We start from the raw sequence: 57,671 nt of genomic DNA on the forward strand, positions 1-57,671 counted from the left end.
GTTTGGTGAGGGTGGTCACGATCACCCGTTCGGCAGGCCCCTGCTGAGAGCGCTCCAATCGCAAATAAATTTCTCCCAGCAAATCGTCCACTTGCCCAGCCGTGGGGCGCACATGCACCTCGGGATCCACCACCCCAGTGGGCCGAATCACCTGTTCGACAACCCGACCGCTGCCCTGCACATAAAACTTCAAGGTCTTGCCATCTTCCACCAGGGTTTCAAATTGGGCCTCGCTCTGCTCCAGTTCCCAGTTGCCGGGGGTAGCCGAAACAAAGATGCACTGATGAACTTTGGCCCAAAATTCTTCGGCTTTGAGGGGGCGATTGTCGAGGGCGCTGGGCAGGCGAAAACCATGATCTACCAGCACCTGCTTGCGGGCACGGTCGCCATTGTACATGCCGCGAATTTGGGGCACAGTGACGTGGGACTCATCCACCACCAACAGCCAATCGTCGGCCTTGAAATAATCCACCAAGCAGGCGGGGGGCTCTCCTGCTTTGCGCCCTGTTAAATGTCTGGAGTAGTTTTCGATCCCGTTGCAATAGCCCACCTCTCGCAGCATTTCTAGGTCGTAGCGGGTGCGCTGCTCTAGGCGTTGGGCTTCCAGGAGCTTGCCTTCTTTGCGAAAGAAGGCCAGTTGCTCTTCCAGTTCTTGCTCGATATTGAGGATCGCCCGCTCCAATTGTGCTTCCGGCGTTACAAAGTGCCGAGCAGGATAAACTCTGAGGGCGCTGAGGCTGTTCAAAATCTCACCTGTAACCGGATCAATTAAGCGAATGGCCTCGATCTCATCGCCAAAAAATTCGATGCGAATGACCCGATCCTCATAGGCCGGCACAATTTCCAGCACATCCCCTTTGAGGCGAAATCGCCCCCGCACCAGCTCCAGGTCATTGCGCTCGTACTGGATGCTGGCCAGATCCCGCAGGACATCCCGTTGGTTAATCTCCTGGCCGACTTTGAAGGGGATGGAAGCCTTCAGGTACTCCTCTGGCATGCCCAGACCATAGATGCAGCTCACCGAGGCCACCACAATCACATCTCGCCGTTCAAACAAAGAGCGGGTAGCCGAGTGCCGCAACATATCGATTTCATCGTTGATGGAAGAAGATTTGGCAATGTATGTATCGGTGCTGGGAACATAGGCTTCCGGTTGATAGTAGTCGTAATAGCTGATGAAGTATTCAACGGCATTGTGAGGAAAAAGCTCCCGCAGCTCATTGCACAGTTGTGCTGCCAAAGTCTTATTGTGGGCCATCACTAAGGTGGGCCTGCCCACCTGCTGAATGGTATGGGCGATGGTAAACGTTTTGCCGGTTCCGGTTGCTCCCAGCAAGGTTTGAAAACGATGGCCTTCTGAAATCGACTTCACCAAGCCGGCAATTGCCTTAGGTTGATCTCCGGTGGGTTGATAGGGAGAAACCAGTTGAAACTCTGACATGGGTTTGGTTTTCCGATGGGCTTAGATGGCCGCCGGGCTGGTCAGGGCAGGGTTATCTGCGCGTTGGTTTGGAATGGTGGTGCGGATCACAAAGGCTTGTGGGGTGCCTCTAAGCTTGACCGCCTGCTCAGCAGTGGGCTCCAGCTTGCGCACCAGGATGAGCCTCTGTTCCATGGTAAGGTTTTATCATGCATGACTGAGGGCAGCTCTTCTTCCTGGGCCTGTTCATGCCAGTGATGTGAAGCATTAGGGCCTGGGTACACGCGCTACGTCTCCCTCGGTGAAGAGATGAGATATGGGACGACGGCAACTCTTGCGCGGGATCCTAATCGGGTTGGGTCTTCTGGCCGCCCTGATGGTGTGGGTTGTCGTGTGGCTGCTCACCCGCAGTCCGGTGGCTTTGTTGCTGGCCCACCCGGAGCTGCCACCCATTGTGGGCTTTGCCCCCAGCTCTGCGCAAGCGCTGCTGGTGTTGGCCGTTCCCCTGGACGAGGTGCAAGCGTTTTGGCAAGCGGCAACCCCTGCCCCTCAGCGACGCGCTACCCGTCAGCAGTGGCAAAAGTTTTTCTCCCCTGAAGGCCCGGGCTGGCTGGGATCCATGCTGGCCGGGGGATCCCTTGATTTCGAGCGGGAGGTGCGGCCCTGGCTGGGGAAGAGCACCCTCTTGGCCAGCTTGCCAGAGTGGGGCACTTTGGTTGCCCTGGAAACGCGGGATGCGGCGCTCTCTCAGTTTGAGCTGAACCTGTTGTGGGAACGGCAGAGCTTGGCCGGGAGGCCGGTGCAGGTGGACACTTACAAGGGCATTCAGGTGGTGTCCAGCCCGATTCCGGGCCTGCAGGGGTTCTCGGCAGCCGTTTTCGGCGAGCAATACGTGTTGCTGGCGGAGCAGCCTGCTGCCATTCGCGCCGCCATCGATGCTTGGCAATTGCCGCAGTTGTCTCTGGTGGCTCAGCCTCTGTTTCAGCAGGTCATCCAGCCCTTGCGGGAGGCGCATGTGGGTTGGGCCTTCTGGCAAAATCCAGAGGCGGTTTCTCCAGACGGGCTGACGTTGCAGGCGGTAGGGCTGGGGTTGGGGGTAAACTTCCGCGGCTTGGTGGCCGAAAGTGCTGCCCTCTGGCATGCGCCTGCCGGGTTCTCCTTGCCGACAGCAGAAGCCTTTCGCCCGCAGATCCTTCAACATCTGCCGGATAAAACCTTGGCGCTGGTTTCCGGAGAGAATCTGGCCTCAGTTTGGCAGAGCCTGGGGCAGATCCAGCCCCTAAATCCCCTGGGATTGCGGGTGGATCCCGGCCAGTGGCTGCAGCGCTTGCAATCTCAGGTGGCGCTGGACTGGCAGCACCTGTTGCCGGAAGGGGGGGAGTTTGCCTTTGCCCTATTGCCCGGCGACGGGGATCCGGCCTGGCTGTGGGTCGGTAAGCTGCCGGATGAGTCGGTCGCGACAGCGGGACGGAGTCCTTATTTCGACTTGGATGAGCGGGCACGCGCCCAAGGCTGGCAGGTAATCTCTCTGGCAACGAAGCGTGGCACCGCCACCGCCTGGGCCAAACCAACCATTCCCGCAGGGGGGCAGTCAGAACCCCAGCCGGTGGCGACAGCGGGACGGAGTCCTTACCGCTCTATCCATCGACCGGAGATCCCTGTGTTGGCAGGCGAGCCGCTGGAAGTCAGTGGGAAAGGAGGATCCGCGTCATTGCAGGCGGCAGAGGCTCTCCCCCAAACGCTGCCAGGGATCCCGCTGCCGGCACAGGTGTATCATGCCGATCGCAAAGGCTATTCCTACCTGGCCTCTTCTTTGGGGGCTCTGGAGACGGCCCTCGCGGATCCCCCCTTGAGTGCAAATCGCGCCTGGCGCAAGTTGGTGGCTTCCCTGCCCCACCGCAATTTGGGCTATGGCTATGGATCCCTGGGGTTGCTCTTGGAAAGCGAGCTGCCCGACCCGGTCGCGTCAGCGGCGCGGAGCGCTAAGGGATCCCGCTGGTCATCCACGCGCTTTGCCTTCGCCACCACAGCCCTAGCGGTTTCTGAAGCTCCCTACCCCGATCGGGGCTGCCAGATTACCCAAATGGGCAAGCTGTTTTGGCAGTGGTATTGAGGGAGGGTCAGACTATCCAGGGATCCCGGCAGTTGGCGTGGATGTATTTGGCCAGGTAGACCTGGTTGCCTGTTTCATTCCACTCCACAAAGTCGAAGATTTGGGTGAGCAGCAGCATTCCTCGGCCCGACTCTTCGGTTTCCAAGATGTTATGTTGGCATCGGTGGAGCTTCTCTTGGGGACAAAAGCCGGGCCCTTGATCTCGCACCAGCCATTGGTAAAAGGGTTCGGAGCTGGCGTACTCGATGATCACCTTCTTGTTGGGGTCGAGGCCGTTGCCGTGGCGGACGGCATTGATGATTGCTTCCTGTAGGCCCAAACGTATTTCCGCTCTCCAGGCAGGAGGGACTTTTGAGATCAAGAGATCGAGGACAGGCTGAGTGTAGAGGGTGGAGGGAAAGCTGATAACGCTCCAGGAGCAGTGGGCGGGTTTGAGGGAAAGGGCAATCACGGAGGCAGTCTTCCCTGGGGCACGGCACTCTGACCCCATTCTAGCAATCCCATCGGGGTCAACCCCAGCAGAGGTGCGGCAGGAGCTCGGCAAGGGGACTTTTGCCGTACCATCTTGAGTGGTAAGTCTCTTCGCGGTTTTATGGCGATCAAGGTTGGAAATAAGGTCAAAGTTCGCTCTGTCCAGGATCGCGGACAAGAAAACCTCAGCGCTCTGGTGGGCAAAGAGGCTGTGGTGCTGGCACGGCGTGTGGTCGATGGCAGCGGTGTCGGCTACATTCTGGAGTTTCCCGATCGCTCTCGACATTGGTTTTTCGAGAGTGAACTGGAGGTGCTCTAAGCCCCTGTCTGTGTTCTGTTGTCTAGAGGGTCGGTTGGTGGCTTCTCCTCCTCATTTGACTCGCCGTTTGCTGGCCCGCCAGATGGCCGCGCAGGTGGATGGCCTGACCGTGGAAATGGCTGCTGCTGCTCTGGAGGCTATGCTGGACAGCATTAGCCAATGCCTGGCCCAGGGGGGATCCGTGCGGCTGGCTCGCTTTGGCACGTTCTCGCTGCGCCATCGTCCCGCCCGGCAAACCTATCATCCGCGCACCAAGGCCCCTGTTCACATCCCGGCTGCCGATGTGCCTCATTTTGTTCCCAGCCCTGAGCTGGGGCGTCCAGCTGGGGTTCGGGTGTCCAAGTCTGAGTCCGCGGGATCCGTGTAGGGTAGCTGCAGAATGACCGTCCTGCTGTGGTTTCGCACCGACTTGCGCCTGCTGGATCACCAGCCGCTGACGCGGGCCTGCCAACAGGGATCCCCTTTGATCCCCTTGTATTGCTTGGATCCCCGCCAGTTTGGCCAGACTTCCTTTGTACTCCGCCCCAGAACCAGCCCTTTCCGCGGTCAGTTTTTGCTGGAGAGTTTGGCAGATCTGCGGCAGCAGTTGCGGTCGCGCGGCTCGGATTTGGTGATCCGCCAGGGACAGCCGGAACAGGTGATCCCCACCTTGGCACAGGAGTGGGGAGTCAAGGCGGTCTACGCCCATGAAGAGGTGGGCACCGAGGAGAAGGAGGTGGCGGCTGCTGTTGAGCGGGCTTTGCGGTCTCTGGGGATCCGGCTGCAGGTTGATTGGGGCCATACCCTCTATCACCCTGAGGATCTCCCCTTTTGTCTCTCGCAACTGCCGGAGCTGTTCACCCGCTTTCGAAAGCAAGTCGAGGGGAGCACCCCCATCCGGGATCCCTTGCCCATTCCCTCGATCCCCCCCCTGCCATCGGGTTTGGATCCCGGCCCTCTGCCCACCCTGGCCTCGCTGGGGCTATCTTCACCTGCTAGGGATCCACGGGCCCGCTTCACCTACCTTGGCGGCAGCACTGCTGCCCATGCCCGCCTGCAAACCTACTTTTGGGATCTGGATCGGCTGCGCATCTACAAAGAAACCCGCAACGGCATGTTGGATCCCGACGATAGCTCCCGGCTTTCTGCTTGGTTGGCGCTGGGCTGTATCTCGGCCCGCACCGTCTATGCCGAGGTCAAGCGTTATGAGCAGGAGCGGGTGCGCAATGAGTCCACCTACTGGCTGGTGTTTGAGCTGCTGTGGCGGGATTATTTTCGGTTTATCTTGGCCAAGCACGGCGCCAAACTGTTCCGTCCTTCTGGGATCCAAGGGATCCCCATCCCTTGGCAGCAGGATTGGCCGCGCTTTCAGGCTTGGTGTCGGGGTGAGACGGGCTACCCCTTGGTGGATGCCAACATGCGGGAGCTGGCGGCTACCGGATTTATGTCCAACCGGGGACGGCAGAATGTGGCCAGCTTTTTGACCAAGAACCTGGGCATCGACTGGCGCATGGGCGCTGAGTGGTTTGAGTCGCTGCTCATCGACTACGACGTGGCCAGCAACTACGGCAATTGGAACTACACCGCCGGCGTAGGGAACGATGCCCGTGGCTTCCGCTACTTCCACATCCCCAAGCAATCTCGCGAGTACGATCCCAAAGGAGACTATCTGCGCCACTGGTTGCCGGAATTGGCCGGGATCCCGGGGGACAAAATCCACGAGCCCTATCGCCTCACTGCTGCCGAGCAGAAGCAATTTGGAGTCCGATTGGGGGTGGACTACCCTCGCCCACTGGTGGATTTGGAGAAGTCTCTCGCGGCCAACCGACGGGTTTACGAAGCTGCCCTGGCCTGCCGATAGGCATTGCCTTGTCTGGGGCTTCTTCCCGAGAGGGGGCTGAGGGGATTTTCTGAGGCGCAGTTCCGGCCCAAGAGTGCTATTCTAGTTAAGCACTATCCTGGCTCAGTAGCTCAGCGGTAGAGCAGGGGACTCATAAGCCCTTGGTCGCGTGTTCAAATCACGCCTGAGCCATCCATGCCAAACTTTTTTCAGAGGCTTCCCGGCCTGGCGGATACCCTAACTGGCTTGCAGCAGAGGGTTGGCGTAAAGTTATGGGTGGAACCTACTTCGGTTTGGGATCCCTGTTTACACATCGGTTCTACAGATGGCCGTTCCGGATTATCAGAGCTTGATGTTGCCACTTCTCCAGTTTGCAGCACGTAAAGAAACCGAAATATCAACCAGCGAAGCTGTTGAAGTTCTGGCAAAGGAACTGGGCCTCACAGAGGACGATCTCAGGGAGATGCTGCCGAGCGGTGTACAGCCAACCTTTGTCAATCGCGTCGGCTGGGCTGCAACTTATATGAAAAAGGCAGGGCTGCTGGAAACAACGCGCAGAGGATTCTACCAAATTACTGACCGCGGAAGAGATCTTCTTGAAAAACAGCCCAAAACCATCAATGTAGAGTTACTCAGGCAATATCCTGAATTCCGAGAATTTGAGAGGCCCAAAGACACAAGAAGCAGCAACAAGGCAAGCAAACAAAAAGCTTTATCAGAGACTTCGGCAGCGACACCATTAGAGCAGTTAGAAGCTGCATATGAAAGTCTCCGTGACAAACTGGCCGATGAACTGCTTGCCAAGCTAAAGAAAGTATCGCCTGCCTTCTTCGAAAAGGTTGTTGTGGAACTGCTGGTCAAAATGGGCTATGGAGGTTCACGAGCAGATGCGGGCAAAGCAATTGGCAAGAGTGGCGATGGTGGAATTGATGGGATCATAAAAGAGGACAAACTCGGTCTTGATGTTGTGTATATTCAGCTAGAAATCGCAGGAGCCCCGCACTGTACCCGTAGGGTCAGTGCCGGGAGGAATGCGCTTTGATGAAGTACAATGAACTTATGAGCCAAGTCCTGACCGTCTCCTGTAAGCTCAAGGCGTCCCAGTCGCAAGCCGCCAAATTGGACGCGACGATGGAGGCTTTTGGCCAAGCCTTGAACTGGGTCAACCAGAACACGCCGGAGAAGATCGTCAACGCGGTCAAACTGCAATCCCTTTGCTACTACGAGATTCGAGCCCGGTTCGGCTTGTCCAGTAACTTGGCTCAACAGGTGTGCAGACGGGTGGCAGGCGCTCGCAAAGTGGCGAGACAGCGCAACCGTCCGGTTAAAGAGTTCAAGCGTAGGTTCGTTACCTACGACGCACGTATCTTTTCATTCCGCGAGAAAGACTGGACGGTGTCGCTGACCACGGTGGAAGGGAGAGAACGCTTTGAGCTAGCCATTGGTAACTACCAGAGGGGAATGCTGGCTGGCTCTAACCCCAAATCGGCCACCCTGGTCAAGCGCAAAGATGGCTCCTACTACATCCAGATTTGCGTAGAGAAAAAACCACCCAAGCAACAAGATACCGACAAGGTGATCGGGGTGGACTTTGGGAGGACAGATATTGCCCATACGTCAGAGGGGGACAACTGGAATGGACAGCAGTTGAGCAGAGTCCGAGAGCGCTACTCCCGGTTGAGGGCGGTACTCCAACGCAAAGCCAGTAAGGGCACACGCAGTTCGCGGCGCAGATGCAGAGAACTGTTGCAACGGCTGTCTGGTAAGGAGAGACGCTTTCAGGTGTGGGTCAATCATCGCATCTCCAAAGCTATTGTCTCTAGGGCAAAAGCTACCAACAGCGCTATTGCTCTGGAAGACCTGACAGGGATCCGGGAAAGGATCAATCAACAGCCACGCAGCAAAACCGAAAGGCGCAGGGCCAACAGTTGGGCGTTCTACCAGCTACGCCAGTTTCTGGAATACAAGGCGAGGGTTGCAGGGGTTTCTCTGATTCTTGTGCCGCCCGCCTACACGTCGCAGACCTGTCACAAGTGTTTACACATCCATCCCGATCCTGCGCAATCCTACCGCAGTGGTAAGTCGTTCAAGTGTGGGCACTGTGGATGGGAAGGGGATGCGGATTTGAATGGTGCGAATGTGATTGCGCTCTTGGGGGCTGCCGTAAACCAGCCTAGAGGTTCGGGCTTGTTTTGTTCTCTGGTAGAGCAGAACAGGCTCAGGGCTACTGAAAGCCCGCTCCGTACCGCTTAGCGGTCGGAGCCGGGTAGTTTACCTCTCTCCCTCTGTTTTTTTCCGCGAGCGAGTTGAGGTCGCTTTCTTCGCGCCAGCGGATGCCGCAGATCTCTTGGATGATTTCTTCAGAGTAGGGGGCAACGCTGTAGGAGTTACGAAAAATACTTCCGATAGGGCATCCAGTTTTTTGCCTCGCGTAATTTTGCACCCAAGCTTGGTTATGGGGGTTAAGTCCTGCCACCAACTTCTATCCGCCTCTGCAATCCGGGCAGCTGCAATGGTTACATCGACTCCCTTGAGGGGACTGCTGGGTCGCTCGGCTAGGTATCTTAGCGCAGCCAAGATAGTCTCTCTCGATGTATTGGTCAAATTTACCTTCGGAACAATTTCTTTGGCGAGAATCTGGGCCTGCTTAACCTGCTCTGGATCAGGATCGACAACGATACACCATAGCCTTTCCAGTCCCGCTTCTTGAGCAACTGCATAGACAAAATGGTTACCAATGGCCTTGTACTGATAGTCGCCAGCCTCGACCACCAGCAGAGGAACCCAGTTGTGTCCTCCTGTCGCCCTTAGCTGATCTGCGGCTGCGGCAACAAGGAAGGAGGGAGCAGAAAACCCATCGGCGGGCGTAATGCTCTCAAGGGGTAAGTTAACCAACCTACCTAGATCTGAAAACTCACTCATCGATAAAGTACTCACGGGCAAGACTCTGGTAGTATTCTAAAACTCTCCTGTCCCTAAAGACGGCAGGCCTTCGATCAAAGCTTGCAGAGGATATCACTGCATAGTCAGGTATCCTAAAAATGCTTTTGTTTTCATTACCTCTCTTAAAATGCGGCCAGAAATATGGACGTAGATCTACACTTTTCTCCTGGTCGATAAGCTTACCTATCTCTTCGTTAGCTAGTTTAATAGTGTATTCACTTCCCGAAGAGACACCGTTGAAAAAGGTAGGCAAAGCAATAGGGCCACCATCCTGTCGTGACCTAGCAGTTTCTGGAACAAAGCTGGTGATTACTCTAGCAGCATTATTCAGGGAAGACAGATCGTCGGGGCGGGTAGGTATCAAAATAACATCGGCAGCAAAAACACCACTTTGGCTGAAGTAAAGCCATTGAGTTGGGCAGTCGATTAGGATGTAATCATACTCATTGCGAAGAGGAGCAATGAGATCGCGAAGGCGCCGAGTTCCCTTTGGGATATATGCTACTGCCCGGCTATCAGTCAACGTCTCTAGTTCAGGGTCTCTTGGGATAATGTCGAAGATGGAAAATCCCTTGAGTTTATATGTTTGGACAATGGCATGGACGTCTATTTTGGGATCCTTTAAACATTGCGTCAGTGTAATTTTTCCAGGAGTGGCTCCCAAACTTCTTGTCAGATCACCCTGAGAATCAAAGTCAACAACTAAGACCTTTTTTTTCTTGGTTGCTAGTGTTGCCGCAAGGTTAATGATCGTCGTTGTTTTGCCTACGCCTCCTTTGTTATTGTACACACATATAGTCAAAGCACGCTCATAGTTTTCTAGCTTGTTTCGCAAATCACGTACTATGGTCTCAATGTTATCTGGATTAATGGATAAGTTTGCTGTAGCAGGGTGGACGACTTTTCCATGCTTCCTCCAGATCTGGATGTAACTCGCGTTTGTGATTATTCCCCACTTTGCAGACTTAGAGCGCTCTCTAGATAGGTATCCTTTTACTTGATCTACTGCTTCTTCGTAAGTGGAAGAGCCTTCACTGAGGTCATATGTTCTAGATTTGACTTCTAAAAAAAGATATGGATTTTTCTGGGAGTTATAAAAAATATCCGTAGCTTCCGTATTCTTCCGTGCTGCAAAGTCTACCTTTCCACAGCCTGTCTCAAATTGAGGTCTAATCTCTAGATCGTCAAAGCCCAGCTCGTAGAGGAGAGGGTTGGCAAAATACTGGACAATAACTTGCTCAGTTTTTTCGCTAGGAGATATTTTCTCAAGTTTCTCCCGAAGAGAGTTAGCACTGGCCATAGGACGACAAAGGTAAACAAAAAACTGACACTTAGAACTTCTCGAAGTGTGAAACTGGGGTAATCCCTTGGTAGATTGAAAGCTTGCCCTCAGCATAGCAGTTGCTTGGCTCGTTCTGACAGTGCCTGAGCTGTCAGGCCGTTGTAGTCCATCAATTCGGCGGGTGGCGGTGGTTTCGCCGCGTTTCCAGGCAAAAATGTCGCGCGGGCCAGTGTAGCGCAATGTCAGAGGCTCCAACATCAGGCTGGCCCCGCCTGTTACGCCGATGAGGGCCTCGCCGGCAAACCAAGCGGCAAATTCTTGGTCGGACATGAATTCCCCATCTGGCTGAGCACAGGTGGACCAAGCCACGTCGCCGGGGCGATACAGACGGCGGGGGTTAATCACCGAGACGATTTTGCAGCCGATCCCTTGGGCTTGGAGCTGCTCAGCCGCCTCGAACACGGGCAGGAGAATCATATCCCCCACCACGGCAAAGACCACGGTGCGGGATCCAGGAAGTTCCTGAAGGACGATGCAGCCCTGCTCTACTGCTTGGCGAGCTTGTTCGAGGGTGGTGCGGATGGGCAGGGGGGTTTTGCTGGCGATGATAGGGATCCCTTTGTTGTGGGTGGATAAGGCCCATTCGTAGGCAGCTTGGGCACAGTTGGCATCGGGCGGGAAGAGGGGGAAGATGTTGCCGTTGCGCATCATGGCTGCCAGGTAGGCCTCAATTTCCGGGCGTTGGTGGGTCCAGCCGTTGCGCCCCTGTTCCAAAGCGCCGGCAGTGAAGAGGGCAATGGCCGAGGGGGTGGGCCGGCGCAGCTCCGCCATGGCTTGGGTTACCGTCTGCCAGATGGGTAGGCCGTTGACGGCAAAGGACTCGTAGGAGCACCACAGGGAGCGTCCGCCGAAGAGGGCTAGGCCCGCCGTTAGCCCCGCGCAGGCATCTTCGCTCAGGGGTTCGTAGACCTGGCCTTGGGGCTGTTGGTTGTATAAGGGATCCACCGTGGGGTGAATCACCTTGAGACCTTGGTTCACATTGGCGATGCCGGAAGCTTCGTTGCCGTCGGCATTGGCCACCAAAAAGTCGGGATCCTTCTGCCCCACCTGCACCACCAGGGATCCGATGGCCGTGGTGGAAACCTGCTTGTCCCCTAGGGGAAACTCCGTTAGGTTTAGGGATCCCAAAGGCGGCAAAGGCCGAACGAACTCTGTAACCGCCACCTTGGCGGCTGGCCCCCCGGCTGCCCGTTGGCAGTTTTGTCGCACCAGGGCCCAAGCTGCCGGATGTAAGGCCCGCGCCCGCAGAGCCGCCACAATGTCCGGGTGATCCAGAGTGTGGTGGCCGTAGAGGTTGTGGGACTTGGATCCCTTGGCATGTACCCCGGCTCCCTTCAGTTGCTTGAGGATGAAAACCGTTAATTGTCCGCTCAGGGCTGATTGGATGGCTCGCTCCATTTCGATCAGCACCCTCTGGGCAAAGGCAATGCGGGCTTCCAGGGAAAACTGGGTGCTATCGACATAGGGGCCAGGCTGTTGGGCATCGTCAAAGTCCTTGGCATCCACCAACACCACTTCCTCAAAGCCGTTGCCCCGCCAATACTCGGCCATCTGGGCGTTGCTGGCGGTGGAGATCATGCTGTGGTGCTCTTGGCTGTAGCCGTTCCAGACCAGCACCGGCAGGAAGTTGGTGCGCTGCGGGAAAGCCGTGTGGAAGTGAATCATGGAGCTCATCACATAGGGCTCTCCCAGGCCGCCATCCCCAATCGTGACCGGGAAGAGGCGATCCGGGTAGAGTAATGCCCCCGCCATGGCAAAGTGCTGCCCCTGCCCCAGCGGCCCAGCCGGCGCCAGCAGTCCGGGAATGTAGCCAGAGAGGTGACCCAACAGCCCTTCCCGCTCTCGAAAACGGGCCCGCAGGTCGGCGACGGTGTGGATGCCCATCTCGGCCAGGGATCCATCCAAGAACATGGCCGCGTAAAAGCCCGGCGCGTGGTGCCCAACTTCGGTGGGGATGTTCTTCTGGCCCAGGTACACCAGAGCGGCATAGGCTTCTGCTTGGCTGGCAAATCCCCCTGGGTGGCCTGAGGCTTTGCTGGCGGTCATTTGCAGGGTGAGGTAGCGCAAGGCATCGGCATAGAGCAAGGTTTGGTAGGCGGCCATGCGACTGCCGGGATCCCTCAGTTTCCCGGTGCCGGCATCCACTGCAGGGGCCTGGCCCAGGCGGTCAAATTCCGGCCAGGGATCCCCGAAGTACTGGATCCCTTCGCAAAAGGCGGGGACTTGGGCAGTTGCCTCCTGAGCCAGTGTCATCGGTTCAGCCTCACGCTTGTTGGGTTATTCACACTCACTGTAAACCCGATAACGCTTTTTGGACGTTCTGAGCAGAACTCGTCCAGCCGACGATGCCCCCTTGCGCCCGGATCATCTCCAGGGTGGCTTGCTTGAACTCTGGGAAGTAGCTGGCGGTGCAATCTTCCACCAGCAGGCACTCATAGCCGCGGTCATTGGCCTCGCGCATTGTGGTTTGCACGCAGACTTCTGTGGTTACTCCGCTGAACAGCAGGTGGGTGATGCCGCGCTTTTGCAAGATTTCTTGCAGCTCGGTGGCGTAGAAAGCCCCCTTGCCGGGTTTGGGAATGACGATCTCTCCCGCAATCGGGGCAAGCTCAGGGATGATGGCGTTGCCCGGCTCTCCCCGAATCAAAATCCGCCCCATAGGGCCTTCGTCCCCAATGGTCAGGGATCCCTTGCCGCGTTTGCGCTTGCTGGGCGGGCAATCGGAGAGATCTGGCTGGTGACCCTCCAGGGTGTGGATGATGGTTAGGCCCTTCTGACGACAGAAGTCCAGCAGTTCCTCCAGGGTGGGCACAATGGATCCCAGTTGGGTGACATCGTTGCCCAACATTTCCCCAAAGCCGCCTGGTTCCAGGAAATCTCGCTGCATATCGATGATCACCAGGGCCAACTGAGACAGGCTGGGAACTTCATACTCGTAGGGCAGGGCTGGGATCCGAAACATAGAGACCCCCAGTTGGGATCAATGCTGGGGCGGGGATCCTGCCTCGGCCAGGCCAATTTCCCTCAACCGCTGGGCCAAGTATTCTCCGGCAGTCAGGGAAGGAAACCGAGGGATCCCGCCGGTGCGGGCCACACAAGTCGGCAAGGGCGTGAGATCCACCTCTGGCCGCGGATGCACAAAGAAGGGAATGGAAAAGCGGCATTCTTGAGGGTTGTCGGGGTTGGTCACCCGATGGGTGGTGCTGCGCAACAGGCCATTGGTGAGGTTTTGCAGCATATCCCCAGCATCGACAATGATCTGACCAGGGAGGGCCGAAATGGGCAGCCAAGATCCATCTCGTTGCAGAAGCTCTAGACCTGGTGCGGTGGCTTCACACAAGAGCGTGATCAAGTTGATGTCTTCATGGGCTGCAGCTCGTAAACTCTGGGGAGGGGCTTCAGCGGGAAGGGGCGGATAGTGAATCACCCGCAAGAGATTGGCTCCTCCTTCCACCGCTTTGGGCAGGTATTCGGCAGGCTCCCCCAGATACAGAGAGACCGCCTGCAACAGGCCCTGGGCACAGGTTTCCAGTTGGGCGAAGAGCTCTACCATCACCCTGCGAAATTGGGGCACCTCCCGAGGCCAGATGTTGGCAGGAAGGTGGGGATCCCCTTCGCGCCCGATGTGCCAAAACTCTTTCATGTCAGGATAGGGATGATCTTTGGCGTGTTCTTTGCCAAAGGGGGTGTACCCTCGTTGCCCCAGCAGGGCCGGATCCTCATAGGCTCTCTTGGTCGGCTCTGGCAAAAGAAAAACCGCTTCTGCCACCTCATAGGCTTCCCGGATCAATTCCGGCGATAGGCCATGGTTGACCAAGGCAAAAAAGCCAATCTGTTGCAGCGCTTCCCCCACCTGGCGGACAAACTGCTCCCGCTCACCTGACGTTCCGTTTTGAAAGGCGGCGAAATCGACAACTGGCAGGGTCTGGCGTTGGGGAGTGGTTGCCATGGCAGAAGTCGTCTCTGGTGGAAAGTCAACACTTTCTCAGGCAGCGGGCTTGGTACCCTATGCTATCCTTCCTAAGAAGCCAAGGGGAGAGTTCTGAATCGAAGACGGTCTGTTCGGGGTTCATCTACAATATCTATCTACAATATCTAGAGTCTAAAGCTGCTCAGCTACTTGCCTTCCCACAAGATGCAGGTAGAATCCTGCCGGACAGCCTCTGTCCCTTTTGTCTGGAGATTGCACCTTGTAGTGGCCTGTGCCCTTTTTGGAAGGCTGTGATAAAGTCGATAGAAGCAAAGCTATGGATTGATTTTGCCTTGAGAGCAGTCTGAGCCCTGGGTAGGCGGAATGGAGCGAGTTGTTCTGTTGTTGCACTGGGTTAACTGGATAAAGCAGGGCAGGCTACTTCTCTCTTTTTTAGCTGATTAAAGTTTTTGTAAAGTTACGGATCCCTGTTGCTTGTCAACCATAACCGCGCCTAGAATTGCCGAGGACTAATGTTTTCGGAGATAGTTTGCAGACACTGTTGATGTTGCTTTCCTTTTGCCTACTCTCAATCTGTTGACCTTTCGAGACCGACTGCTCTATGACAGACACTCATCCCTGTGCCCCCTGTATTGTGAATACGGGAACTCTGGTCAATAAGCGGGATATTTACCGACTCCTATCCGATTTGGCCCGTGTTCGCTACTTCGATATCGTCGATGGCTCAGTGCGGAAGCAAGGGGAAGGCTGCGTGGTGGATGTTTTTCAGGATCCCACTGCTGCCACACTGGTGGTAAACCGTAGCCTCTACTTAAATGTGAACAGCTTTGACTATGCCTGTCTGCGGGATCCCGCTTCCGAAGAAGAGATTGCCAACCTGGGCAAGGAGCAGCCGGGCGTGGTTATCGACTTGGTTCAGGACGGACGTATTCTGCGCTTGGTTCCCCTGGCGGAGCCGCGTTCGGATCCCGAGGAGCTCTTGGGGGATAGCCAGGCGTTGCGGGCAGCGGTGGACGTTTTGGCTGCAGGCTGGGGCATAGAAGAAGAAGGATCTTCTGACTCTTTGGATTGTTAGATTGAGGGCTTCCGACCTGAAGATATAGACCTCCAAACCCACCTCTTCCCGGCCTTGAAGTTGGCCGGTGCGGTGTGACGCAAATCATGCTCAGGAGGAGGGTCGCAACCGGTATGATCCAACTGGGCCGTGAGGCTCTTTGCGCTTGGGGGTGGTGTGAAGGTTTTTTCGGGGCAGCGACAGCTTCTGGGGAAAGTATGGGGTCTGCGTCTGCTTGGATCCCTGGTGGCTGTGCTTCTGGTACTGGCGCTCAAGGCCTGCGGGGGAAGTGGTGGCTCCTCTTCTGTGAGTGTCATTCCCACTCCCATTCCAACCGTCATTCCCACTTCTACTCCGACTGTCGTTCCTACCTCTTTGCCCTTGCCGACGGCTGCGCCTGTTTCCCAGTTCACCATTGACGTTCGCTTTCCCGACAACAGTCTCACCCCCACCCAGCAGTCGATCGTCCGCAATGCCGCTCTGCGCTGGCAACAGATCATCGTTGGTGACCAGCCGGATCTGCCCCCCACCACCATTCGGGCCGACGAATGTGATCGAGGGTTTCCCAGCACGCCACTCAATTTCCCCATCGACGATCTGTTGGTGGAGGTGCGGGCCAGAAATCTCGGCGACGAGCGAATTTTGGGGAAAGCTGCTCCCTGTTTTGTACGGGCCTCTAATGGTCTGCCTTTCTACTCCGTCATTTTGTTCAACAGCCAAAACCTATCGGCTTTGGAAGAACGAGGGGATCTGCCCATTACCGCCCTGCACGAGTTGGGCCATGCCTTGGGCTTTTTGCCCAGCGTCTGGGATCCCAAGGGGCTAACGGTGGGCTTGGTGGGACGGGATCAGCCTACGCCCCCTGGCTACGATCCCCGCTTTATCGGCCCCAGGGCGGTCAGCGCCTTCGCCACGCTGGGAGGAAACGCGCCCTCTGTGCCCTTGGAGAACCAGTTTGGGGAGGGATCCCGAGATTCCCATTGGCGGGAGAATGTCTTGGGCCGCGAGCTGATGACCAGCCGCATCGACCGGGGGGTAGCCAACCCCTTAAGCATTCTCACCGTCGAAGCAATGGCAGATATCGGCTATGACGTGAACCCGGCAGCGGCGGATGGCTTTGCTTTGGGGCGCGGCAGGGGGGTCTCTCAACCTTTGGAGCTGCAAGAGCTGGAGTTAACCCTACCCCTACAGCGATTTGACGCCGAGGGCAGGCGGGTGGGGGATCCCTGAGAAAAAGAGCATATTTACTCATGGCCAAGATGCTGCTTCTTAACAATAATGAAAGTCGAGTTGTATAACTTCACAACATCGACATAACATCGACAAGTTCTCACCTCATCTCTTTGCAATTAGCTATGGGTATCCTCAAAAAGCTTTTCGGCGGCCTGTTCTCCTTCTTCGGCATTCTCTTCGGCGGCTTGGTGGATTTTGTTACCGGGCCTTTTCGTCCTGCACCGGCTTCCCCCAGCTCTGCTCCGGTGGCTACAGCTGTTCCTGCCAACAAGCCCAAGGTGGTGGTGGAGAAGCCTTTTGTGCCCAATGAGATCTCGGCTCCGCGTCCTAACCGTCGCCCTGGCCCGGCTTTGGATGTGTTCCGGGCTATGGTTCAGGAGATCCCTTCGGCGCGAGCTTAGTCTGCCCATCTTCGGGAGCAGCCCGTAAGATGGAGGTGAAACGCTGGAGACTGCTCTCTATGTCCGATCTCTCTTTCTCAGAACAAGAACGGCTGAAACAGCTTGAGCGTGAACTGGAGCAGGCGGCTGCAGCCTCTCGGGAGTCGGGAACATCCGTTGCGTCTCGGGGGAAAAGTGCCGTTCGAGCTTGGATTGAGACTTGGGGGCGTCCACTGGTGACGGTCTTCGCCATTCTGGGCTGTATTCTTCTGGTTGGGCTGTTCTTCCGGGTTTTCGGCACTGTTCTCAGGTGGGCGGTGGTGGCGGGGTTGGGCTACCTGCTCTACGCCTGGGTGGTGGCACCGCGGCTGGGCCTTCCCACCGGAGCTAAGTCGAAGCCAGAGGACGGTGGTAGCGGTGCGGAGCACCATCTCGACAGCTTTTGATGGGCAGGGATCCCTGGCGAGCATATGCTTACCTGGCGGCGGCCATCTTGGGCTGGGCTACGGCTGCCAGCGCTTTTAAGTTTGGGTTGCAGCACCTGTCGCCGACGGTCTTGCTGATTTTTTCGGCCTTTAGCTCTTGCCTGATCCTGGGGATCGTTTTGGTGGTTACAGGGCGGGCAGGGTTCCTCGGCAAGCAGAGGGGATCCCAAATCCGCCTGTCGGCTCTTCAGGGGCTGCTCAACCCCCTTGGCTACTATGGAGTGTTGTTCCAGGCTTATGACCGTCTGTCGGCTCAGGCGGCGATGGCTCTGAATTACACTTGGCCGCTGGTGCTGGCTCTTCTGGCGGTGCCGCTGCTGGGAGAGCGCTTCCGTTGGCGGCTGGTGTTGGCCTTGGGGGTGAGTCTGCTGGGGGTGGTGCTGGTGGCTACGGGGGGATCCTGGGGCACCTTGCAGGCGGGGGATCCCTGGGGGGTCCTGCTGGCGGTGGGCAGCTCTGGAATCTGGGCGCTCTACTGGCTGCTCAATGTGCGGGATGGGCGAGATGCGGTGCTGAAGCTGTTTATGGGGTTTCTCTTCGGCAGCCTCTATGGCCTGCTACTGCTGCCGTTTCAGGAGGTCTCTTGGACAGTTGCGGGGCTGGGTTGGGCGGCTTACATTGGTCTGGCGGAGATGGGCCTGACTTTTGTATTTTGGCTGCGGGCTCTGGAGTTGGCGGGCCACCGGGGATCCCTGGCCAACTGGGTGTATGTGACGCCCTTTTTGTCGTTGGGGTTGATTGCGGTGCTGTTGGGCGAGAGGATTGCGCTGGGATCCGTGCTGGGCCTGGGTCTGATTTTGGCCAGCAATCTGTGGGGATCCCGTAGGGAAAAGTCCCCCGCAGATCCTGTTCTGTCTTGAGGTGGTCGCGATGAATCCCGTTCCTCTGTATGTGGCGGCAACAGCTCACGGGTTTGGGCACGTTACCCGTCTGGCGGCGGTCGTGAATGCTTTGCTGCGGCGGGATCCCCATGTTCTGCCCATCTTTGTTACGCCGGCTCCCCGCTGGCTCCTGGAGCGTTACGTGGAGGGGAAGTTTCTCCATCGGCCGCGGGCGTTGGATGTGGGGGTGGTGCAGCCGGATGGGCTGCAAGCGGATCTGCCGGCTACGTTGGCTGCCCTCAAGGCGTTTAAAGCCAGCGCTGCGGAGCTTGTTCGAGAAGAAGCGGATTTCATTCGAGCCCAGGGGGTGCCTTTGGTGTTGGCGGATGTGCCGCCCATTGCTGCGGCGATTGCCCAGGCTGCTGGGATCCCTTGCTGGATGGCCAGTAATTTTGGCTGGGATTTCATCTACCAAGAATACGGCCCTGAGTTTCAACCGTTTGTGGCCTGGGTTCGGGAGCTCTATGGGCAATGTGACCTTCTGTTTCGCCTGCCCTTTAGCGAGAGCATGGTCGCGTCAGCGGTGCGGAGCACTAGCGCCTTCCCGCATCAGCAGGAGGTGGGGCTGACGGGATCGGATCCCCGCTACCCACCAGAAGAGGTCGCCGCCCAGTTGGGGTTACACCCGGATCAACCCAGGGCTTTGTTTACCTTTGGCGGGCTAGGGGTACGGGGGTTTCCTTACGAGCGGCTCCAAGATTTTCCCGACTGGCAGTTTCTCACCTTTGATCCGGAAGCTCCCCCCTTGCCCAACTTGCGGGTTTTGGATGGGCAGGTGTGGCGACCGGTGGATGTGATGCCCCTCTGCCGCTGGGTGGTGTCCAAGCCGGGCTATGGCACTTTGGCGGAGGCCCTGCGCAGCCGCACACCTATGGCCTGTGTTACCCGCTCTGGGTTTGCCGAGTCGCCGTTGCTGGTTGAGGGTCTGCAGCGCTACGGCTGGCATCGCATCCTCTCCCCAGAGGAGTTCTTTCAGGGATCCTGGGACTTTTTGCGGGATCCCGCCCACCCACCCCAGAGGCCGGATGGATTGGATCTGCAGGGGAATGAAACCCTGGCTGCTGCCTTAGAGGCATTCCTGCGGGGAAGGGATGCCGGGTAGCATAAAGGGCAGCTTCCTGCAGCGGATCCCTTCACGGTAGCGGTGTGGAGCCCTATGGCCAGCAGCTCGTTCGGGTCAGCGGTGCGGAGCACTGCGGAATCTTTGCGGCAACTGTACGAAGAACTGCCCTACCCCAATGTGGCGATTGAGGCCTCGGGCCGCAACGCCATTGACGGGTTGTACCGCCTAAGTTTGACCACCGCCCAATACGCCCGCACCCGCGCCATTGTGCCCAGCGAAGGCGCTCTCATTTTGAATGCTGGCTGCGGCTCGGGCTGGGAAACGTTGATCTTGGCGGAGGCCAATCCGGGGGCGCGGCTGGTGGTGTGCGACCTGTCGGCAGAGTCGGTACGGGTGACGGAGCGACGCTTGCGCTACCACGGTTTCGGAGAGGTGGAGTTGTATGTTCTCGACCTGTTGGATATCGAACAGTTGGGGTTGGAATTTGACTTCATCAGCCTTAACGATGTGCTCTATCTGCTGGACGATCCGGTGGCGGGGCTAAAGGCGCTTAAGCGGGTTCTCAAACCTGACGGGATCCTGCGGGCCAACCTGCACCACGCCTACCAGCGGGAGGTGATCTTTCGCCTACAAGAGGCGTTTCGGCTGCTGGGGCTGTTTGATCTACCCACTCCTGAGGCCTGTCAGCGGGTACGGGAATTCATGGCCAGTTTGGCCTCGGACGAAATGCGGGCAGCCCTGCGCTGGAACCCTGAGATCTACAAAGACGACACCAACATCCGGGCCAACTACCTCTTGCCAGGAGACAAGGGCTTCCTGATCCCCGACCTGATGCGCATGCTCGAGGAAGCTGAGCTGGGCCTGGTTTGTCTGGTGGACTATGCCGACTGGGATCCGGCGCTTTTGTTCAAAGAGAGGGCCATGCCCCCCTGGCTGCAAGCCGAGCTGGACAAACTCTCGCCTGCGGATCAAAATCACTTTTATGAGCTGATCTACCCCAACCATCGCCTGATCGATTTTTGGGCAGAACACCCCGGCTCTTCCTTGGTCTTGCCCTGGAGCGACGCCGATTGGCTGGGGGGCAGAGTGCAGCTCAACCCCATCCTGGCCGACAACGTCGAATTTCGCCAAAACTTTGCCAAAGCTCACGAGAAAAAGCTGGAGTTTGCTATGAATTGGCCGGGATCCAGCTATGGGCGCCTGACCATCTCAGCCCCTCAGATGGCTTGGCTGGGATCCCTGTTGCAGGGGCCAACGCCGGTGAAGGCCATGATTGAGCAGGCAGCTCAGGTCAACACGTTAGAGCCGGAAGCGGCCCAGGAGGAGGTGCTCACCTACCTGGCAGGGCTGGAGTCGTTTTTGTTTGTGATGTTGGATCCTGCACCCGTTCCAGGAGAAGGAGTTTTTCCAATCGCTTGAGATCCCCGAGCCTTTCTCCCAAGGGTAGAGGGAAGCCAATGGGCCGGTTCACGGCAACTTGGAACGACTATTGAGGGATTGAGGCTCTGCCGGGCTGCAAGAACGGTCTTGGGCAGAGGTCAGATGGGAAGAGATCCCTCTCTAGCGATCCACCAGGCGCAGCTCGAAGGTGAGGATGTTGGCGGCCAAAATCTCCAAAGCCCCGCCCTCAATGAGGTCGCGAGTGAGGGCAGCCCCGGAGCCACTTTGTTGGATCAATTCGCGGCTGCGGCGCACCGTCTCCTGTCGCTGGGGGTCGTCCACAACCACCTGCCGCTGATTGGACAGGCTGAGGCGATAGAAATTGGGCAGATCCCCCCGGGTGGCATCAATGGCCAGATTGGTCTCTTCAGGGGCTACGCGGAAGGGGGCACGGGCGGTGAGCAGAGCCACCTGGATATCTTGGTCTCGCCCATCAAGGCCCTGCAGCTCGGATATATCGATCTGGAAATTGAGGGTATCGCGGTCACGGGTAAGGCGATTAACCCGTACCTGGTTAAAGCCGACGGCAAACTCTCGTTCCGGCTCTCCAAACCGCTGGATGGTGGCTTGCAAGACCGACTCTTCGTTGAGGGGGGTAACCCGAATGAGGTAATCCCAGTCCCGCACAAAGGTGTACTCGTTGGGCCCCACACGGACGTTGGGATCCACCAAGTTGGCGGTAGGGCCAGGGCTGCCGGCCCGGCTGAGAGCTACCATGTACCAGTAGTTGGGGCTGATGGGCAAGCCCAGGGTCATGCGTACTTCCAGCACTGGCCGCGCCCAAGCGGCAACAGCCGTGAGAGCCGTTATGGCCATGGCTCCCAAGCAACTCCACAGCCAGCGCTGAGGAGGAAAATTAAGCTGCGGCGGGCAAGAGCAAGTGATGGCTGGGGTTCTCATTCAAGCCTCTTCAACTCTCCGGCAGGTGGCGGCAGCCTGAACTCCTTTCCTGCTCACTCTGGAACAGTCTAGCCAGGAATGGCGTGCCCTCAACAGGGGATCCCAAGGGTCGGCGGCGGAGCGCCAGCAGAAGTTTTCGTTAAGCAGTGATGATTCGGTGTGGAGGATGGCTATGCGCATTGCTCAGATTGCCCCTTTGCATGAGAGTGTGCCCCCCAAGCTCTACGGCGGCACTGAGCGGGTTGTGTCTTGGCTCACCGAAGAGCTGGTGCGGCGGGGGCATGGGGTGACGTTGTTTGCCAGCGGCGACTCCCAAACCCAGGCTCGCCTCATCCCCTTTCGGGAGCGGGCTTTGCGTTTGGATCCCACGGCTATCGACACGGTGGCTCCTCATATTTTGATGGTGGAGAAAGCCTTTCAGATGGCAGACGAATTCGACATCATCCACGGCCACATCGACTACTATCCCTATGCCCTGGCCCGTCGCCACCCCCAGGTTTCTTTTCTGGCCACCCTGCATGGGCGGCTGGATATTCCGGAGCTTCAGCCCCTCTACACCGAGTTTCAGGATATTCCGGTAGTTTCCATCTCCAATGCCCAGCGGCTGCCTTTGCCCCAGGCGCGATGGCTGGGGACGGTTTATCATGGCTTGCCTCTGGATCTCCACTCTTTTTACCCGGAAACAGGGGATTATCTGGCCTTTTTGGGCCGGGTCTCCCCGGAAAAAGGGCTGGACACGGCTATTGAAATTGCGGCGCGGGCAGGGATGCCGCTGAAGGCTGCTATCAAGATCGATGCGGTGGATCGCCAGTACTACGAGTTAGAAATTAAGCCTTTGGCCAGTCGCCACCCCAATGTGGAGATCATAGGGGAAATCACCGACCAAGAGAAAAGCGAGTTTTTGGGCAAGGCCTATGCGGTGCTGTTTCCCATCCGCTGGCCGGAGCCCTTTGGGCTGGTGATGATTGAAGCGATGGCCTGTGGCACGCCGGTAATTGCCACCCGTTTTGGCTCAGTACCCGAGGTAATGGCCGACAGGCGCTCCGGCTTTATTGTCGACTCGGTGGAGGAAGCAGTGGAGGCTGTGGAGAAGGTGGGATCCCTGAGCCGAGCCGGGGTGCGGCAGGTGTTTGAGGAGCGGTTTAGCGTGGAAAGAATGGTGTCGGACTACGAGGCTCTCTACCGCCAACTGGTGAACGAGCGGCAGGAGATGTCGCGAAGAAGGCAGCTTAATAAGGCTTAGATGGGCCAAGTAGCAGCTAGGGCTGCTGGGCTGCATCGGGGGGCCCCTGCTTCTTCGCCTTCTTTGAGTGGACCGATAGCAGTAAGCTGTTCGCGTAGGAGACCGGCTGGATAGGGATCGAGAAGACCGAGATGGCAGAAGACATCATCCAAATTCAAGATCAGTACTACATCCGGGCCAGCGCCTCTTGGGTGGAGGCACGCTCTCATGTTCTCAAGCATGACAACTGCTTTGCCATCTTTGACCGGCGAGGGAACATGCGCCCCCTTGGCATCCGGGATCATGGCCTCTTCCGGGACGACACCCGCTTTTTGTCCCGCTGGGTGTTGGACTTACAGGGAAAGCAGTTTCTGCTGCTCAGCTCAGAGGTGCGGGAAGACAAAGATATTTTGGCGGTGGATCTGACCAACCCGGAGTTCACCACCTCAGAGGGGCAGTTTATCGGTCAAGATACTCTGCATGTTTTACGGACTACTTTTTTGTGGAACAACGTTGCCTACGAGCGCATTCGCATTCACAACTACGGCTCGGAGCCGTTTCGCGTGCCGATTACCCTGCGCTTTGAGGCGGACTTTGCCGATATTTTTGAGATCCGGGGCATCCGACGGGCCCAGCGGGGTCAAGTGCTGCCGGCCCAGGTGAACCCTGAGGGAGTGGTTCTCCGCTACCGCGGCTTGGATGGAGTGGAGCGGCAAACCCAGTTGCAATTTTTGCCGGCACCGGATCTGGTATCGGAGAAGCTGGCGCAGTGGTGGGTGCCCCTGGCTCCTCAGGAGGAACGGGATTTGGAGCTGAGGGTGATCTGCAGCTACGGCGGGGAGGAGATTGCCCCTTTGACCTACCAGGAGGCTCTGCAGGCGGAGCGGGAGCAAAGGGCTTCCTTGCGGGCGCAAGCCCACCGGATCGACACCGGCAATGCTCAGTTTAACGATTGGCTCAACGCCTCGCGGGATGACCTGCTGATGATGCTCACCCGCACTCCCTACGGGCTTTATCCCTATGCGGGGGTGCCCTGGTTTACCACGGTCTTCGGGCGAGATGCCCTGATCACCGCCTTGGCTACTCTTTGGTGGTTCCCGGACTTGGCCCGAGGGGTGTTGCTCTATCTGGCGGCCCATCAGGCCCAGGAGGTGGATCCCAGTCGCGATGCGGAGCCGGGCAAGATCCTGCACGAGCAGCGGCGCAGCGAGATGGCCAAGACGCGCGAGATCCCCTTTGGCAATTATTTCGGCAGCATTGACTCCACCCCTTTGTTTGTGGTGCTAGCAGGGCGCTACGTGCGCCGCAGCGGCGATCTAGAGCTGTTGCGGCAGCTCTGGCCAAACATCGAAGCAGCCCTGCACTGGATGGACACTTACGGGGATGCGGACGGGGACGGCTTTTTGGAGTATGCCGGCAAGGCGCGGCGGGGCCTGCGCAACCAGGGCTGGAAAGATTCTGAAGATGCCATCTTCTACCCGGACGGATCCCTGGCAGAACCCCCCTTGGCCCTGTGCGAGGTGCAGGGCTATGCCTACGAAGCTAAGCAGTTGGCAGCAGAGATGGCCGAGCTGCTGGGGCGGCAAGAGCAAGCAGCCCAGTTGCGACAACAAGCGGAAAAGCTGCAGCAGCAGTTTTGGGATCACTTCTGGTGCGAAGAGTTGGGGGGCTATGCCCTGGCTTTGGATGGCCAGAAGCAACCCTGCCGGGTGCGCAGCTCCAACATGGGCCACTGTCTGTTTTCGGGGATTGCCCATCCCGAGCATGCTGCCTGCATTGCCCGGCAACTGCTGGAGCCAGCTTTCTTCAGCGGCTGGGGGATCCGCACGGTGCCGGAGGGAGAGGGGCGCTACAACCCCATGTCCTACCACAATGGCTCCATCTGGCCCCACGACAATGCCTTGATTGCCGCAGGCTTATCTCGCTATGGCTTCAAGGGCGAAGCGGTGCGGGTCTTGACAGCGCTGTTCGATGCCAGCCAGTTTCTGGAGCTGAAGCGGCTGCCTGAGCTGTTTTGTGGCTTTCGGCGGCGACAGCGGGAGGGCCCCACCCTTTATCCGGTGGCCTGTCTGCCCCAGTCTTGGGCGGCGGCCAGTGTGTTTTTGCTGCTGCAGGCTTGTCTGGGGCTGGAGATCGACGGGCTGGCTCAACGGGTACATTTAACCAAGCCCACTCTGCCCCTGTGGCTGCCCCATGTCATTCTTGAGAATGTGCAGGTGGGCCAGGGATCCCTGGACATCGGTCTCTATCTGCAGTCAGGAGGGGTGGGGATCACCGTCCTCAGGAGTGCGGGGGACGTGGAGTTGACGGTGAAATAGTTGCAAAATTCAAGACATCCGCAACACAACCTACAACTAAGTTTCACCTGCCAAATGTGGCGATAGGGACACAACTCAACAGTTCAGACAGCCTCTCCCTATCCCACATCGCCCACATCATCAGAAGTTCTACTCTTGAATGTAGAGCTGATCCAAATTCCACAATGGCCCCAGAATGGGTCGGGGATCCACCCCTTGAATGCGGTTGCGCAGGGCTGAGAGAACCAGGGGGTTGAAAGTGCCAATTTGGGGCAGCTGTTCCTGGATGATGATTTGAAACCGGTCGTAGAGGGCCTTGCGCTTTTCAAAGTCTAGCTCCCGCACCCCTTCGATAAAGATGCGGTCGATCTCCCGTTCCCAATCGCTGACCTCAACCCCTTCTGCCGGGTTGCCGGGCAAATCTCCCAGATTAAAGAGGTGCAAACGGCCGTCGCTGCGCCAGATGTTGGAGCCGTTGTTGGGCTCGGTGCCGCCGCCACCAAAGCCCAGCAGCAGGGTTTCCCAGTCGCGGCTATCGGTGCGCTGCACCAGGGTGTTGAAGGCGATGGGGGTAAAATCAACGGTGATGCCGATCCGCTCCAGATCAGCTTTGATCAACGCGCCGGTGGCCTCCCGCTGATTGTTGCCGGCGTTGGTGAGCAAGGTGAAACGGACACGGTTGCCCTCGGAATCCCGCAGGTGGCCCTCAGCATCATAGGTGTATCCGGCATCGAGGAGCAGTTGCCGCGCTTTTTCAGGGTTGTAGTCGTAGGTGGGCAAGCCCTCTTCAGGGCTGAGGTAGAAGGGGCTGGCGGGGGAGAAGACCGAGTGCTGGATCTGGCCCAACCCTTGCAGGACGCTATCGACGTAAAACTGCCGGTTCATGGCGTGGGCTACCGCCCGGCGGAAGTTCAAATCGTTAAACCAGCGGCTTTTGACGGGATCCACAAAAGGCCGCCCGGTCTGGGGGTTACGGGCGCGGCTGAGGTTGAAGGCAAAGAAACTGTTGTTCAATGTCTGGCCGAGATTGTAGATGGTGAACTGATCCCGTTCCTCTTCCCGCTTCAAGAGCTGAAAATCTCTCCCCCGCACCGAAAACACGTCGGTCTCGCCGGAGCGAAACTGCAGCAGCGCGGTGTCCTCTGAGTCCACAATGCGCAGGATTACCCGTTCAATGCGCGGGATCCCTTCCCCTTTCCAGTAATAGGGGTTGGGCCGGTACACCAGCCGCTGGCCGGGGGTGTATTCCTGCAAGATATAGGGGCCGGCCCCCACCAACTCCTGCACCGGCGTGTCGATACCCCAGGTTTGCAAGAAAAGGGGGTTGCCCTGGCTGTCCACCTGCTCGACGGTGGGCTCGAGGATGTGCTTGGGCAAAATGGGGGATCCGGCCTGCAGCAGAAAGGGAGCGAAGGGCTCCGGTAAAACAAACTCAATCCGCCGCTCGTCCAGCGCCCGCACCTGAGGCAATGCTCCGGCTTCTCCAATTCGCTTCACATCCCGCGCAGAAGTCGGGATCCGCTCGTTGAAGATGATGCGGTTAAAGGTAAAGTCCACATCTGCTGCTGTCAGAGGCTCTCCATCCGACCAGCGCAGCCCTTCCCGCAAGGTAAAGACATAGCGCAAGCCGTCCTCAGACACTTCCCAGCCTTCCGCCAGCTCCGGTTTGGGCAAGAGGGTATCCTCATCTAAGGTGACCAAGCCCGCCTCCAGGTAGGCGATGGCGTCGCGGCTGGAGCTTTCGGCGGCCAAATAGGTGTTGAAGGTTTTGGGATCTGAAGTCACTGTGGCGATCAAATGGGGCGGGCGGGCAGGGGCAGCACAGGCACCAAGCCAGAGCAGGAGGATCCCTAGTAGAGAGACAAAAAGGTTCCTCCTGAGTCGGTTTGCCGAGGTGTTGTTTTGGCCCGCCATTTCTTTTGCCAAGTCGTTGTTCCAAGCAAGTTTGGGACGGCTCGCCCGCATCCCGCGCCCTGTGGCCCAAGCGCTCCGCGCTGCTGAGGCCCTCACCCCCAGCCCTTCTCCTAGAGGAGTAGCCCCCCTCCCGGCCCCTTTCCCAGAGGGAAAATTGGGGATCCAGGTAATGGGTGGTTTGACTGCGACTTGGGCAGATTCTGCGTTTTTGAGGGAGCGATTGCTTGCCAGTTTGGCAGCTCAGGCAGTGGGGTGACCAGGTTCTTTTCAGATTCTGATGGGAAGGTCAGAGGAAGCTTGTCCTCTCTGTTCCAGCAACAGGGCTACTGCGAAGGCAGCAATGGCCTCTCCCTGACCTATGGGGCCCAGTTTTTCGTTAGTAGTAGCCTTGACCCCCACTTGCTTGGGGGAGATCTGCATCGCCTCTGCCAGGCGGGCCTGCATGGCGGGGATGTGAGGTTTGAGCTTGGGCTGCTCCGCCACCACCACACTGTCCACATTGACAATTCGCCAGCCTTCTTGGCTCACCAGTTGCACCACTTGCTGCAATAGAAGGATGCTATCGGCCCCTTTCCAACGCTCTTCTTCAGGGGGGAAGTAGTAGCCAATATCCCGCAGAGCGGCAGCCCCCAGGAGAGCATCCATGATGGCGTGGGTGAGGACATCAGCGTCGCTATGACCCAATAGCCCCTTTTCGTAAGGGATCCGGATCCCGCCCAGGATCAGGGGGCGCCCCTCGACGAGGCGGTGGATGTCGTAGCCCTGGCCAATGCGCACTTTTCCGGCTCCCTTGGGAAAACCATCGAGACCCTTGTCGACCATCGCCCCCTCCGAGGAGCTAGGGGGATGGGAGTCGAGTAACCGACAAGCAGCTTTTGAGAACGCCTCTTTCTATTCTGCCGGCTCCAGAGGGGAATAGCAGATGGGACAAGACGAACCACTGTAGCAGTCGAAGCAGATGAGGTGAGACTTCCCGTAGGGATTGGCGCAGCGCTTGGCCCACTGATAATCGCTGTAGCTAAGATCTTTTCCGCAAACGTCACATCTGGCCATCCCGCTTTCTTCTCCTCAAGCTTCTGAATTAAAACACCACACTAGAGAGATGATCCTAATCGATCCCTGAGCCCCAGCTTGAGAGAAACTATCCCCCAGCCCTGTCCAGAAGGGGATCCTGCCGCCCACAGGGGATCCCGTCTTCGAGAGGCGTCCAGCCCGGCTGCCAAAGATCCCGGTTCTTCAGGGTGGCCGCGTTGACCCAGAGGCGCACCTGGGGATCGCAGACGGCTCTGAGCTCGGCAAACACCAGCCCTCCTTCCCCTTGTTGGCGAGCGGTGACCTGAAAATGTCGCCAACCCAGAACAGGCTGAACGGAAGTCCATTTGGAGCCGAGGAGATGCGGGAAAGGCTGTTTCCGACGGGGTTTGTTGCGAGCCACGGGACGGAGGGTGCGAGCGGGTAAGGGATGAAAGGGACCCACCTTTCCGGCCATTCCTGAGGACGGCAGCGGGGATCGAGGGGAGCGGCAAAGCCAGCCGAGATCCTGAGTTTCCCTCAGATCCGCCTGTGATCGGTATGATCGAGGGGATCCCTTTCCACTCCAGCCTATCCAACCATGGAGCAGCACCGGCAACGGCTTCAGTTCTCTTTCTGGCAGGCAGTCTTGAAGGGGGGCCTTCTGTTTCTGATCCTGGCTGGCCTAATCTTGGGAACAGGCCTGCCCTTGGGAGCGGCAACCGGCCCCACTTTGTCCGGCAAACTTACGGGGCCAGAGTGGCGACAAGCAGACCCGGAGGCCAAGCAGGACTTTTGTCGCAAAGCCTTTCAAGCGTTTCGCGCCTCTCCTTCCCAGAGCTACATCATCAGCTCCAATGTGCAGGCTTTGACCCCAGAAGGTTTGTGTCGGCGCTTGGATCAGTTTTATCAATATGCCGTCAACGACGAGATCCCGATCAACCAGGCGGCCAATATTGCCCCATTGCTGTTTTCAGACTTACCCCTGGAGCAGCCTTGATCCCTGTGGAGCGCTTGGTCTGCTGGGGACAAAGGCGGCGGGCGAGGATCTGGGCCCAGCTCTCAACAGTTTGGCCGGATCTAGACAGGCGTAGCCAGAGGTTCCGGGGGTGCAGGGAAAGGGAGCTGCTGCAGTTGGGGTTGGTGGGGGCGGATCCCCATTGCTTGGCGCATCAAAGCAGGCTTGAGCAGCGGCAAAACCTCCAGTCCCCACAGGCCCAGGCGACGCAAGACCAGCAACGGCCAGCTTCGGTTGGAAAAGAGGCGATTGGCAGCATCGGTTGCAAAAAGAACCAGCGCATTTTCTGGGCGGCGACAGCGCTCGTAGGCTTTTAACAAAGCCGGATCGCCGGGATCCCGGCCCGCCATTTTGGCTTCGATCAACAGGGCAGCCAAGGCCGCCACATCCCGCATGCCCAGATTCGCTCCCTGCCCCCCCAGCGGATGGGTGGTATGGGCAGCATCCCCCACCAAAGCCAGCCGGGATCCGATATAGGTTTGGGCATGGGCCCGCTGTGGCTCATAACAGGCTCTGGGAGAGGCCGCCAGCAAGGCTCCCAACTGGGATCCAAACCAAGGCCGGATGGCCTGCAGAAACTCAGCCTCAGATAAGCCCATCAGCCAATCTCGATCCGCTTGGCGAACTGTCCAGACGACACAACTGCGATGGGGATCGGAGGTGGGCAAAATGGCGAAGGGACCGCTGACCTGAAAGCGCTCGTAGGCCACCTGCCGGTGAGGATGCTCATGGGTGAGGGTGGAAACGATGCACACCTGTCCATAGCCCCAGCGGGATAACGGGATCCCAGCCTGTTCCCGCAGCCGCGAACGGGCCCCATCTGCAACCACCAGCAGAGCAGCTCGCAGAGTTTGCCGGGATCCCTCCTGGGCCAGCTCTACCCGAATGTGATCTGCTGCAGGGGAGAAACTTTGCACCTGGGCGGGGCTGAAAAGCGTTACCGAAGGGCACTCGCGAATGCGCTGCAACAGGGCCTTTTGGGTGATTTGATTTTCCACGACGTAGCCCAGCGCCGGCGCTTGGAGCGTTTCGCGGCACAACTGAGCCATCCAGGGGCTTTCCCCATCAGAGACCTGAATGCGGTGAATGGGAGAAACTCCCCAGGCCTCCATAAGGGGCCATACCCCAATCCGCTGCAGAATACGAGCTGTCCCCAGAGCCAAAGCGCTGGCTCGGCCATCCGCCCCCACCCCCTGCGAGAGATCCCGCCCCTCGATCAGCCCAACACGGATTCCGGCCTGGCCCAAAGCGGCTGCTAAGGTGGATCCCACCATCCCAGCTCCGGCAATCACCACTTCAAAATCCAGTCGCCTCGGCTTGGCTGCTGTCGGAGCAATGGCTAGGGGAGCAGCGGAAGTGGGCAAAAGGCTCATGGGCACTCACGGCAAGTAGGCTTAACTTCCATTCTAGGGTTCCTGCACCTGGCAGGCCGCTAAGGACGAGCGGCAAGTGGGGTCAAAGCGCCACGAGGGATCCCTTTTGATCTCAGCCCCTTTGTTTGCTGCTGCAGGGTGGAATCCCTGTGGGTAGCTCTCTGCTGATTGTTGCCCAGGGGGAGCGGGCCGGAAGGTGCGCACCAGAGTGACGTTGTTGGACGAAGGGGTGGGTGCTGGGATCCCATGGGCCGCAGGGGGCTGGGAAAGGCATCCCTGAGCCATGGCCGATAATAGGACTGTCCTCTTGCCATCTCACTTTTATGCCCAGCTCCATCATTTCCCCGGAAAACCTGCTGGATCTTTGTGAACAGGGTGTACACAAGGCATTGGCTGCTGGAGCCGACCAGGCAGAAGTGTTTGCCAACTCAGGCCGGGAAACGGAAGTCACTTTTGAGAAAAATGACCTCAACCTGGCCCGCAGCAGCAGCGAGACCCTGTTCGGCATCCGGGTTTTCTGTGGCGGCAGGCTGGGCTTTGCCACCTCCAACCGCCCGGAAGAGTTAGCTGAGACGGCGGCTGAGGCTGTGACCATGGCCAAGGCTTCGCCGGCGGATCCCCTCAACGGGCTGCCGGAGCCCCAACCTTTGCCCCAGGTGCCCTTTGCCCTCGACCCAGGCCTGCTGGAACTGGATGCCGCCGAGCTGACCCAGTTGGGATCCCAATTGCTGGGGTGGGTGCGCTCCAAAGACCCTCGCATCACCATCGACAGCGGCTCCCTCAGCGTGGAGGAAGAGACCCTGGCCATCGCCTCTTCCACCGGCATCCGGGCCAACTACCACAGTGTCGAGGCGGGGGGATCCCTGTTTGGCATGGCCATCGACGGGGACGAGGTGGGCAGCTTTGCCTACGACGGCGACAGTGTGCAGAAGCGGGCCGATCTGGTGCCGGCGCTGGAGCGGGCTTTTGATCGCTTTGTCCAGAAATGCGTGGGCGCGCTGGGGGCTACCGAAGGGGAGAGCTTTCGCGGCCCTATCATTCTCCCTCCAGATGTGGTGGAGGACTTCCTGGGGGATCTCCTCTTTGTCTTGGGGGCAGATGCGGTGCGCAAAGGCAAAAGCCCTCTGGCGCAAAAAATGGGATCCCGGATCGCCAGCCCGTTACTGACACTGGTTTCCGAGGGGCTGGGCTTGCCCGGCTACCCCATTGAGCCCTTTGACCGCGAAGGGATCCCGCGCCAGATTACCCCCCTGATTCATGAAGGGATCCTCTGCAACTTCATGTACAACAGCTACGAGTCCCGCGCTGCTGGCGTTCCCTCCAACGGCCATGCCACAGGGGGAGCAGGCAGCCTGCCGGGAGTAGGGCCGGCTTGCCTGAGGGTGGCCCCAGGGACAACCCCCCTGTCCGAGCTCTACGCGATGGATCGGGGAGTTATCGTCACCCGCCTCTCCGGCAGCAGCAACCCCATTACCGGTGACTTTTCTGGGGTGGTGAAAGGGGGCTTCTTGGTCAAAGGCGGCGAGAAACGCCCCATCCTGGAGACCACCATTGCCGGCAATCTCTACGATTGTTTGCGCAATATCTCCGCCATTTCCCAGGAAGTAACGGTTTTCAACGGCACGGCTGCCTTTCCCGCCCTGCGCATTGAAGATGTATCCATCACTGCGGGCTAAGTAAAGCTAGGGGTGTCGAGATCCCGGCAACAGCGATTAACCTCATTCCCAAAAGCTGCGGAGTTGTTCCCATGGGCCAGGAGATCACCTGCCTCCGTTTTGGTACTGCAGACTTTGCTCAGTTTGCAGCTCGGCTCCAGCAAGAGACGAAGTTGCTCGAGCGCTGGTTGGCCGGTGCGCCGGGGCTGGATCCCGCCTGCCGGCCCTTTGCCCAGGGATCCCCGGTGGGCGGGTTTGAGCTGGAGGCGTGGCTGGTCACCCCTCAGGGGGATCCGGCCCCGATCAACTCAGCCTACCTGGAAGCGGTGAATGATCCGCTGGTGGTGCCGGAACTGGCCCAGTTTAACGTGGAGATCAACAGCCGGCCCCAAGTTTTGACCGGCTTGGCTCTGCGGCAGTTTCAGCAAGAGCTGGGCCAAACGTGGGATCGCTGTTGCCAAGTGGCTGAATACCTGCAGGCGGGGTTGATGATGATTGGCATCTTGCCTACGGTGCAGCAACGGCAATTGACCCTGAAGATGATCTCGCCCCGCAAGCGTTACCTGGCCCTCAACGAGCAGATCCTGAACTTGCACCGGCGTGAGCAATCCCAAGCGATCCCTTCCCTGGGGCTAGATATCGAAGGACCGGCTGGGCGGTTGCGGGTTACCCACCCGGACATCATGCTGGAGGCGGCGACCACCTCCTTTCAAATCCATCTGCAGGTATCCCCCCAACAGGCGGCCCGTTACTTCAACGCTTCCCTGCTCGTGTCAGCCCCCTTGGTGGCGCTGGCGGCCAATTCTCCCTACCTATTCGGGCACGATCTGTGGGCAGAAACCCGCATCCCTTTGTTTGAGCAGGCCCTAGATGGGCCACCCCCCCTTGCCCCCACCCACTGCCCCCGCGTCACCTTCGGGCAAGGCTATGTACAGGGATCCCTGATGGAGCTGTTCTGGGAAAACCTGCATCGCTACCCGGTGGTATTGCCACAAAGGTTAGCCACTTCCCCATCAGAGCTGGCCCATTTGCGCCTCCACAACGGCACCATCTGGCGCTGGAACCGACCCCTGATCGGCTTGGATCCGGTTCCCCACTTGCGCATCGAACAGCGGGTGGCAGCGGCAGGCCCAACCCTACCCGACATGATCGCCAACGCGGCCTTCTACTTTGGCCTGGTGCAAGCCTTGGGATCCCAGCCCGTTTCCCCCGAGCAGGAGCTAAGCTTTGCCCAGTGCCGCGCCAATTTCTACACGGCTGCCCGCTTCGGCCTGGAGGCCCCCATCACTTGGCTCAAGGGTTGGCAGGGATCCCTGCGCCAATTGCTGCTGGAAGAGCTGATCCCCCAAGCAGAGGCGGGTTTGGTTCAACTGGATCTGGCCCCCTCCGATATTCAGGAGTACCTGGGCATTCTCCGCGCCCGGGTGGAGTCGGGGCAGAATGGGGCCACCTGGCAGCGCCGCTACGTGGCTCGGCATGGTAAAGATATGCAACAATTGACCTGTGCCTACTGGGAACGGCAGCGGCAAGGCCAACCGGTACACACCTGGGATCTCAGCTAGGGCTCTCTCCACAGCCGGTTGTACCAGCGGTGGGCCACCGCAGCGGCAGGGTGGACCCTTGCTCAAATTTCGAGCGGGCAGATTCTTGCTCAGAGGGTCTTTCGCGACCCGAGCTACCGCAGCGAAACGGTTCATTTGGACTCCCGCTCCCTCCCACTCTAGGGCCGGAAGCCAGAAGTTTGAATCGAGCCTCTTAGCCCAAACAGCATGCTCACCGTCCTCGATCATTTACCGGATCAACTGCTGGATCTAGAGGCCCATCAGCTTTACGACCGATTGGGTGGGCCAACCCTCATCCATCTGCCGGGGCGACGGGATCCGGCCCTGTTTGTGTCCGTCCTGCTGCACGGCAACGAAACCACCGGTTGGCAGGCGGTGCGGCAGCTCCTCCGCCACCACGCCCAGCGGGAATTGCCCCGTTCTCTTTCCCTTTTCATTGGCAACGTGCAGGCTGCCCGCCACCGGCAACGGCGGCTAGATGGCCAACCGGACTACAACCGCATTTGGGGCTCCGGCTCCACCCCCGAACATGCCATGGCCCAGGCCGTCCTGCAGCAAATGCAGCAGCGGGGCGTTTTTGCCAGCGTCGATATCCACAACAACACGGGCACCAACCCCCACTACGCCTGTGTCAATCACCTGGATGCCCCTACCCTGCACCTGGCCACCCTGTTTGGGCGCACCGTTCTCTATTTCACCAAGCCAGAAGGGGTACAGAGCATGGCCTTCGGGCGCTTCTGCCCGGCGGTGACCCTGGAATGCGGCAAGCCGGATCAGCTCTATGGCACCCAGCATGCCTACGAATTTCTGGAAGCCTGCCTGCACCTGTCGGCGATCCCGCAGCGCCCTGTCCTCAGCCAAGATATCGACCTCTTCCACAGCGTCGCCATTGTCAAAGTCCCGGATCAGGTGAGCTTCAGCTTTGGGGAAGAGAATGGCGACCAAGAGGGATCCCCCTCCCACATCCGCTTCCCGCCGGATTTAGATCTCCTCAATTTTCGGGAGCTTCCCCCCCACACCCCCATTGGCTGGACGAACAACGGCTTCCACCTGGAGGTGCAAGATGAGCAGGGCCAAAATGTGGCGGATCGCTTTTTCTATGCCTGCAACGGAGAAATTCGCACCAGCGTGCCCATCATGCCGGGCATGCTCACCCTCAACAGCCGCATCATCCGCCAAGACTGCCTCTGCTACCTGATGGAGCGCTACCCCCTGGTGGGCTGAGCCGGGCTGCCAATTTCCCCGAGGGGATCCCCAAACCAGAACGGGTGGTGCTCCCCACCCCTGCAATAACAGACTCCCCGCTGGCCGCTGTACCCGTCTGCCGAGGGATGGTGGGTACGCTAACGTGGGACAGAGCGACCCCGCAAGCCCTATCCTGAAAACTGCCAACGGCACGCTGAGCCCACGGGATCCCTATGTTGCGCCTGCTGCGGATCGAGAACTTTGCCCTGATCGAGCAATTGGAGATCCCCTTTCGAGCGGGGCTAAACGTGCTCACCGGAGAAACCGGGGCCGGCAAATCCATCATCCTCGATGCTCTGGATGCAGCTCTAGGAGGTACAGCTCGGGCTCTGCGAACTGGCAGCGAACGAGGTCTGGTGGAAGCGATCTTCAGTCCTAATCCTGAACTGCAAGCCTGGCTAGAACAAGAGCACATCGACCCCCTAGAGGAGGGCCTGGTTTGTAGTCGCGAGCTGGTGTTGCGCAACGGCAAGCTCACCAGTCGCCTGCGGGTTAATGGGGTGCTGGTGAACAAAGCCCAGATGCTCAGCCTGCGGGCCAAATTGGTAGAGATCACCGCCCAGGGGCAAACCGTTCAAATCCAATCTCCCCAAACCCAGCGCCGTTGGCTGGACGATTTTGGCGGCGAAGAGCTGTTGCGAACACGGGCAGAAGTGGCTGCCCTTTACCAAACCTGGAACCATCTGAAAACAGAGGTGGAATCCCGCCGGCAAAACCAACAACTGCGCCTGCAACGGCTAGACCTGCTGGAGTTTCAAGCGCAAGAGCTGGCCGCCCTGCGCCTGGAGGATCCCGACGAAATGGCCAAGCTGGAGCGGGAACGGGAGCGCCTGGCCCACCGCGTGGAACTGCAACAGCAAAGCTACGCAGCTCACCAATTGCTCTATCAAAACGACAGCGGCTCACCGGCCATCGCCGATCTGTTGGGCCAGGTAGAACGGTTGCTCCAGACCATGACCCAGCGGGATCCCGACCTAGCCCCTCTGGCGGAAATGGTCAGCAGCGCTCTCATTCAGGTGGAGGAGGTGGGGCGGGAGCTGGTTCGCTACGGCGAGACGCTGGAGGCAGATCCCGGTCGGTTGAACAAAATTGAACGGCGCTTGGCGCAACTCAGACAAGCCTGCCGCAAATACGGCCCGACCTTGGCCGAGGTGATGGCCCATGCGGAGCGGGTGCAGACGGAGTTGGCCCAACTGCGAGGAGACAACACCGACCTAGAGGAATTGCAGGTGCGGCTGGACAAAGCTGCCCAAGACCTGGAGCGCCATTGCCAGGTGCTCTCTCAACTGCGGCAACAAGCGGCCTGTCAACTGGAAAAGGCCCTCATAGAAGAGCTCAGCCCGCTGGGGATGAGCGCAGTGCAATTCCGGGTGCAGATCCAACCCGGCCCCCCGACAGCAGAGGGGGTGGATCAGGTGAGCTTTTGGATTAGCCCCAACCCGGGTGAGCCTCTTCAACCTTTGGCCAGCATCGCCTCGGGCGGCGAGATGAGCCGTTTTCTGCTGGCCTTGAAAGCCGTATTCAGCCGCATCGATCCGGTGGCCACCATGGTTTTCGACGAGATCGATACCGGCGTGTCGGGCAAAGTGGCGCAAGCCATCGCCACCAAGCTGCACAGCATTGCCCGAGATCACCAGATCCTCTGCGTCACCCACCAACCCCTGATCGCTGCCTTGGCGGATCACCACCTGCGGGTTCACAAGGTGGTGCACCAAAAACGAACTTCTGTGCGGGTGGAGCTTTTGGGAGAACGGGAACGCCGCGAAGAACTGGCCCAACTCACTGCCGGCCACTCCGCCCAAGAAGCGATGACGTTTGTGGAGGCTCTTCTCAACCAAGCAGCTCAACTGCGCAAGCAGCAAATGGCCAGTCCCGCTTGACTCTCCTTCTGGGAAAGGGGAGGGGGGTGAGGGCCTCAACCACCCAAGAACAGCTCCAGCACCTCAGGATTGCTCAGCAGGTTGGGGCCGGTATCCTCAAAGCGGTTTTCTCCCGTGGACAAGACATAGCCCCAGTCCGCCATCTTCAGGGCCTGCTTGGCATTTTGCTCCACCATGAGGATGCTGATGCCGAGACGGTTGATCTCTTGCAGGAGGGCGAAGGTCTGTTCTATGTACAGCGGTGACAGGCCGGCGGTCGGCTCATCCAGCAACAACAACTGCGGCTCCACCATCAACGCTCGCCCTATGGCCAGCATCTGCCGTTGTCCACCCGATAGGGATCCCGCCGCTTGGCGTCGTTTCTCTTTCAGGGGTGGAAACAGCTCATAAACCCGCTCCAGTTGGGCGGCAGGGTTGTCGCGTCGGATGAAGGCCCCCATCTCCAGGTTTTCTTGCACGGTGAGGGAAGGAAAGACATTGTTGGTCTGGGGCACAAAGCCGATTCCCCGCTGCACCAGTTGCTCGGCAGGCAAGTGGGTGATGTCGGATCCCTGAAACAGCACTCGGCCTGAGCGGATGGTGGCCAAGCCAAATAAGGATTTCAGCACTGTCGATTTGCCGGCTCCATTGGGGCCGATGATCACCACCATTTGCCCAGGGTTCACCTTCAGGTGGATCCCTTTGAGGATGTCCACCCCCCGGTAGCCGCTGTAGAGATCTTGGATGTCCAGCAAAGGGGTCATGAGAGGGATCCCTCCGAAGGCAGAGGGGAGGGTTGGGGTGGGTTTAGGGAGTCGGCCAGTGCCACAGATCCCAAATAGGCCTCCCGCACGGCTGGGTTTTGTTTGATCTCCTCCATGGATCCCTGGGTGAGAACCTTGCCGGCAGCCATGACCACCACATGGTCGCAGAGACGGGTCACCAGATCCAGGTCATGCTCGATGATGCAAAAGGTGCAGCCGCGCTCGCGGTTGAGATACTCGATAAAACGCATCAAATCCGCCAGCAGGGTGCGGTTGACGCCGGCCCCCGGTTCATCCAGCAGGATCACCCGTGCATCGGTCATCAAGGTACGTCCCAGTTCCAGGAGTTTTTTTTGCCCGCCGGAAAGGGTGATGGCCAGTTGATCCCGCAGATGGATCAGGTTCAGCCGTTCCAGAACCTCTTCCGCCCGAGCTTGCAGGTTGCGTTCTTGTCGTTGCACCCGCCGCCAACCGAACCAAGTGGCGAACAGGTTTTCCCCTATCTGGTTGGGGGGAACCACCATCAAGTTCTCCAAGACGGTCATGCGGCCAAACTCCCGCGGGATCTGAAAGGTGCGCACCAGCCCTCGACGGAACAGATGGTGAGGGGGCAGGCCGGTGATGTCTTCCCCATCTAGCCAGATGCGCCCGCTGCTGGGCCGAATAAACCCGGCGATGATGTTAAAGAGCGTGGTCTTCCCTGCCCCATTCGGGCCGATCAAGCCCGTAATCCGACCGGTTTCGATGCGGAAGGAACAGTGATCCACCGCGCTAATGCCGCCAAACCGCTTGGAGATGTCGTCGATAACAATCACGCCGCTGCCTTGGGAAAACCCCGCCGACCGATGAGTTCAGTATTTCTCAAAATATAATGAGCCCAATGGCCGAGTTTGCCCATTATCCTTCCTGGATTCCTACAGGGGCAACTGCCTTTGGAGGCCGCAGCCAGCCCTACAGCAGCCAAGGAACGGGCGAGATCCTGAGTCTGGCCCGCCTGTTTCCCGGAGCCATCTTTTTTTGAGGGAGTGGGGAACGCTTTGAGGTGAGCCAACGTCTGACTGCTACGGTTCAACACTTGCTTGACTTTTGGGATCTGAGTTCTACTTTCTCTTCCCTCATAGGAGGTTGTTGGTTATGTCTCCCATGAACAAACTCACCCGACGGGCCTTTGCGGCGGCGGCTGCCCTGACGGCTGCTGCTCTTGCCACCACTCTGCTGCCCAGCACGGCTCAGCAGGCCACTCAGGGGCCGGTCAAAATCGGGGCCTTGATGTCTTTGACAGGAGATTTGCAGGCCTACGGAGAAAATTGCCTCAAGGGCATCAAGTTGGCCCTCGACCAAATCAACGCTGCCGGTGGCATTTTGGGATCCCCTGCCCAAGTGGTCGAAGCGGATGACCAGACGTCGGCTCAGCCGGCTATCGACGCAGCTCAGCGGTTGGTCAACGTGGAGAAGGTGGCCGGCATCATCGGCGCCTTGGGCAGTGGCATCACCATTCCGGTGGCCACGACGGTTTCTGTTCCCAATCGGATCCCGCAAATTTCCCCCGCTTCCACCGCCCCCACCATCACCACCCTGGAGGACAACGATTTTCTGTTTCGCACGGTTCCTTCCGACGCCTACCAAGGGGTGGCCTTGGCCCAGATCACCCGTGAAGAGAAGCTGGAGCGCCTGGCCATTATTTACATCAATAACGACTATGGCCAGGGCCTGGCCGACAGCTTTAAGACGGCTTTTGAAAAGCGGGGCGGCACCATCACCAAGTCGGTTCCCTACGAGCCCGGCAAGGCTTCCTATCGCAGTGAGCTGACCCAACTCAAGGAAGGGGATCCCCAGGCGTTGGTGCTGATTGGCTACCCCGAAAACGGCGTGGTCATTTTGCGGCAAGCTTTGGAAGAGGGGCTGTTTGACCGCTTTGTCTTCACCGATGGCATGCGCTCTCCCGATGTGGCAGCCCAGGTGGGAGCCGACAAGCTAGAGGGATCCATCGGCACCTCGCCCCAGGCCCTCACCGACAGCAAGGCCTACCAGACCTTTGCGGACGCCTACAAAGCTGCCTACGGGGAGCTACCTCCCACCCCCTACATTGACACCGCCTATGACGCCGCCTTCCTCTTAGCTTTGGCCATCCAAAAAGCCGGCAGCACCGATGGCACTGCCGTTCGCGATGCCTTGCGCCAAGTGGCCAATCCCCCCGGCACTGAGATCTTGCCCGGCGAGTGGGCTAAGGCGGTAGAGCTGCTGAAGAAAGGGGAAGACATCAACTATACCGGCGCTTCCAGCTCGCTGGACTTCGACGAGAAGGGGGATGTGGCTGGAACCTTTGCCCACTGGACGTTCCAAGGGGGGAAGGTGGTGGATCTGAAGGTGTTTGAGCCGGGGAGCTAATTTCCCCTGGGGCTCCTTAGCGGGGGTCGCTTTCTCCTTCTGAGCTCCATCAAGACAATCCAGACGAGTAAGACGGGCCTGCACAGAGTACCCTCTGCAGGCTTTTTTGTGGGCCTGGGCCGCGCGGCTGTACGTCCCCAGCAGGGATCCCTCCCCATCACGTAGCTTTTTTTGCTTTTTTGCAGCAACTCAGCGGAGGGCAAAGCAGGCTAAAGTGTCGGCATCCTGGCGTCTTGTGGAGAATCCTCGATGTTGTCCACCCAACTCCTCCTCCCCGGAGTGGCAGCTCTGCTCGGCTTCGGGTTTGCTCCAGCCGTCCTGGCTCAGACTTCCCACACCCAGCAGATGGCGATCCTGAACGGCAACGCCACCACCCTGCAAAGCAACGTCCTGCAAAACACCGTCCTGATCCTGCCCAACGTTCCCCCACAACAGTACGCCGACAGTTGGGGCTGGAGGAGCAGCCGCTCTTTGCCTCCCACTCCTGCTCCCATCACCGTCGTCATCCTCAACTCCCAAGTCAACCTAGCTGCCGAGGAAGTCGAGCCGAGGTCTTGCGGCCAGCGCTGTAGGGGATCCCTGCGCCTGCCTTGAGCGGGGGAGGCTGCTTTTTGCACTCCAGACTGCCCAAGTCCGCAATCCGGTTCGCGGCCACGCTCGGATCTGGGTGGATGGGGATTGATATAATCCAGGGCAATTGTCCGCTGCTGGGCGGCAGAGGGTTTTAACGCAAGCTTGGCCCGGCTCTGCAATCTTGCTTTTTGGTGTGCGAGGGATCCCCATGAATCGTTCCAGGCAACTTCGCCCTTGGCTAACTTCAGCGCTCACCCGCGGGATGGTGCTCTGCACCGCTTTTGCGTTTGCTGAAGCGTCCCGTAGCGCTCTGCTGATGGGATCCCCGGCTTGGGCGCAATCGGTTCCTCAGCCCGGCACCCTCGACCTGCGCACCGGTGGCGACACCCCCGCCCAGCCCTCCCCCACCCCACCCCCCACTGCCGGCGAGCCAGAAGTGTTGGTAGCGGAGGTAGTGGTTGAGGGCACTGAAGATCCGGAGCTGATCAACCGGGTTTACAGCGTCATCCGCACCCGCGCCGGCGAGGTTTCCACCCGATCCCAGTTGCGGGAAGACATCAATGCGGTGTTTGCCACCGGATTGTTTGCCGATGTGCGGGCGGTGCCTTCCGATACGCCTTTGGGGGTGCGGGTCACCTTTGAGGTCAAGCCCAACCCCATTCTCAAAGCGGTGCGCACAGAAGGGGCGAACGTTTTGGATCCGGAAGTGCTGCGAGCCGCCTTTGCCGATCAAGAAGGGCAGGTGCTCAACTTTGGCAAGCTGCAATCGGCGGTGGCCGAGATTGAACAGTGGTACGCCGATAAGGGCTACGTGCTGGCCAAGGTTAAGGATGTGCGCTCCTCTGAAGACGGCACCATCACCCTGGAAATCGCCGAAGGGGTGATCGAGGATATTCGCGTTCAGGGCAACACCAAAACCCGCGACTTCATCATCACCCGCGAGCTGAAGTCCAAGCCGGGGGATGTGTTTAACCGCAACCAAATCCAGGAAGACCTGCAGGCGGTTTTTAATCTCAACCTGTTTCAAGATGTGAATGTGGGGCTCAACCCCGGCCAGGATCCCGACAAGGTGGTGGTGGTGGTGAACGTGGAAGAACGTCGCACCGGCACTTTGGGAGGCACCATCGGCGTCAGCTCCGCCACAGGGGTCTTCGCCGGCCTCAACGTCTCCGAACAAAACTTGGGCGGCAACAACCAGAGTGCCAGCTTCAACGTGCAGGTGGGCACCAACGAAACCCTCTTCGACTTAAACTTCACCGACCCGCGGATTGCCACGCTGGACATTCCCACCTCCTACAACGTCAACATCTCCAACCAGCAGAGCTCCAGCTTTGTCTTTAATGAGGGATTCACCCTGCCCAATGGGGATCCCGTGCGCATTAACCGTCTTGGTGGCGGGGTGACTTTCTCTCGCCCGATTGGGGGCAATTGGCGGGCCAGCTTGGGCACCCGCATCCAATTTGTAGAAGCTCGCAACAGCAACGGGGAGCAGCAGCGCTTCGATGTGCTGGGCAACCCGATTACCTTCAGCGAGAGCGGCCAAGACAGCTACACCACCCTGCGCCTCGGCCTCATCAACGATACCCGCGACAACCCCAACAGCCCCAGCCAGGGCTCGGTCTTTCGCATCTCCACCGAACAGTCGGTACGTCTGTTTCAAAATGGCTTGAATGCCAACCGCCTCGAGGCCAGCTACAGCCAGTTCATCCCCGTCAACCTGTTTCAAACCCGCAGCGAGCGACCGCAGGTATTGGCCTTTGATGTGCGGGCGGGCACGACCATCGGCGACTTGGCTCCCTACGATGCTTTCCCCATCGGTGGCGGCAACTCGGTGCGGGGCTTTTTCGAGGGGGGTATCGGTTCCGGTCGCAGCTTTGCTACGGCAACCGCCGAGTTGCGTTTCCCCCTTTTTGACCCGGTGGGAGCCGTGGTTTTCGCCGACTACGGCACTGATCTGGGCAGTGGAGCTGCCGTGGCCGGCAATCCCGCAGCGGTGCGCAACAAGCCGGGCAGTGGTTTGGGGCTGGGGGTCGGCATTCGCATCCAATCTCCCTTGGGGCCGTTGCGCATCGACTACGCCATCGGGCAAGGTGGCGCTGGCCAAGGCCAACTGCACTTCGGCATTGGCGAGAAGTTCTGACTTGGCCGTGGATCGGCTGCCGGCTTGCTATGGTGGGAGCAGGTGCTCGTCAGTGGAAGCAACCCATGAAACAGCAACTTGGCCAATCGTTCCGCGGCGGATCCCTGGCGCTCCTGCTGGGCCTCAGCTTAGCCCTAGCAGGGTGTGGGCAACTGGCGCGGCTGGGCATCGGCACAACCCCCATCGCCCAGATCGAACAAAATCCCTCCCGCTACACCAATGTGTATATCCGCGGTCGCGTGGTGAACCAGATAGGGGTGTTCGGCCAGGGTGTGTATGAGCTCCAAGACAACAGCGGTTCCCTTTGGGTCATCACCGACAAGGGGCTGCCGGCCATGAACAGCACAGTGACCGTGCGCGGCAAGGCCCAAGAGGGGATTGTGGTGGGGGGACGCAGCTTCGGGGTCTCGTTGGTGGAAGCAGAGCGCTTCTAGCCTGCCCCCAAAGCCAGCATCGAAACACGGCCTGCCAAGGTTTTGGCAATCTGCTTCAAGGCCCGGGCTGAAGCCGACTCAGGTTGGCCGATGACAATAGGCGTACCCATATCTCCCCCTTGGCGCAGGGCGATTTCCAGCGGGATCCGCCCCAGCAGCGGGACACCAAGCTCGCGGGCCGTGGTCTCTCCCCCTTCTGAGCCGAAAATATCGTACTGGCGATCCGGCAGGTCGGGCGGGACGAAGTAGCTCATGTTTTCCACAATACCCAGGATGGGCACCCCCAACTGCCGAAACATGTTCAAGCCCTTGCGGCTGTCCAGCAGGGCCACCGATTGGGGCGTGGTGACGATCACAGCTCCTGCCAGCGGCACTGCCTGCACTAGGGTCAACTGAGCATCGCCGGTGCCGGGGGGCATATCCACAACCAAGTAGTCCAACTCTCCCCACTGCACCTGATAGAGGAATTGCCGGATCACCCCGTTCAACATCGGCCCCCGCCAGATCACCGGCTGATCCCGCCCCACCAAAAGGCCCATCGACACCATCTTGACGCCGTAATTTTCCAGGGGGAAGATATCCTCGCCGCCGTCCTCCCGTTTTTGCACAACCAGAGACCGATCCTGCAGGCCCAACATCAGCGGCACATTGGGGCCGTAAATGTCGGCATCCAGTAGCCCCACCCGCGCTCCACTTTGGGCCAGCGCCACGGCCACATTTACCGACACCGAGGTTTTGCCCACGCCCCCCTTGCCGCTGGAAATGGCGATGATGTTGCGCACACCGGGGATGGACTGGCGATTCGGCAGGGAAGGGGAACGGGGGGTTTCTGCCGTTACCGTAACATCAATGGCTTCGATGGGGGTCAACCGGCGGATGGCAGCTTTGCACTCCTCCACAATGAATTCCCGCAAAGGGCAGGCCGGCGTGGTCAGCACCAGGGTAAAGGCCACTCGCCCAGGCTCGACGCGAATATCCCGGATCATGTTCAGTTCCACCAGGCTGCGGCGCAGCTCCGGATCTTGAACAGGGCGCAACGCCTCAAGGATGGCGGCAGCATCAAGGGTGGAGGTTGTCATGGAATCCAAAGGCCCAGTGGGTCAGTCCATATTTCACTCTAGTCGGTTTTTCTGCTGGGTTCTCGTCGGCAGGGAAGGACAGCTCCAAAACGGGCTGCCACGCTAGTCCTGGGCAAGCAGGCTGGCCGAGGCTGATTCTGGTTGGAAGACAACGCTGTTGGCCGACGGGGGAGGGCAATTGTGCAAGCGCTGAGTGGGAGTTGGCTTGTGGTTGGGGCTAACGTTCTGGGCTCAGTTGATCCCTCTGCTGGAAAAGAGGGGATCCCGCCGCCTCTCAATCGGGGACGAGCGCCGGGCCATGCCAACTCTCTTTTCTGACTCGGCCTGGGATCCCTTCTGCCGTTACTTTTCTCGGTCACCCTACCTGCCTTGTGCGGTGAGTCCTCTGGGCCCCTGCCGCTGCCCCCACCACGCTGCGCGTCCAAAAGATGCTGCCTGGGCGTTCTGTCCACAACAAGAATAAACTGTGGTCTGTTCTCGTGCCGGTATCTCAGGAAATTCAAGGAATTGGTTGTGAAGCCAGGCAAAAGTATGGAAATCCGTCCTGCCACCGCCTTAGATGTGCCCGTTTTGTTTGACCTCATCTGCGCCTTGGCCGAGTACGAGAAGCTGAGCCACCTGGTAACGGGATCCGCTGATCTGTTGCGCCACTATTTGTTTGGCCCAGAGGCTTTGGCCTCGGCGTTGTTGGCAGAAGTGGAGGGGCAAGCGGTGGGATTTGCCCTCTACTTCCGCAATTTTTCCACGTTCCTGACCCGACCAGGGATTTACCTTGAGGATCTGTTCGTGTTGCCGGAGTTTCGCGGCAGAGGCATTGGCAAAGCGCTCTTGGCGCGGGTGGCTCAGGAGGCGGTGGCCAAAGGATATGGGCGGCTGGAGTGGATGGTTTTGGATTGGAATCAGCCGGCGATAGAGTTCTATCGACGCATGGGTGCCCAGCAACATCCCGAATGGATTCTCAACCGCGTGGTGGGTGCTGATTTGGAGGCTCTGGCTCGGCTGGCTGAGGATCCCCATCGAGCTTGAGCAAGCTCCCCTCTGTTACAGACCCTAGCATTCGTGACATCCTCCCAGCGCTCGTCCTACGGACAGAGCGCGGGCTTCCCTTGGCGTCAGCGGGATGGAGTCTTTACCTCGCGGTTGGGTATTCCTACCCCACGCCACTTGTCTAGGTCTACGACCCCCGACAGAACAACTGGACAGGTGGTTTCCCTTCCCCAGCATTCCTGGGTACTAAAAAGATAATGGTATGGCATGCAGGGATCCATGTATCCCGACGCTAACCCTGTGGGTAGAGCGCGGGGCTTGTTGCCCCCGCACCCCCGTTGGTTAAACATTAGGTTGCCCAGGAAAGGGATCCCAGCGGCACTCACGTTGTATTATTGGCTACTTCAGCCGGCAGGTCGAGCCTCTTTTGGGGAATCGGGCTAGATTGGATCCCACTGTTGATTTCTGCTGTCCACTTCTAGGGTTCTGGCGGCATGAGTTCTCCGGCCATCCAGTGGTATCCCGGCCATATTGCCAAGGCAATTGGCCAGTTGCGGGAAGAGTTGCAGCGGGTGGATGCAGTCATCGAGGTGTTGGATGCGCGGATCCCGTTGGCCAGTCGTCATCCTGAGCTGGGCCGGTGGCTGGGGGAAAAACCTCGCCTCCTGGCTCTGAACAGGGCGGACTGCATTGAGGCTGGGGATCTGAAAGCTTGGCAGGAGTATTTTTTACGGCAAGGGATCCCTGTTTATCCCACCAATGGCCGCTCAGGAGAAGGGGTGAATCGCCTCAAGCAGGCGGTCTTGCAACTGGGGCAATCGGTCAATATGCGGCGTCAACAGCGGGGAATGCGACCGCGGGCCGTTCGGGCGGTGGTGGTGGGCTTTCCCAATGTGGGCAAATCTGCTTTGCTGAATCGACTGTTGGGGCGGCGGGCAGCCGAGAGCGCAGCACGTCCTGGAGTGACGCGGCAACTGCGGTGGGTGCGGCTGGGGGGAGAGTTGGATCTGTTGGACTCGCCGGGCATCCTACCGCCCTCTCTGCCGGATCAACAGGCGGCCTCTCTATTGGCCATCTGCGATGACATCGGCGAAGCGGCCTACGATCCCGAACGGGTGGCGGCCCACTTTTTGGATCACGTGCTGAGGGTGCAGCCCCAAGCCGGATCTCTCTTGCAAAAGCGCTACGGTTGGCCGGATCCGATCCCTCCCGGTGGTGCCGCAGTGCAGGAGTTGGCCGAGCGGCGGTATCAAGGGGATCCCCAGCGGGCGGCACGGCAAGTTCTCAACGACTACCGCAAGGGCTTGCTGGGGCCGCTGGCCTTGGAACTTCCTCCCAATGCGTGAGCCCCTTAGAAGAAATCACGAAAGAAAGTCACGTTGTTGCTATGCCCACGGCAGGGAAACCGCTGCTGTGGGGCGTTGACTTTTCCCGAAACTGTCTACACTTGTCCCCAACCGGGATCCAGCCTCTGTTTCCAAGGCCGATACACCTTGAAGTAGACAACGGAACCCACTTGTCTGGCCAAGGCTTTGATGCAAGTGTCTCCACCCATACAGCGCTGGCAAACGGGATGGTTCACCTGCAGACGATTGAACCCCCGCCGCAGCGCACAGGCCGGTTGGCCCCGCAAAATCTCGGCCAGGGATCCCCCCAGCGTCACTTGCCCCAGCGGGATTTGCCCTTCATAGTCCTTGCAACAGGGCACCACCGTGCCGTCGTAGAGGATCCCCGCCTGACCGGAAGCGCCATTGCAGTATCCCCAGCGAGCTGGGATTACCCGGTCTGTCTCCACGTTGCCCCAACTGTCCAAGGGAAACGTTTCCAAAACCAAGCGGGGATGGATGCGGATCTGCTGCCAGCGGCCCGGTCGGTAAGTAGCAATCTGGGCTTCTACCCAATCGAGAGCCGGTGCATCCGGGATCCCTTGCAAAGCTCGTCTGGCCCAAGCCGAGAGCTGAGCGCGCATCTGCTGTGCAGAATCGATCACCGAAAGAGCCTTATGCGGCACCAAAAACGGGTGGGGGCTAGTATCCAGGAATTTGAGATGCACCTGCGTAGGGCTGGAGGAGCGCAAGTGCACCTGCAGAAATTGGGTAATCCCAGCAAAGTAGCGCTCCGGCGTGAGGCGGGGAGGTGCTCCGCGAATGCTGAAGGTGACTGGATCGGGAGTTTGCAGGGAAATGGTTAGCTTAGCAAAGAGGCTGCGGTTCAGCTTTTCAATGTGCTCCGGCCAGAGGGCAAAGGTGCTGCCGTTGCTGGTCAGGTGCAGGCGAAGGCCAAGCTCAGCGGCCCTGCGAATACCCTCGAAAAGGTATGGGTAGAGCAGCGGCTCCCCCATCAGGTGAAAAGCCATCACGCGGGCCAGCCCTGTTGCCGCTACTTCCTCCAAAATCTGCTCCAGCAGAGCGGGCTCCATGTGCCCCCGCCGCCGTTGCATGATCCCATCTGGACAAAACTCGCACTTAAAGTTGCAAACGTTGGTCACCTCTATGTGCAGGCGTTCCAGTTGGGGAATAACAGCAGACATTAACAGCAGACATAGAGAGGGCCGGAACAAGTCGAGGGCAAATAGCGGATCCCCCACAAGCGCTAGGTAGTGATACGCTGTTTATCAGGTTAGATCCGGAGCGGAGCCATCGCAATGCTGAAATGCACCACTCGCCACGTCCACATTTTTGCCGGTGAAGTTACTGCCGACAACAACTTCGTGCCCCGCGACGACCTGTTTACCCTCGATGTGGATCCGGACAACGAGCTGGTCTGGACTGATGCTGCGCTCCAGAAGGTCTATGCCCGTTTCGAGGAACTGGTGGAAGAGTACCGAGGGCGAGATTTGACCGAGTACAACATCCGCCGCATTGGGTCTGACCTGGAACATTTCATCCGCTCCCTGCTCAAGCAAGGGGAGATCGCCTATAACCTGCAGGGGCGTGCCCCCAACTTCAGCATGGGCTTTCCCCAGATCCCTGCTGAAGAAATTGTCGGCCAATACATCCCCAAGGGCTAGCTCTTTGCCGGTTCTGGACGGAGTTTTTGATTGTTCTGCATCTAAGGCTTTTACCCATCTGATTGTCGGAGCGTTTCCCCATGTCTGGAGAACCCACCCCCGAGGCCGCTGCTGCCGAGAAACCCGCTGAAGCTGCCAAGCCTGCTGCTGAGGATTCCCCCAAAGCCGCTGCGAAAAAAGTTGCTAAGGAAGAAAAGCCCTTTCGAGCAACAGATCTCGGAAGAGGTGAGCCCGGCAGCCATTGCGGCTTTTCAAAAGCGCGGAGTCAGCGATCTGGAGCTGCGCCTGGAAGGCAAGACGCTGGTCGGCGCGTTTGCAGGAGGCAAGAAGCAATTTAGCGTGCTGTTTGCTGAGGGATCCTTGAATGGCCGCAAGTTCTTCCGCTGTACCACCGAAGGATCCCCGGCCAGCACCATCGAGTCTTTTATGATCGACGAGCGGCGCGTGGATGTCAACCTATTCGTGTTTTATTTGGTGCAGCGCCTTTACGCTCAGCAGTGGTATTGAGTTCGCGTGACCTTGAAGGATCCCTGGCTACCCCTAGCCGGAGAGAGTAAGCCTGCTCGCAAGAGACGAGGGGAGGTGCAGCCGGCTGCAGTTACCGTAAAGCCAGGATCCATCCGGCCATGTTCTTTGGCATGCCCACGATCCCAGAACGGGCACCTTGGCTGCCGCCTTCCGGGAAGATGAGCTGCGCACTTGGCTCGAAGAACGGTACCGCCCCAGCGGGATCAGCCGTTCATAGTCGCGTTTCAGGTTAGGGTGAGAGGCCTGGGCTACTGATCGCGCCAGCGGGACGGAGTCCTTGAAAAGCCTTCTGGCCCCGTGCATTCAACGTTTCTAGTTTGAATCGAAATGCCCATAATTGCCCAGAGGGCTGCTCCCGTAGATCAGGTTCCCCGGCAAACGGCGCAGCTGGGGCTCGAACCCGGTCGGCCCAGAGGTTGTTCCCCAGTGCAGGGATCCCTTGCCATTGGGAGGGATGTTCTGTCGAGGCCAAAAAGATTATCGTTTGTAAAGAAAGCTAAGGCGGTGCTACGGGAGGTCTCGAAATGTACATCGTGCAGATTGCGTCTGAATGCGCCCCGGTTATCAAGGCGGGGGGACTGGGGGATGTGGTGTACGGCCTCAGCCGCGAGCTGGAGGTGCGGGGCCACTGTGTCGAGCTGGTTTTGCCCAAGTACGACACGATGCGCTACGACCAGATCTGGGGTTTGCACGACGCCTATCGCGATCTCTGGGTGCCCTGGTACGGGGGAGCCATTCACTGCTCGGTGTACTGCGGCTGGGTGCATGGCCGCCTTTGCTTTTTTATTGAGCCCCACTCGGGCGATAACTTCTTCAATCGCGGGTGTTATTACGGCTGCCCGGATGACAACATGCGTTTTGCTTTTTTCAGCAAGGCGGCTCTAGAGTTTCTCCTACAAAGCAACAAGCGCCCCGACATCATCCATTGCCACGACTGGCAGACAGGGTTGGTACCGGTGCTGCTGTTTGAGATCTACAAGTACCACGGCATGGGAAACCAGCGGGTGTGCTACACCATTCACAACTTCAAACACCAAGGCTTTGGCGGCCCAGAGATTCTTTGGGCTACCGGCCTCAACCGCGAACCCTACTACTTCCACTACGACCGTTTGCGCGATAACTTCAACCCCTTTTCTCTCAACTTTATGAAGGGGGGAATTGTTTTTTCCAACTTTGTCACTACGGTCTCTCCCAATCACGCGCTGGAGGTGCAATTTGGCGACTACGGCTATGGACTTGGCCATACCCTCTACTTGCACCGGCACAAGTTTCGCGGCGTTTTGAATGGCATCGATTACGACATTTGGAACCCGGAGATCGACCGCTTTATCCCCGTGCGCTACACTGCTCAAACGCTGGAAAATAAAGCTAAAAACAAAAAAGCTCTGCGGGATCGGCTGCTACTGCAGGATGTTGACAAGCCTATCGTGGCCTATATCGGGCGATTGGACGAGCAAAAGGGCGTGCATTTGGTGCATCATGCCATCTACCGCTCCCTGTTCAAAAATGCCCAATTTGTTCTGCTGGGATCCGCTACGGAGCGAGGGATCGGCGCTTGGTTTGCCCACGAGAAAAGCTACCTCAACAACAACCCCGATGTTCACATTGAGTTGGGCTTTAACGAAGAACTTTCCCACCTTATCTATGCGGGGGCAGACATCATCGTAGTGCCCAGCCACTACGAACCCTGTGGACTCACTCAGATGATTGGCTTGAAGTATGGCACAGTTCCGGTGGTGAGAGGAGTGGGTGGCCTGGTGGATACCGTCTTCGACCGCGACTACGATCCCCACAAATTGCCCGAGCAACGCAACGGCTACGTCTTTTATCACACAGATCCAGCTGCTTTGGAGTCGGCTCTGGATCGGGCCATCGACCTTTGGTACACCGCTCCTGACCAGTTCCGTCAACTGCAGATTCAAGGCATGAGCTACGACTACTCCTGGAACTATCCTGGCAAGGAGTATCTGGAGATCTACGACTTCATTCGTCACCGCTGAGCCCAACAGCGATCCCCAGCGATCCCAGCTCTTGACCCCAAGGACGAAATGCTGGACGATAGGTAGCAATCTTGGGCTTAACCTTCTCTACAGATTTGCTGCTGAGAAGGGTAAGTCTGCTCCGTTATCTTTCCCTGTCTGTAAGGATCCCCGGCTGCCATGGGTTATCTCGCCTTGGTACTCCACGCGCACCTGCCGTTTGTGCGCCACCCTGAGCAAGACTTTGTGCTGGAGGAAGAATGGCTCTACGAAGCCATCACGGAGACCTATGTGCCGCTGCTGCACATGTTCGAGGGGCTACAGCGAGATGGCATCGACTTTCGCTTCACCATGTCCCTGACGCCGCCCTTGGTGTCGATGCTGCGGGATCCCTTGCTGCAGGAGCGCTACGACCACTACCTAACCAAATTGGAAGAGCTGGCCCAGCTGGAGTACGACAAAAACGCCACCAACGGCCACATTCGCTACCTGGCGGAGCACTACATCAAGCAGTTTGCCATGGTGCGGGATCTCTGGGAGCGCTACGACCGGGATCTGGTGCGAGCTTTTAAGCAGTTTCAAGATAGCGGCAACCTAGAGATCATCACCTGTGGGGCTACCCACGGCTACCTGCCCTTGATGCAGATGTACCCGCAGGCAGTCTGGGCGCAGTTGATTGTAGCTTGTGAGCACTACAACGAGCACTTTGGCCAATGGCCGCGGGGGATCTGGCTGCCGGAATGCGCCTACTACCAAGGGCTGGAGCGGATGATTGCCGATGCCGGCCTGCGCTACATGATCACCGACGCCCATGGTCTTCTCTACGCCAAGCCCCGGCCTCGTTACGGCATGTACGCCCCTATTTTTACCGAGACCGGCGTCGCCGTTTTCGGGCGGGATCACGAGTCTTCGCAGCAGGTGTGGTCGGCAGAGGTGGGCTATCCAGGGGATCCGGTTTACCGCGAGTTCTACAAAGACCTGGGGTATGAGGCCGACTACGAGTACATCAAGCCTTACATCATGCCCAACGGCCAGCGGAAAAACACCGGCATTAAGTACCACCGCATCACCGGGCGCAACCTGGACCTGGGGCAAAAGCAGCTTTACGACCCCTATTGGGCGCGGGAGAAAGCGGCAGAGCATGCGGGCAACTTTATGTTCAACCGCCAGCGGCAAATCGAATATTTGTACAGCGTCATGGGCCGCCCGCCGCTGGTGGTGGCCCCCTACGATGCGGAGTTGTTCGGCCACTGGTGGTACGAGGGCCCTTGGTTTTTGGATTTTCTCATCCGCAAGAGCTACTTCGACCAAAACACCTACCGCATGACTCACCTGGCGGAGTACCTGCGGGAGAACCCCACCCAGCAGGTGTGCAAACCTGCCCAGTCCAGTTGGGGGGCGCGCGGCTTCCACGAGTACTGGCTCAACCCCACCAACGCCTGGATCTACCCCCACCTGCACAAGGCCACCGAGCGGATGATCGAGCTGAGCCGTCACGAGCCTGCCGACGACCTAGAATGGCGAGCCTTGAACCAGGCAGCCCGAGAACTGCTGCTGGCTCAATCTTCCGACTGGGCTTTCATCATGCGCACGGGGACGATGGTTCCCTACGCGGTGCGCCGCACCAAGTCCCATCTGCTGCGCTTCAACCACCTCTACGAGAAGATCAAAGAGGGTCAGTTTCGGCGAGAAAAAGCCACCCCTGAAGAGGAGCAGTGGCTGGCCAAGGTGGAATACATGGACAACATCTTCCCCAATATCAACTACCGGGTTTACCGACCCCTCTAAGCCGGTTGGGCAGGTCTGGAGGGTGCCTGCTTCCGACCGCCAGAGACACCAGAGGCAGAAGTTTCCGGCTACCCTCCTTGAGGGGATCGAACTACCCCAGGGCAGGAGGGATCCTCCGTTCGTTGCGCTGATCCCAACCTTCCTCTCCTTTTGGGAAAGGGGCAGGAGTCGCTCGTGTTGGCCTCGCAGAGCGCTCAGGGAGCGTTTTAATCTGGCTTGTTCAGTAGCCCCGATATCCCCGAAGACTCCCTGCTGCTGGGGCCCACCTTTCCTAGCGGGATGGCCAGGCCACCGATTCTAGAGCTTGGTGCCGCACTCGGCGCAAAACTTGTGCAGGGTGGGGTTTTTGGTGCCGCAATTGGGGCAGTAGATCAGCTCGGCGGCTTGTTCCAGTTGCCGCTTCTCCGGCAGCCCGATCATCTGATAATTAGCTTTGCCGGCAGGCACCATCGGGTAGCAGTTTTCGTCCCGCTTGACCACAAAGTCGGCCACTACCGGCCCCTCGTGCTTTAGGATCTCCTGGATGGCATCTTCCAGTTGATCGGGGTGATCGACGCGGATCCCTTTTACCCCAAAAGCCTCGGCTAGCTTGACAAAATCCGGCATTCCGGGAGACATATCCGAGTGGGAGTAGCGCTCGCCGTGGAAGGCCTGCTGCCACTGCCGCACCATGCCCTGCCAGCCGTTGTTGATGATGGCCACTTTGGTGGCAATGCCGTACTGAGCCACTGTGCCCAGCTCTTGCATGTTCATCTGGAAGCTGGCATCGCCACTGATGCAGATGACTTCTTCGTGAGGCAGGGCTACCTTGACTCCCATCGCCGCGGGGAACCCGTAGCCCATGGTGCCCAGCCCAGAACTGGAGATCCATTGGCGCGGCCCGTTGCGCAGAAACTGCGCCGCCCACATCTGATGCTGGCCAACATCGGTGGTGTAGTAGGCGTGGGGAGCATGACGACGAAAGGCATCGATCACCTGTTGGGGGGCAATCACGCCTTCGTAGCTGGGCACCTGCAGGGGATAGTCCCGCTTCCAGCGCTCGATCCGATCCAGCCAGGCCTGAGTTAGGCCTGGAGTAGAAGGCATTTTGCTCAGTTGAGCCAGCATCTCCACCAGAACAGTGCGCACATCCCCTACAATCGGCACATCGGGCGCACGGTTTTTGCCCACCTCGGCTGGGTCGATGTCGATGTGAATGACTTTGGCGTGCTTGGCAAATTCATCTAGCTTGCCGGTCACGCGATCGTCAAAGCGGGCCCCCACCGCAATGAGCAGGTCGCACTCGGTGACGGCGAAGTTGGCATAGGCCGTGCCGTGCATGCCCAGCATCCCCACCGACAGGGGATCGTTCTCATCGAAAGCCCCTTTGCCCATGAGGGTGGTGGTCACCGGGATCCGATAGGTGTGGGCCAGCTCGGCAATTTCGGCGTGGGCACCGGAGATGATCGCCCCACCTCCCACATACAGCAAGGGCCGCTTGGCCTGCAGGATCAGCTTGGCCGCTGTGTGGATTTGCCGTGGGTTGCCACGCACGGTGGGCTTGTAGCCGGGGATGTTGATCTCGCTGACGGGTTGATAGTCAAACTCTTCCAGGCCCACATCTTTGGGGATGTCGATCAGCACCGGCCCGGGCCGCCCTGTCCCGGCAATGTGAAAAGCCTCTGCCACGATCCGAGACATTTGGCGCGGATCCCGTACCACGTAGGAGTGCTTCACAATGGGCAGGGTGATGCCAAAGATGTCCGTCTCCTGGAAGCCGTCGGTGCCAATCAGATGGCGAGGTACCTGCCCAGTGATGACCACCATCGGTACAGAGTCCATCATGGCGTTGGCAATGCCCGTCACCAGGTTGGTCGCCCCTGGGCCAGAGGTAGCAAAACACACCCCCACCTTGCCAGTGGCGCGAGCATATCCGTCGGCGGCGTGGGCAGCCGCTTGTTCGTGGCGTACCAGGTAATGTTTGAGCAGCCCCTGAGACTCGGCTTTGTACAGCTCGTCGTAGATGGGGAGGATGGCTCCCCCCGGATAGCCAAAGATGTGTTGCACCCCATGCCGGTGCAGGCTGTCCACCAACGCATATCCACCAGTCGCCACGGTGTCTCCTCCCCACTGAGATGACCGAACGTCAAACGCCCGCTCTCAGGAGCGCCAGCGCAGACAGGGTACTGGCCAGAAGTTGGCCAACTTTGTATTCAATTCTACAGTCTAGCAGTGGTTTGCTTTGGAATCGCTTAGGCTTTCACGGTCGGCTAAAGTAACACTGGGGATCCCTAGGGATCCTCGCCGGAGTGTTGAGAGTGCCCTATCCATGACTGGAGAGCCAACCCCCATTGACCCCGGGCCGGAGCGGTCTCAGGGCAGCTTGCTGCTAGCTGTGCCCATCCTCGGATCCCCGCACAGTGCTGTGGGATCCCGACAGTGGCTGGTATGGGGAGCGCTGGGGATCTTTCTGGTGGGCCTGGGGCTCCGCCTGTGGCGGCTGGACGAGTTCCCGGCACCTGTGTTCGATGAGGTGTACTTCCCGGAGTTTGCCCAGAACTACCTGGATGGCAAGCCTTTTTACGATGTGCATCCCCCCTTGGGCAAGTACTTCATTGCCCTTAGCATTCGGGTGTTTGGCCGCAACGAGTGGGGATTCCGCTTCGCCACTGCTTTTTGCGGATCCCTGATCCCGCTGTTGCTGACCGGTTTAGCCTACCGCCTCACCTACCACGTGGGCTTTGCTCTGTTGAGCGGGGTTTTGCTGCTGACCGATGGGGTGTTTCTGGTGGAATCCCGCTTTGGCCTGATCAACGTGTATCTGGTAGCCTTTGGGCTGGCAGCGACCATTCTGTTGCTGAGAGGTCTAGAAGACCAAGGTTGGCGACGGGCTGCTCACTTTGCTTGCTCCGGGATCCTGTTGGGGGCGGCAGCTTCGGTGAAGTGGAATGGCCTCTGGTTTACCTTCATGTTTGCTCTGTTGGGGATCCTCGTCTGGGGGGTGGTCTGGCTGCGCCCGCAGTGGATCCCACGGTTGGGCATTTTGAGCCAGATTCGTCATCTGCGCTGGTGGCACTATGCGTTCTGCTTCGTCCTCGCTCCGCTGGCCTTTTATGCCATTCAGTGGATCCCGCACCTGCAGCTGAATCCCCAACAGGGACTAACTCTGGATTGGAGCTGGACGGGCATCCAGAATTATTTCCGATCCCTGGTGCTCATCAACCAATCCATCTACGGCGGCCACATGGCAGCCCACCTGGTGGTGAACGAAGAGACCCCTGTTCACCCCTACTGCTCCACCAGCTTGCGATCCCTGGTGGCTTGGTTCCCGGCTTTGCGTCCTTGGCTGACTACGCCCTTGGCCTCGGCAGGAGCTTGGTCCTGGCCAATTCTGGGCCGCCCCGTGGCCTACTACTTCGGCAGTCAGGGCAACCTCTGGCAAGCTGTTCATGGCTTGGGCAATCCTTGGCTGTGGTGGCTGGGGACGGGATCCATCTTGGTGCTTGTCTGGCGAGGGATCCGCCGCTTTCACGGTCTCGAAGCCTTCATTTTGATCGGCTATGCGGCCAATTACCTGCCTTGGTTTAGGGTCAGCCGCTGCGTTTTTATCTACCACTACATGAGCGCTCTGGCGTTTAGCACCCTAGCCCTGGCTTGGTTGGTGCTGCTGGGCTGGCAGAGCTATCGCCGCTTTTGGCGCGGGGCGAGCATCACGGCGGTGGCCTTGGTTTTGGCGTCCTTTGTCTTCTTTTTCCCCGTTTGGCTTGGCCTGCCCCTCAGTCCAAGCGGATTCTACGCCCGCATGTGGTTTCGCTCTAGCCCGGTGCCGCTGTTCTGTTTCAGCCCCCAATCCTGCCAACAGCCCCCGCTGCACCTGCCGCCCATCCCCGGCTTGAACTGGATCTAAGGGAGGCATGGTAAGCTTTGTGAAGTTTGTTTCGTGAAATGCGGCGCTCCGTTACCGAAAGATGGAGCGAGGTTCGCGAAACCCTTGTGGTGGAGGTAGTGGAAACGTCATGGCCCGATCTTGCCCGAGTTCTGCCAACTCTCCCCGCCGTCCACTGGCTTATTCAGAGCAAGCTGTCCCGGTTGGGGTGATCGGGGTAGGCAACATGGGCCAGCACCACACCCGCGTTTTCAGCCTGATGAAGGATGTGCGGGTCGTGGGGGTAGCGGATATCAACGTGGAACGGGGATTGGATGTGGCCAGCCGCCACCGCGTTCATTTCTATGAGGACTACCGCGATCTGCTGCCCCATGTAGCTGCCGTGGCCATTGCCGTGCCGACGGTTCTGCACCACGAGGTGGGTATGGCCTGCCTGGAGGCCGGGGTACATGTGCTGATCGAAAAGCCCATCGCTGCCAGCATCAGCGAAGCAGAATCGCTGGTGAACCGAGCTGCCGATTGCAATTGTATTTTGCAGGTGGGGCACATCGAGCGCTTCAGCCCTGTTTTCCAAAAGCTGGGCCAAGTCTTGCAAAGTGAAGAACCTCTGGCTTTCGAGGCTCACCGTCTCAGCCCCTATTCCGACCGCGCCAGCGATGTGTCGGTGGTATTCGACTTGATGATCCACGACATCGATCTGTTGCTGGAGCTGATCCCATCTCCCGTGACCCAGATTACCGCCAGCGGCAACCGCATCTCCAAGCTGGGCTACCTGGACTACGTCACGGCTACTCTCACTTTTGCCAACGGTGCCATCGCCACCCTCACCGCCAGCAAGGTCACCCACCGCAAGGTGCGCAAAATTGCCGTCCACTGCAAGAATGCCTTGGTAGAAGCAGATTTTCTACACAATGAGATCTCGGTGTACCGCCAGGGATCCGTCGGCAGCACCAGCGACTACGGCCAAATGCCCTACCAGCGGGATTGTTTGATTGAGAAAGTCCACACCGACAATATCGACAAGCTGCATGCCGAACTGGAGCACTTCATCAATTGCGTGCGGGGGGGCAACCAACCTTCTGTGGGTGGGGAACAGGCCCTGAAAGCATTGAGGCTGGCCTCGGAGGTAGAGCGGATTGCTTTGGATGGATGTGCTTGGAGCGAAGCCAAGCCCCGCCGTAGTCTC

The 57,671-nt window shown here is 58.7% G+C and carries 50 protein-coding genes, 1 tRNA gene and 1 pseudogene (2 of these 52 cut by a window edge); 34 read left to right on the top strand and 18 right to left on the bottom strand.

Translation table 11 applies throughout. The features are described from left to right. Together uvrB and NW805_RS00580 are read right to left on the bottom strand one after the other, a co-directional pair. Window positions 1-1,441: the 5' portion of an excinuclease ABC subunit UvrB gene (uvrB, locus tag NW805_RS00575; protein ID WP_414421311.1), read on the bottom strand. 647 nt of this gene lie to the left of the window's left edge; only the first 1,441 of its 2,088 coding nucleotides appear in the window; its start codon is at window positions 1,439-1,441; its stop codon lies off the left edge, out of view. 21 nt (window positions 1,442-1,462) lie between these two features. Beyond that, the gene (locus NW805_RS00580; RefSeq protein ID WP_414421312.1) at window positions 1,463-1,615 is read right to left on the bottom strand and encodes a hypothetical protein; all 153 of its coding nucleotides are present in this window, start codon (window positions 1,613-1,615) and stop codon (window positions 1,463-1,465) included. 121 nt (window positions 1,616-1,736) lie between these two features. Between NW805_RS00580 and NW805_RS00585 the strand changes: the two genes are divergently transcribed. Further along, complete coding sequence (locus NW805_RS00585; protein WP_414421313.1) at window positions 1,737-3,533, top strand: DUF3352 domain-containing protein; 1,797 nt, start codon at window positions 1,737-1,739, stop codon at window positions 3,531-3,533. 7 nt (window positions 3,534-3,540) lie between these two features. Here NW805_RS00585 and NW805_RS00590 read toward each other — a convergent pair whose 3' ends face one another. Beyond that, window positions 3,541-3,984: an ATP-binding protein gene (locus NW805_RS00590; protein WP_011432443.1), complete on the bottom strand. Its 444-nt coding sequence runs from the start codon at window positions 3,982-3,984 to the stop codon at window positions 3,541-3,543. Between the two features lie 141 nt (window positions 3,985-4,125). On the opposite strand from NW805_RS00590, the gene NW805_RS00595 reads away from it, so the two are divergent. From NW805_RS00595 to NW805_RS00620, 6 genes are all read left to right on the top strand, one after another. Beyond that, on the top strand, window positions 4,126-4,323 hold the full coding sequence (locus tag NW805_RS00595; protein ID WP_041436278.1) for a cytochrome b6f subunit family protein: 198 nt from the start codon (window positions 4,126-4,128) through the stop codon (window positions 4,321-4,323). 37 nt (window positions 4,324-4,360) lie between these two features. Next, complete coding sequence (locus NW805_RS00600) at window positions 4,361-4,690, top strand: HU family DNA-binding protein (protein ID WP_238376891.1); 330 nt, start codon at window positions 4,361-4,363, stop codon at window positions 4,688-4,690. A gap of 12 nt (window positions 4,691-4,702) precedes the next feature. Further along, window positions 4,703-6,163: a DASH family cryptochrome gene (locus NW805_RS00605; RefSeq protein ID WP_414421314.1), complete on the top strand. Its 1,461-nt coding sequence runs from the start codon at window positions 4,703-4,705 to the stop codon at window positions 6,161-6,163. Between the two features lie 99 nt (window positions 6,164-6,262). Then, window positions 6,263-6,334 (top strand) — tRNA-Met (locus NW805_RS00610). A 133-nt stretch (window positions 6,335-6,467) separates the two neighbouring features. Continuing rightward, window positions 6,468-7,184: a winged helix-turn-helix domain-containing protein gene (locus NW805_RS00615; protein WP_414421315.1), complete on the top strand. Its 717-nt coding sequence runs from the start codon at window positions 6,468-6,470 to the stop codon at window positions 7,182-7,184. A gap of 17 nt (window positions 7,185-7,201) precedes the next feature. Next, window positions 7,202-8,395: an RNA-guided endonuclease InsQ/TnpB family protein gene (locus NW805_RS00620; protein ID WP_414421480.1), complete on the top strand. Its 1,194-nt coding sequence runs from the start codon at window positions 7,202-7,204 to the stop codon at window positions 8,393-8,395. Window positions 8,396-8,413: 18 nt separating this feature from the next. Here the strand turns inward: NW805_RS00620 and NW805_RS00625 are convergent, their stop codons facing one another. The 5 genes and pseudogenes from NW805_RS00625 to NW805_RS00645 form a co-directional block, all read right to left on the bottom strand. After that, a complete protein-coding gene (locus NW805_RS00625) occupies window positions 8,414-9,064 on the bottom strand; it encodes a Rho termination factor (RefSeq protein WP_414342382.1) in 651 nt (216 codons plus the stop codon). Continuing rightward, window positions 9,057-10,481: an AAA family ATPase gene (locus tag NW805_RS00630; protein WP_414421316.1), complete on the bottom strand. Its 1,425-nt coding sequence runs from the start codon at window positions 10,479-10,481 to the stop codon at window positions 9,057-9,059. The genes NW805_RS00625 and NW805_RS00630 overlap by 8 nt, the downstream gene beginning before the upstream one ends. Continuing rightward, window positions 10,475-12,680: pseudogene (locus NW805_RS00635) on the bottom strand (phosphoketolase). The gene NW805_RS00630 and the pseudogene NW805_RS00635 overlap by 7 nt, the downstream one beginning before the upstream one ends. A gap of 34 nt (window positions 12,681-12,714) precedes the next feature. Next, the gene (locus NW805_RS00640) at window positions 12,715-13,389 is read right to left on the bottom strand and encodes a cysteine hydrolase family protein (RefSeq protein WP_414421317.1); all 675 of its coding nucleotides are present in this window, start codon (window positions 13,387-13,389) and stop codon (window positions 12,715-12,717) included. Window positions 13,390-13,407: 18 nt separating this feature from the next. Next, a complete protein-coding gene (locus NW805_RS00645) occupies window positions 13,408-14,376 on the bottom strand; it encodes an isopenicillin N synthase family dioxygenase (RefSeq protein WP_414421318.1) in 969 nt (322 codons plus the stop codon). A 583-nt stretch (window positions 14,377-14,959) separates the two neighbouring features. Here NW805_RS00645 and NW805_RS00650 point away from each other — a divergent pair. The 7 genes from NW805_RS00650 to NW805_RS00680 all read left to right on the top strand — a co-directional run bounded on the left by NW805_RS00650 (window position 14,960) and on the right by NW805_RS00680 (window position 20,873). Further along, complete coding sequence (locus NW805_RS00650; RefSeq protein WP_414421319.1) at window positions 14,960-15,433, top strand: hypothetical protein; 474 nt, start codon at window positions 14,960-14,962, stop codon at window positions 15,431-15,433. A gap of 156 nt (window positions 15,434-15,589) precedes the next feature. Next, on the top strand, window positions 15,590-16,642 hold the full coding sequence (locus NW805_RS00655) for a leishmanolysin-related zinc metalloendopeptidase (protein WP_414421320.1): 1,053 nt from the start codon (window positions 15,590-15,592) through the stop codon (window positions 16,640-16,642). Between the two features lie 125 nt (window positions 16,643-16,767). Next, complete coding sequence (locus NW805_RS00660) at window positions 16,768-17,046, top strand: hypothetical protein (RefSeq protein ID WP_414342915.1); 279 nt, start codon at window positions 16,768-16,770, stop codon at window positions 17,044-17,046. A 59-nt stretch (window positions 17,047-17,105) separates the two neighbouring features. Continuing rightward, entirely contained in the window at window positions 17,106-17,471 is a 366-nt protein-coding gene (locus NW805_RS00665) for a hypothetical protein (protein WP_011432431.1), read from the top strand. Further along, on the top strand, window positions 17,471-18,370 hold the full coding sequence (locus NW805_RS00670; RefSeq protein WP_414421321.1) for a DMT family transporter: 900 nt from the start codon (window positions 17,471-17,473) through the stop codon (window positions 18,368-18,370). Before NW805_RS00665 ends, NW805_RS00670 begins: the two co-directional genes overlap by 1 nt. 10 nt (window positions 18,371-18,380) lie before the next feature. Further along, on the top strand, window positions 18,381-19,493 hold the full coding sequence (locus tag NW805_RS00675; protein ID WP_414421322.1) for a glycosyl transferase: 1,113 nt from the start codon (window positions 18,381-18,383) through the stop codon (window positions 19,491-19,493). Between the two features lie 54 nt (window positions 19,494-19,547). Then, window positions 19,548-20,873, top strand: a complete 1,326-nt coding sequence (locus NW805_RS00680; RefSeq protein ID WP_414421323.1) for a class I SAM-dependent methyltransferase — start codon at window positions 19,548-19,550, stop codon at window positions 20,871-20,873. A 141-nt stretch (window positions 20,874-21,014) separates the two neighbouring features. Here the strand turns inward: NW805_RS00680 and NW805_RS00685 are convergent, their stop codons facing one another. Next, window positions 21,015-21,710, bottom strand: coding sequence for a hypothetical protein (locus tag NW805_RS00685; RefSeq protein ID WP_414330153.1), 696 nt, complete (start codon window positions 21,708-21,710; stop codon window positions 21,015-21,017). A 256-nt stretch (window positions 21,711-21,966) separates the two neighbouring features. On the opposite strand from NW805_RS00685, the gene NW805_RS00690 reads away from it, so the two are divergent. Then, entirely contained in the window at window positions 21,967-23,037 is a 1,071-nt protein-coding gene (locus NW805_RS00690; RefSeq protein WP_414421324.1) for a glycosyltransferase family 4 protein, read from the top strand. 131 nt (window positions 23,038-23,168) lie between these two features. Next, window positions 23,169-25,334, top strand: coding sequence for a glycogen debranching N-terminal domain-containing protein (locus tag NW805_RS00695; protein WP_414421325.1), 2,166 nt, complete (start codon window positions 23,169-23,171; stop codon window positions 25,332-25,334). Between the two features lie 129 nt (window positions 25,335-25,463). Here the strand turns inward: NW805_RS00695 and NW805_RS00700 are convergent, their stop codons facing one another. From NW805_RS00700 to NW805_RS00710, 3 genes are all read right to left on the bottom strand, one after another. Then, window positions 25,464-27,323: an ABC transporter substrate-binding protein gene (locus NW805_RS00700; RefSeq protein ID WP_414421326.1), complete on the bottom strand. Its 1,860-nt coding sequence runs from the start codon at window positions 27,321-27,323 to the stop codon at window positions 25,464-25,466. A 171-nt stretch (window positions 27,324-27,494) separates the two neighbouring features. Continuing rightward, a complete protein-coding gene (ispF, locus tag NW805_RS00705) occupies window positions 27,495-28,004 on the bottom strand; it encodes a 2-C-methyl-D-erythritol 2,4-cyclodiphosphate synthase (RefSeq protein ID WP_414413836.1) in 510 nt (169 codons plus the stop codon). A gap of 364 nt (window positions 28,005-28,368) precedes the next feature. After that, the gene (locus NW805_RS00710; RefSeq protein WP_414329949.1) at window positions 28,369-28,662 is read right to left on the bottom strand and encodes a TIGR02450 family Trp-rich protein; all 294 of its coding nucleotides are present in this window, start codon (window positions 28,660-28,662) and stop codon (window positions 28,369-28,371) included. Between the two features lie 225 nt (window positions 28,663-28,887). On the opposite strand from NW805_RS00710, the gene NW805_RS00715 reads away from it, so the two are divergent. Further along, window positions 28,888-29,238 (top strand): hypothetical protein, encoded by a 351-nt coding sequence (locus NW805_RS00715; protein ID WP_414329946.1) that lies wholly within the window; start codon window positions 28,888-28,890, stop codon window positions 29,236-29,238. Window positions 29,239-29,318: 80 nt separating this feature from the next. Here the strand turns inward: NW805_RS00715 and NW805_RS00720 are convergent, their stop codons facing one another. Continuing rightward, window positions 29,319-30,629: a UbiH/UbiF/VisC/COQ6 family ubiquinone biosynthesis hydroxylase gene (locus tag NW805_RS00720; RefSeq protein ID WP_414421327.1), complete on the bottom strand. Its 1,311-nt coding sequence runs from the start codon at window positions 30,627-30,629 to the stop codon at window positions 29,319-29,321. A 323-nt stretch (window positions 30,630-30,952) separates the two neighbouring features. Between NW805_RS00720 and NW805_RS00725 the strand changes: the two genes are divergently transcribed. The 4 genes from NW805_RS00725 to recN all read left to right on the top strand — a co-directional run bounded on the left by NW805_RS00725 (window position 30,953) and on the right by recN (window position 36,971). Further along, window positions 30,953-32,305 carry a TldD/PmbA family protein gene (locus NW805_RS00725; protein WP_414421328.1) on the top strand — a complete coding sequence of 451 codons (1,353 nt, stop codon included), beginning with the start codon at window positions 30,953-30,955 and terminating at the stop codon, window positions 32,303-32,305. Window positions 32,306-32,457: 152 nt separating this feature from the next. Continuing rightward, on the top strand, window positions 32,458-33,846 hold the full coding sequence (locus tag NW805_RS00730) for a glutamate-cysteine ligase family protein (RefSeq protein WP_414421329.1): 1,389 nt from the start codon (window positions 32,458-32,460) through the stop codon (window positions 33,844-33,846). Between the two features lie 207 nt (window positions 33,847-34,053). Beyond that, window positions 34,054-35,070 (top strand): M14 family metallopeptidase, encoded by a 1,017-nt coding sequence (locus NW805_RS00735; protein WP_414421330.1) that lies wholly within the window; start codon window positions 34,054-34,056, stop codon window positions 35,068-35,070. Window positions 35,071-35,264: 194 nt separating this feature from the next. Then, window positions 35,265-36,971, top strand: a complete 1,707-nt coding sequence (gene recN, locus NW805_RS00740) for a DNA repair protein RecN (RefSeq protein ID WP_414421331.1) — start codon at window positions 35,265-35,267, stop codon at window positions 36,969-36,971. 35 nt (window positions 36,972-37,006) lie between these two features. On the opposite strand, the gene NW805_RS00745 is transcribed toward recN, so the two are convergent. Together NW805_RS00745 and NW805_RS00750 are read right to left on the bottom strand one after the other, a co-directional pair. Beyond that, window positions 37,007-37,714 carry an ABC transporter ATP-binding protein gene (locus NW805_RS00745; RefSeq protein WP_414373833.1) on the bottom strand — a complete coding sequence of 236 codons (708 nt, stop codon included), beginning with the start codon at window positions 37,712-37,714 and terminating at the stop codon, window positions 37,007-37,009. Beyond that, window positions 37,711-38,529: an ABC transporter ATP-binding protein gene (locus tag NW805_RS00750; protein WP_414382094.1), complete on the bottom strand. Its 819-nt coding sequence runs from the start codon at window positions 38,527-38,529 to the stop codon at window positions 37,711-37,713. The genes NW805_RS00745 and NW805_RS00750 overlap by 4 nt, the downstream gene beginning before the upstream one ends. Before the next feature lie 319 nt (window positions 38,530-38,848). Here NW805_RS00750 and NW805_RS00755 point away from each other — a divergent pair, with 319 nt between their 5' ends. The 4 genes from NW805_RS00755 to NW805_RS00770 all read left to right on the top strand — a co-directional run bounded on the left by NW805_RS00755 (window position 38,849) and on the right by NW805_RS00770 (window position 43,249). Continuing rightward, entirely contained in the window at window positions 38,849-40,102 is a 1,254-nt protein-coding gene (locus NW805_RS00755; protein WP_414421332.1) for an ABC transporter substrate-binding protein, read from the top strand. Between the two features lie 249 nt (window positions 40,103-40,351). Continuing rightward, on the top strand, window positions 40,352-40,696 hold the full coding sequence (locus tag NW805_RS00760) for a hypothetical protein (RefSeq protein WP_011432412.1): 345 nt from the start codon (window positions 40,352-40,354) through the stop codon (window positions 40,694-40,696). 187 nt (window positions 40,697-40,883) lie between these two features. Further along, window positions 40,884-42,815 (top strand): BamA/TamA family outer membrane protein, encoded by a 1,932-nt coding sequence (locus NW805_RS00765; protein WP_414421333.1) that lies wholly within the window; start codon window positions 40,884-40,886, stop codon window positions 42,813-42,815. Window positions 42,816-42,880: 65 nt separating this feature from the next. Then, a complete protein-coding gene (locus tag NW805_RS00770) occupies window positions 42,881-43,249 on the top strand; it encodes a hypothetical protein (protein WP_414421334.1) in 369 nt (122 codons plus the stop codon). Here NW805_RS00770 and NW805_RS00775 read toward each other — a convergent pair. Further along, on the bottom strand, window positions 43,246-44,328 hold the full coding sequence (locus NW805_RS00775) for an Mrp/NBP35 family ATP-binding protein (RefSeq protein ID WP_414421335.1): 1,083 nt from the start codon (window positions 44,326-44,328) through the stop codon (window positions 43,246-43,248). The two genes, NW805_RS00770 and NW805_RS00775, sit on opposite strands and share 4 nt — an antisense overlap. A 298-nt stretch (window positions 44,329-44,626) precedes the next feature. On the opposite strand from NW805_RS00775, the gene NW805_RS00780 reads away from it, so the two are divergent. The 3 genes from NW805_RS00780 to ylqF all read left to right on the top strand — a co-directional run bounded on the left by NW805_RS00780 (window position 44,627) and on the right by ylqF (window position 46,661). Next, entirely contained in the window at window positions 44,627-44,791 is a 165-nt protein-coding gene (locus NW805_RS00780) for a DUF6464 family protein (protein WP_238376969.1), read from the top strand. Window positions 44,792-44,859: 68 nt separating this feature from the next. Continuing rightward, window positions 44,860-45,354, top strand: coding sequence for an N-acetyltransferase family protein (locus tag NW805_RS00785; protein WP_414347469.1), 495 nt, complete (start codon window positions 44,860-44,862; stop codon window positions 45,352-45,354). Between the two features lie 455 nt (window positions 45,355-45,809). After that, window positions 45,810-46,661, top strand: coding sequence for a ribosome biogenesis GTPase YlqF (gene ylqF / locus NW805_RS00790; RefSeq protein ID WP_414421336.1), 852 nt, complete (start codon window positions 45,810-45,812; stop codon window positions 46,659-46,661). A 95-nt stretch (window positions 46,662-46,756) separates the two neighbouring features. Here the strand turns inward: ylqF and NW805_RS00795 are convergent, their stop codons facing one another. Then, the gene (locus NW805_RS00795; protein ID WP_414421337.1) at window positions 46,757-47,845 is read right to left on the bottom strand and encodes a radical SAM/SPASM domain-containing protein; all 1,089 of its coding nucleotides are present in this window, start codon (window positions 47,843-47,845) and stop codon (window positions 46,757-46,759) included. Window positions 47,846-47,959: 114 nt separating this feature from the next. Here NW805_RS00795 and NW805_RS00800 point away from each other — a divergent pair, with 114 nt between their 5' ends. The 4 genes from NW805_RS00800 (at window position 47,960) to NW805_RS00815 (ending at window position 52,620) form a co-directional block, all read left to right on the top strand. After that, window positions 47,960-48,325 carry an NAD(P)H-quinone oxidoreductase subunit M gene (locus tag NW805_RS00800; RefSeq protein WP_011432289.1) on the top strand — a complete coding sequence of 122 codons (366 nt, stop codon included), beginning with the start codon at window positions 47,960-47,962 and terminating at the stop codon, window positions 48,323-48,325. Between the two features lie 180 nt (window positions 48,326-48,505). After that, entirely contained in the window at window positions 48,506-48,832 is a 327-nt protein-coding gene (locus tag NW805_RS00805; RefSeq protein ID WP_414421338.1) for a DUF2996 domain-containing protein, read from the top strand. A gap of 545 nt (window positions 48,833-49,377) precedes the next feature. Further along, window positions 49,378-50,853, top strand: a complete 1,476-nt coding sequence (gene glgA, locus NW805_RS00810; protein WP_011432291.1) for a glycogen synthase GlgA — start codon at window positions 49,378-49,380, stop codon at window positions 50,851-50,853. A 159-nt stretch (window positions 50,854-51,012) separates the two neighbouring features. Beyond that, on the top strand, window positions 51,013-52,620 hold the full coding sequence (locus tag NW805_RS00815; protein ID WP_414421339.1) for a glycoside hydrolase family 57 protein: 1,608 nt from the start codon (window positions 51,013-51,015) through the stop codon (window positions 52,618-52,620). 297 nt (window positions 52,621-52,917) lie between these two features. On the opposite strand, the gene ilvB is transcribed toward NW805_RS00815, so the two are convergent. Continuing rightward, window positions 52,918-54,714: a biosynthetic-type acetolactate synthase large subunit gene (gene ilvB / locus NW805_RS00820; protein WP_414343257.1), complete on the bottom strand. Its 1,797-nt coding sequence runs from the start codon at window positions 54,712-54,714 to the stop codon at window positions 52,918-52,920. 214 nt (window positions 54,715-54,928) lie between these two features. Here ilvB and NW805_RS00825 point away from each other — a divergent pair, with 214 nt between their 5' ends. Together NW805_RS00825 and NW805_RS00830 are read left to right on the top strand one after the other, a co-directional pair. Beyond that, window positions 54,929-56,506 carry a phospholipid carrier-dependent glycosyltransferase gene (locus NW805_RS00825; RefSeq protein WP_414421340.1) on the top strand — a complete coding sequence of 526 codons (1,578 nt, stop codon included), beginning with the start codon at window positions 54,929-54,931 and terminating at the stop codon, window positions 56,504-56,506. A gap of 109 nt (window positions 56,507-56,615) precedes the next feature. Continuing rightward, window positions 56,616-57,671 carry the 5' portion of a Gfo/Idh/MocA family protein gene (locus NW805_RS00830; protein ID WP_011432295.1) on the top strand. 9 nt of this gene lie beyond the right edge of the window, so 1,056 of the gene's 1,065 nt are visible here — the first part of the coding sequence; it begins with the start codon at window positions 56,616-56,618; its stop codon lies beyond the right edge, outside the window.

The organism is Synechococcus sp. W60.1 (assembly GCF_047461575.1).
GTDB lineage: Bacteria > Cyanobacteriota > Cyanobacteriia > Thermostichales > Thermostichaceae > Thermostichus.

Coding starts and splice junctions, on each gene's coding strand:
- NW805_RS00580 (WP_414421312.1), bottom strand. CDS start 1,615: ATGGAACAGAGGCTCATCCTGGTGCGCAAGCTGGAGCCCACTGCTGAG.
- NW805_RS00585 (WP_414421313.1), top strand. CDS start 1,737: ATGGGACGACGGCAACTCTTGCGCGGGATCCTAATCGGGTTGGGTCTT.
- NW805_RS00595 (WP_041436278.1), top strand. CDS start 4,126: ATGGCGATCAAGGTTGGAAATAAGGTCAAAGTTCGCTCTGTCCAGGAT.
- NW805_RS00605 (WP_414421314.1), top strand. CDS start 4,703: ATGACCGTCCTGCTGTGGTTTCGCACCGACTTGCGCCTGCTGGATCAC.
- NW805_RS00615 (WP_414421315.1), top strand. CDS start 6,468: ATGGCCGTTCCGGATTATCAGAGCTTGATGTTGCCACTTCTCCAGTTT.
- NW805_RS00620 (WP_414421480.1), top strand. CDS start 7,202: ATGAGCCAAGTCCTGACCGTCTCCTGTAAGCTCAAGGCGTCCCAGTCG.
- NW805_RS00625 (WP_414342382.1), bottom strand. CDS start 9,064: ATGAGTGAGTTTTCAGATCTAGGTAGGTTGGTTAACTTACCCCTTGAG.
- NW805_RS00630 (WP_414421316.1), bottom strand. CDS start 10,481: ATGCTGAGGGCAAGCTTTCAATCTACCAAGGGATTACCCCAGTTTCAC.
- NW805_RS00640 (WP_414421317.1), bottom strand. CDS start 13,389: ATGTTTCGGATCCCAGCCCTGCCCTACGAGTATGAAGTTCCCAGCCTG.
- NW805_RS00645 (WP_414421318.1), bottom strand. CDS start 14,376: ATGGCAACCACTCCCCAACGCCAGACCCTGCCAGTTGTCGATTTCGCC.
- NW805_RS00650 (WP_414421319.1), top strand. CDS start 14,960: ATGACAGACACTCATCCCTGTGCCCCCTGTATTGTGAATACGGGAACT.
- NW805_RS00660 (WP_414342915.1), top strand. CDS start 16,768: ATGGGTATCCTCAAAAAGCTTTTCGGCGGCCTGTTCTCCTTCTTCGGC.
- NW805_RS00665 (WP_011432431.1), top strand. CDS start 17,106: ATGTCCGATCTCTCTTTCTCAGAACAAGAACGGCTGAAACAGCTTGAG.
- NW805_RS00670 (WP_414421321.1), top strand. CDS start 17,471: ATGGGCAGGGATCCCTGGCGAGCATATGCTTACCTGGCGGCGGCCATC.
- NW805_RS00675 (WP_414421322.1), top strand. CDS start 18,381: ATGAATCCCGTTCCTCTGTATGTGGCGGCAACAGCTCACGGGTTTGGG.
- NW805_RS00680 (WP_414421323.1), top strand. CDS start 19,548: ATGGCCAGCAGCTCGTTCGGGTCAGCGGTGCGGAGCACTGCGGAATCT.
- NW805_RS00685 (WP_414330153.1), bottom strand. CDS start 21,710: ATGGCCATAACGGCTCTCACGGCTGTTGCCGCTTGGGCGCGGCCAGTG.
- NW805_RS00690 (WP_414421324.1), top strand. CDS start 21,967: ATGCGCATTGCTCAGATTGCCCCTTTGCATGAGAGTGTGCCCCCCAAG.
- NW805_RS00695 (WP_414421325.1), top strand. CDS start 23,169: ATGGCAGAAGACATCATCCAAATTCAAGATCAGTACTACATCCGGGCC.
- NW805_RS00720 (WP_414421327.1), bottom strand. CDS start 30,629: ATGAGCCTTTTGCCCACTTCCGCTGCTCCCCTAGCCATTGCTCCGACA.
- NW805_RS00725 (WP_414421328.1), top strand. CDS start 30,953: ATGCCCAGCTCCATCATTTCCCCGGAAAACCTGCTGGATCTTTGTGAA.
- NW805_RS00735 (WP_414421330.1), top strand. CDS start 34,054: ATGCTCACCGTCCTCGATCATTTACCGGATCAACTGCTGGATCTAGAG.
- recN (WP_414421331.1), top strand. CDS start 35,265: ATGTTGCGCCTGCTGCGGATCGAGAACTTTGCCCTGATCGAGCAATTG.
- NW805_RS00745 (WP_414373833.1), bottom strand. CDS start 37,714: ATGACCCCTTTGCTGGACATCCAAGATCTCTACAGCGGCTACCGGGGG.
- NW805_RS00755 (WP_414421332.1), top strand. CDS start 38,849: ATGTCTCCCATGAACAAACTCACCCGACGGGCCTTTGCGGCGGCGGCT.
- NW805_RS00760 (WP_011432412.1), top strand. CDS start 40,352: ATGTTGTCCACCCAACTCCTCCTCCCCGGAGTGGCAGCTCTGCTCGGC.
- NW805_RS00765 (WP_414421333.1), top strand. CDS start 40,884: ATGAATCGTTCCAGGCAACTTCGCCCTTGGCTAACTTCAGCGCTCACC.
- NW805_RS00770 (WP_414421334.1), top strand. CDS start 42,881: ATGAAACAGCAACTTGGCCAATCGTTCCGCGGCGGATCCCTGGCGCTC.
- NW805_RS00775 (WP_414421335.1), bottom strand. CDS start 44,328: ATGACAACCTCCACCCTTGATGCTGCCGCCATCCTTGAGGCGTTGCGC.
- NW805_RS00780 (WP_238376969.1), top strand. CDS start 44,627: ATGCCAACTCTCTTTTCTGACTCGGCCTGGGATCCCTTCTGCCGTTAC.
- NW805_RS00785 (WP_414347469.1), top strand. CDS start 44,860: ATGGAAATCCGTCCTGCCACCGCCTTAGATGTGCCCGTTTTGTTTGAC.
- ylqF (WP_414421336.1), top strand. CDS start 45,810: ATGAGTTCTCCGGCCATCCAGTGGTATCCCGGCCATATTGCCAAGGCA.
- NW805_RS00795 (WP_414421337.1), bottom strand. CDS start 47,845: ATGTCTGCTGTTATTCCCCAACTGGAACGCCTGCACATAGAGGTGACC.
- NW805_RS00800 (WP_011432289.1), top strand. CDS start 47,960: ATGCTGAAATGCACCACTCGCCACGTCCACATTTTTGCCGGTGAAGTT.
- glgA (WP_011432291.1), top strand. CDS start 49,378: ATGTACATCGTGCAGATTGCGTCTGAATGCGCCCCGGTTATCAAGGCG.
- NW805_RS00815 (WP_414421339.1), top strand. CDS start 51,013: ATGGGTTATCTCGCCTTGGTACTCCACGCGCACCTGCCGTTTGTGCGC.
- NW805_RS00825 (WP_414421340.1), top strand. CDS start 54,929: ATGACTGGAGAGCCAACCCCCATTGACCCCGGGCCGGAGCGGTCTCAG.